Raw genomic sequence first — 54,194 nt, 5'->3', positions numbered from 1 at the left:
ACGGCGCCGGCCGCGCGGGAGGCCTTCCGCACCGCGGGCGAAGTACGCCAGCGCATGCGTGGACTCGTCGAGGCACTCGAGGCGACCGACGTCACCGACATCGTCAGCGTCGGCATCGGGGGTTCGGACCTGGGGCCGCGGCTGGTGGTCGATGCGTTGCGCGGCCCGTTGCCGGGCCGCTTCCGCGTGCACTTCATCTCCAATGTCGATGGCGCCGCCGCGCAGCGCGTGCTGGCGCCACTGGACCCCAGGCGCACCGCCGCGGTCTTCATCTCCAAGACGTTCGGTACGCAGGAAACGCTGCTCAATGGCGCGATCGTCCGCGACTGGCTCGGTGGCAGCGAACGCATCTACGCGGTGAGCGCCAATCCCGAACGCGCCGCGGCCGCGTTCGATATCGCCGCCGAACGCGTGCTGCCGATGTGGGACTGGGTGGGTGGGCGTTACTCGCTGTGGTCGGCGGTCGGTTTCCCGATCGCGTTGGCGATCGGTTTCAAGTGCTTCGAGCAGCTGCTGGAGGGCGCCGCGCAGTTCGACCGTCATGCGCTCGAGGCACCGCTGGAGTCCAACCTGGCCGTGCGCCATGGCCTGGCCGCGGTGTGGAACCGCAATGCATTGGGCCTGGCGTCGCATGCGGTGATGACCTACGACCAGCGCCTGGCGCTGCTGCCGGCGTACCTGCAGCAGCTGGTGATGGAATCGCTGGGCAAGCGCGTGCAGCTGGATGGCGGCCCGGTCGCCGCCGATACCGTGCCGGTGTGGTGGGGCGGGGCGGGCACCGACGTGCAGCACAGCTTCTTCCAGGCCCTGCACCAGGGCACCGGGATCGTGCCTGCCGATTTTATCGGCACGGTGCATAACGACGATCCCTACGCCGCCAACCACGAGGCGTTGCTGTCCAACCTGCTGGCGCAGACCGAAGCGCTGGCCAACGGCCAGGCCAGCGATGATCCGCATCGCGCCTATCCGGGCGGGCGGCCGAGCACCACGATCCTGCTCGATGCGCTGACCCCGCAGTCGCTGGGCGCGTTGCTGGCAATGTACGAGCACAGCGTTTACGTGCAGTCGGTGGTGTGGGGCATCAACGCGTTCGACCAGTTCGGCGTGGAGCTGGGCAAGCAGGTCGCCAGTACGCTGCTGCCGGCGCTGCGTGGGGAATCAAAGGCCTCCGATCCGGTCACCGCGGAACTGATCCAGCGCCTGCGGGGTTGATCTGGCGCCATCGTCGCGGTTTCCCCGCGGCGATGGAGCAGGTCGTGCAGGCGTCACCGGCCAGGGCTCGCCGGGACGGGCGGCTCAGACATCCAGCCGCTGCGGATGGCTGTAGATGACCTGGCGTCCAGGGCGCACGAAGCCCGCAAGTGTCAGCCCGCAGGCGCGGGCCAGGTCCACGGCCAACGCGGTGGGTGCCGATACCGCCGCCAGTACGCCCACGCCCAGCCGCGCGGCCTTGGTGACCATTTCGTAACTGGCCCGGCTGCTGACCAGGACGAAGCCTGCGCGCAGGTCCACGCCTTCGCGCACCAGCGAGCCGAGCAGTTTGTCGAGCGCGTTGTGGCGACCCACGTCCTCGCGCACGCGCAGGATCCGTCCGTCGGTCGAGGCCCATGCCGCCGCGTGCATTGCGCCGGTGCTCGCGTTGAGCGGCTGGAAGTCTTCCAGCGCCATGCAGGCGCGCTGCAGCGCGTCGCTGTCGAGCAGGGGGCCGTCGGACACCCGGGCCGGGACCTGCAGCACTTCTTCGAGCCGGCGGCTTCCGCACAGTCCGCAGCCGCTGCGGCCGGGCAGCAGGCGTGCATCGCCCGGTTCCGGCGGCGAGGCCGACGGCGCGTCGATGTCGACGACGAAGCCCTCCAGCCGCGCCTGCACGTCAACGCCATCGATCCGATCGGCGCCGTCGACGCGGCCCTCGCTCAGCGAGAAGCCCCACGCGAAATCCTCGAGGTCGACCGGCGTGGCCATCATCACGGCGAACGGTTCGCCGTTGTAGCGCACTTCCACCGGCGCTTCCTCTGCGAGCCAGTCTTCTGCGCGCCCGTCCGTGGTGCGCCCGCCGTCGTCCCCGCCGTGGACGGTGACCGTGCGCCGCCCGCGGCCGGCTTGCGGGTCAGGCGGCATCGTCATGCCTGTCCACGGATGCCGACAGGCGCACCGGCACCGACTTGTAGCCGGGCGTCCCGGAGCGCGGATCGTGGTCGTCCAGACCGATGAGCGTGTTGCCCTCGGGGTAGTACATCGCCACCGAGCCGCGTGCGATGTCGAAAGCCACGGCCTTCAGGCGGCGGATGACGCGCCCGGTCGGCAGCCCGTCTTCGCGATGTGCTTCGACGTCGACGTATGCATCCGCGGCCAGGCCCAGCGCGGCAAGGTCGGCGGGGTTCACGAACAGCACGTCGCGCCCGCCCTTGATCCCGCGATAGCGGTCGTCGAGGCCGTAGATGGTGGTGTTGTACTGGTCGTGCGAGCGCACCGTGGCGAGGGTGAGCAGGTCGGGACCGCTCGCGGGGTCCTCGTCCAGGCCCGGCGCGACCAGGAACCGCGCCTTGCCGTCGGGCGTGTTCCAGCGCCGCAGCGCCGCGGCGTTCTCCAGGTGGAAACCACCCGGCTCGCGGATCTTCGTGTTGTAGCCGGCGAAGATCGGAAACACCGACTCGATGCCGTCGCGGATCCGGTCGTAGTCGGCGACCATGCCCTCCCAGTCGACCTTCGACGCCGGCAGCGTGGCCCGCGCCAGCATGGCCACGATGGCCGGCTCCGAGCGCAACTGCGGCGAGGCCGGTTTGAGCCGGCCCTGCGAGGCATGCACCATCGACATCGAATCCTCCACCGTCACCGATTGCGGGCCCGAGGCCTGCACGTCCAGCTCGGTGCGGCCCAGGCAGGGCAGCAGGAACATCTGCCTGGCCGGGATCAGGTGCGAGCGATTGGTCTTGGTCGCGATGTGCACTGCAAGATCGAGCGTGCGCAGCGCGGCGAAGGTGGCCTGCGGATCGGGCATGGCGACGGCCAGGTTGCCGCCAAGGCTGAGCAGTGCCTTGGAGCGGCCTCCAGCGATCGCCTTGATTGCCGCGACCGCATCGTGGCCATGCGCGGCCGGCGGCTCGAATCCGTAGGTGCGGCGGATGCCATCCAGCAGCGCGGCATCGGGTTTCTCGGTAATGCCGACCGTGCGGTCGCCCTGCACGTTGGAATGGCCACGCAGCGGGCAGATGCCGGCGCCGGGTCGGCCGATATTGCCGCGCAACAGCAGCAGGTTCATCAGCTGCTGCACGTTCTGCGTGCCGTGGCGATGCTGGGTGATGCCCATCCCGTAACAGAGGATCACGCGTTCGGCCTTGGCGTAGATCCCTGCGGCGGCAGCGATCTCTTCGCGGGTCAGTCCCGACTTGCGCTCGATGCTCGACCACGAGGTCGCAGACAGGTCGTCTGCAAGGGCCTGGAATCCGCGCGTGTGCTCTTCGATGAAGGCGCGGTCCAGCAGTCCTTCGCCGCCCGCCGCCAGGTCGTCCGCGTCGGCGTCCAGCAGCCACTTCATCATGCCCTTGAGCACGGCCACGTCGCCGCCGATGCGCGGCTTGAAATAGGTCGAGGCGATCCGCACCGAACGCCCGGTCAGCATCTCCGCGGGATCCTGCGGCGAGGTGAAGCGTTCCAGGCCGCGCTCGGGCATGGGGTTGAGGACCACGATCGGCGCGCCGCGCAGCGACACTTCGCGCAGCGTTGAGAGCATGCGCGGATGGTTGGTGCCCGGGTTGTGGCCGATGCAGAACACCGCGTCGGCGTGTTCGAAATCCTCGAGCTGCACGGTCCCCTTGCCGACGCCGATCGCTTCGGGCAAGCCGACGCTGCTGGCCTCGTGGCACATGTTCGAGCAGTCGGGGAAGTTGTTGCAGCCGTACTCGCGCACGAACAGCTGGTACAGGAAGGCAGCCTCGTTGGAGGCGCGGCCGGAGGTGTAGAACTCGGCCATCGCCGGGTCGGGCAGGGCGCGCAGCGCAGTACCAATGCGCGTGGCCGCCTCTTCCCAGGACACCGGCACGTACCGGTCCTGCATGGGGTCGTAGGCCATCGGGTGGGTGATGCGGCCGGCGTCTTCCAGCGCGTGGTCGTTCCACTCCCACATCTCGGCCAGGGTGTGCGCGGCGAAGAACTCCGGCGTCGCCCGTTTCGAGGTCGCCTCCCACGACACCGCCTTGGCGCCGTTCTCGCAGAACTCGAAGGAAGAGGTATGGCGCGGATCGGGCCAGGCACAGCCGGGGCAATCGAACCCGGCCGGCTGGTTCACCCGCGGCAGCGCTTCGGCCGAGCGCGCCACCGCCATCTGCCCGCGGATCGCGCGGGCCACGGCGCGCAGCGAACCCCAGCCCCCGGCAGGCGTGTCGTCCGGTTCGAAGGATGCTTCGCCCGATGCACCGTGCGCGGATTCGTCGGAAGGCTTGCCCATGGTGCCGGCCTCGCGTTATCGAAGGTCAATCATAGGCGCGTCGCGCGATGGCGGGGGCCGGTTCCGCGCGCCGCAGCCTCCGGATCAGCGCTCGCGATCCGGACGGTCCAGGTAGGCCTGCAGCAAGGCCAGTTGCTCCTGCGCTTCGGCATGCCCGGCCGCGGCCGCGGCGCGGACCTGCGCCAGGTCCGGATGGCGGACCACCAGCATGATGTCCTCGCAGCGCGGGCACAGGTACTCGCTGAAGTCCTCGTGCGGCTCCAGGGTCATGTCGCGGCTGTCCCCGCGCCATTCGCAGGCGGCGCACTCGACCGTACGCGTGCGCCAGCCGGGCTGGAAGTAGTCGTTGACCAGTTCGGACATCGTCGGATTCCTTCAGCGCAGGCGCTGGTCGAAAAGCCAGTCCCACATCGCGGGATCGGAGTAGGTCGCGTCCCAGGCGTTGTGGTTGCCCGCGGGGTACTCGGTGTAGCGGAAGTCGGCACCCACCGCGCGCGCGGCCTCGAACAGGCGGCGGTCGTCGGTGGGTGGCACCAGGTCATCCAGCGCGCCATGGAAGATCCAGGCCGGCACCTGCTCCAGGCGCGTGGCCAGCGCGGTGTATGGATCGGCCTCGTTGGCCACGGCGGTCACGAACAGCGTCGGTCGCGCCTCGCGCGGGATCCGCACGCCTCCACAGACCGGCACCAGTGCGGCGAAGCGGTCCGGTGCCAGCAGGGCGACTTCCCAGACGCCGTAGCCACCCATCGACATGCCCGTGGCGTAGGTGCGGAGCGGATCGCCATTGAACTCGCTGCTGGCCGCGTCCAGCGTGGCCAGCGCCATGCGCGCGTTCGCGCCCATCCACTCTTCGTTCCCGGGCACCTGCGGGAATACCACCAGTGCGGGAAACGAACCGGCCTGGCCACGGATCCAGTTGCCCAGCCCGGCGGTGGTCTGGGCGTGGCCGTCGCGGCCGCGTTCGCCCGAACCATGCAGGAAAAGCACCACCGGCAGCGGCCGTGCTTCCGTGGCGGCGGGAACGAAGACGGCATAGCGGTAGCTGCGGCCGTCGTGGACGAGCTCGCGCTGCACGAAGCGCCCGCCCTCGGGCGGTGAATCCGGCCGCGGCTGGCAGGCCAGGGTCAGCATGGAGAGCAGCACGAGAGCCACCAGGCGCAGGGCAGGGCATGGACGCATCGCATCGCCGGTTTCAGTGCAGAGGCGACAGCATAGTCGCCCATGGTTGCGGCCAGTCGAGTATCCAGGCCCAGGTGAGCATCAGGTTCAGCAACACCATCCACCAGAACGCGACGCGATAGGAATGCTTGCGCGTCTTGTGGCGCAGTGCGCGCTGGGCAAGCAGCGCGCCAGGCCAGCCGCCGGCCAGTTCCAGCAGGTGCAGGGTCGCTTCAGGCGTGCGTCGCCTTCCGCGCTGCGCGGCATGCTTGTCGAGCGCGTAGGCGATCCAGGTCACGCAGCACAGCCCGAACAGCAGCATCGCCGCCAGCGCTGGCAGGCGTTGTGCGTGGACGGCCCAGGCCAGGCCCGCCAGGTGTGCAGCCAGGAGCAGCCAGCCGGGCCATGCGCGCGCGGGAGATGGCGCACGTGCGGGAGGCGGGGACTTCGGCGCGACGGCCCGGCGCACGCTGCTTGCCCGCCAGCGTCCATCGGCCTGTCGTTGCGCAATGAATTTCACCAGTTCGCCGGTTTCGGGACGGCGCCCGTCCTGGCGGTAATCGCGCACGTGGAAGAAGGCGCGCGGCTGCCCGGCATCGAGCGGCTGGACGAAACCGTAGCCGCGCTCCTCGTTCCAGTCCACGACTTTGCCCAGGATCTCCATGGGGCTCAGTGCAGCAGGATCAGCGTGGCCAGGCCGAGGAAGCAGAAGAAGCCCATCACGTCGGTGACCGCGGTCACCACCACCGTACCGGCCACGGCCGGATCGATGTTCATCCGCTTGAGCAGCAGCGGCAGCAGCACGCCGGCGGTGGCGGCGGCGCAGAAATTCAGCACCAGCGCCATCGCGATCACCAGCGACAGCAGCGGGCTGCGGAACCAGAAGAAGGCGATCACGCCGACGATGCCGCCGATCAGCACGCCATTGATCAGCGCCACCCGGATCTCCTTCCACCACAGGATCCGGGCATTGCTGGCGCCGACCTGGCCCAGCGCCAGGCCACGCACCATCAGGGTCAGCACCTGCACCGCGGCATTGCCACCGATGCCGGCCACGATCGGCATCAGCACGGCCAGGGCGACGATCTTCTGCAGCGTCACCTCGTACTGGCCGATCACGCTGGCCGCCAGGAACGCGGTGAACAGGTTGATCCCCAGCCAGACCACGCGGCCGCGCACGGCGCGCTTCACCGGCGAGAACAGGTCTTCGTCCTCGTCCAGGCCGGCCGCGCCCATGGCCTGGTGCTCGGCCTGTTCGCGGATGATGTCGACCACGTCATCGATGGTGATACGACCGAGCAGGATGTTGTTGTCGTCCACCACCGGTGCGGAGACCCAGTCGTGGTCGGAGAACTGGCGCGCCACTTCCTGCGAGCTCTCGCCCACGTCGATGGCCGGCTGCTCGTCGTCGATCAGGCGGTTGATCGGGGTGGAATCCTCGTGCGTGACCAGCGACGCCAGCGAGACGCGGCCCAGGTACTGGTGGCGGCGGCTGACCACGTACAGGTGGTCGGTGTGGTCGGGCAGCTCGCCGCGCAGGCGCAGGTAGCGCAGGACAACGTCGACGTTGACGTCGGCGCGCACGGTGACCACGTCCGGGTTCATCAGTCGGCCGGCGCTGTCCTCCGGGTACGACAGCACCTGCTCGAGCCGCTCGCGGTTCTCGCGGTCCATCGACTTGAGGACTTCGTCGATGACCGTGTCCGGCAGGTCCTCGACCAGGTCGGCGAGGTCGTCGATGTCCAGGTCTTCGACCGCGGCGACCAGTTCGTCCGGGTCCATGTCCGCGATCAGGCTTTCGCGCACCTCGTCGCCGACGTGCAGCAGCACCTCGCCGTCGTCTTCGGCATCGACCAGGCCCCACACCACCTCGCGCTTGCCCGGCGGCAAGGACTCGAGCAGGTTGCCGATCTCGGCCGGCGCAAGGGTGTTGACGAGCCGCCGAACCGGCCCGAGCCGACCGCTGTCCAGCGCATCGGACAGCAGGCGCAGCTGGCGCGCGGTCTTGTCGTGGCGGACGGCTTCGGCCATGCGCGGCTCCGGTGGCGGGCAGGTGCCGCGGCAGAGGCGCGCGGCGGGTCAGGCGTTCATCGCGGCATTATCGCCCGCCCGTCTTGCATTGGTATACACCGGCGGACTCATGCGCCTGCCCGGCGAGGCATTCACGGGAGACCGGGGCGGGCCGGAGCGCAGATTCCAGGCCCGGACCGCCGCACGCGCCCCGGCCCGTCCACTGCCGGTCCGCCAACGGACGCCTAGGGTGCCGAGGCCGCCTGCAGCCAGCGTTCGATCGCGCCGCGGTCGCGCGCTTCGAGCAGCTTGCCTGCGCGCGCACGCAGGTCGGCATGCCGGCAGTCGCGGATCGTGCGCCGCAGTTCCAGCAGGTGGGACGGATGCAGGCTGAACTCCTTGAGCCCGAGCGCGAGCAGCAACGGCGCCAGTCGCGAATCGCCCGCCATTTCGCCGCAGACCGCCACCGGCGTCCCGGTCGCTTCGCCGGCGCCGATGACGTGCGCGAGCAGGCGGAGCACGCCAGGATGCAGGGGCGAGTAGAGGTCGCCCAGGGCATCGTTGTTGCGGTCCACGGCCAACAGGTACTGGACCAGGTCATTGGTGCCGACCGACATGAAATCGACGACGTCGGTCAGGCCGTACACGCCGATCGCCGCGGCGGGCACTTCGATCATCGCGCCGAGGGGAAGCATCTCCACCGCCACGCCGCGCCGTTTCACCACGGCGACCGCGCGTCGCAGCCGGCGGCGGACCAGCAGCACTTCCTCGCGGCAGCTGACCATGGGCACGAGCACGCGGACCGGGCCATACGCGGCGGCGCGCACGATGGCGCGCAGCTGGGTGTCGAACACGCGGTCGTACAGCAAAGACAGGCGCACGCCGCGCACGCCCAGCGCGGGGTTGTCCTCGTTCTCCAGGGCCAGCCCGGTGCGGTCGGCCTTGTCGGCGCCCAGGTCCAGGGTCCGGAACGTGACCGGCCGGCCGCTCATGCCCAGCACCGCGTCGCGGTAGACCTGGAACTGCTCGTCCTCGTCGGGCAGCTCGGTGCGCTGCAGGAACAGGAACTCGGTGCGGAACAGGCCGACGCCGGCTGCCCCCAGTGCGTGCGCGCGGGCGACGTCTTCGCGCGACTCGGCATTGGCGTGCAACGCGACGTCGACGCCGTCGATGGTCCGGGTCGGCTTGCGGCGCAGGCGTTCCAGGTCGCGCCGTTCGCGCGCGTCCTGCTGCTCGCGCTGGTGGTAGCGGCGCAGGTCGGCGGCGTCGGGGTCGATCACGACCTCGCCGGTCTCGCCATCCACCATCACCACTTCGCCATCGTTGACCCGCTGCAGGGTCTCGGCGGCGCCGACCACCAGCGGCAGGTGCAGGCTGCGCGCCAGGATCGCGCTGTGCGAGAGCGGGCTGCCGGCCGCGGAAACGATCGCGACCACGCCCTGGGCCTGCAGCTGGGCCAGCTCCGACGGGGCTACGTTGTCGCAGACCAGCACTTCGCCGGCGGTGCCGCGTGGCAACGGCTCGCGGCGGTGCAGGTGCGCGTTGATCCGGCCGATGATGTGGTCCAGGTCGTCGAGCCGGCTGCGCAGGTACGGATCGTCCATCCGCTCGAACACCGCGGCCAGGCGGTCGCGCTGGGCACGCAGCGCGTAGCCGGCGGAATAGCGTTCCTGGCGGATCAGGCCCTCGAGTGCGTTGACCAGTTCAGGGTCGTCGAGCAGCAGTGCATGCAGGTCGATGAACTCGATCGCTTCCTTCGACAGTGCGCCCTGCAGCTTCTCGCGCAGTGCGCGCATCTCCGTGCGCGCGGCTTCGATCGCCGCCTGCAGGCGCGCGACCTCGGCTTCGATCCCGGAGGCGCGGACGTGCTGCTCGCCGATCTCCAGCGCATGCGGCAGGCGGACGCGGGCGCGCCCCAGGGCCAGGCCCCGGGAAGCGCCGTGGCCGGCGAAGGCGTGCCTCACCGGTGGACCACCGGAAGCGCCGCGCATGCGCGCGTGGCGGCAGGACGCAGCCGAGCGTGACGGCCCGGCGAGCGCATGGTCACGCGTCCTCGTCGAAGCGTCGTTCGAACAGCGAGGCGATCGCGTCCATGGCGGCGGTTTCGTCCACGCCGTCGGTGCGCACGGTGATCGGGGTGCCCTGGCCGGCAGCCAGCAGCATCACGCCCATGATGCTCTTGGCGTTGACCTCGCGACCCTTCGCCTGCAGGGTCACGGCGCAGCGGAACGGCGCCAGTTCCTGCACCAGCTTGGCGGTGGCCCGGGCATGCAGGCCCAGGCGGTTAGAGACGGTGAGTTCACGTTCAAGCATCGTCGATGATCGCTCCATTGCGCGTGCCTGCCGCCGCGGTGGCAGGCAGGTGGTCCAGTCCCTGTTCCGGATAGTTCATGACCCGCAGCAGCATCGGCAGGCTCAGCGCCGCCACACGCCGTACCGGCGTGCCCAGCCTGGCCACTTTCGCGGCCAGGTTGCTCGGGCTGGCGCCGTACAGGTCGGTCAGCACCAGCACGCCATCCCCGTCGTCGACCCGGCGCAGCGCCGCCGAGGCGGCCGGGAGCAACTGCTCCAGGTCGGCATCGAACGGAACCTCGAAAGCCTCCGTCCGCAGCGGCAGGTTGCGCAGCAGGGTGGTCGCGACCGCCAGTACCGCGCTGCCGACGCCAGGGTGGGTGATCAGGAGAATGCCACAGGCCATGGCGGAAAGTTAACAGAGCGCTATGTCCGCCGTAAGCGGGGTCGGCCGGGTTTGAGCGTCCCGCCGAGGGGCGGTTGCGGAATGGCCGGGTTCCGGCGGGCCCGGGGCCGGGGTCAGTCCTGCTCGCGGTGGTAGGTCGCCACTTCTTCCCAGCCCTGGCCCCGGGCATGGGCGGCCAGGCGCTCTGCCAGGTAGACCGAGCGGTGCTTGCCGCCGGTGCAGCCGAAGGCGACCGTCACGTACGCGCGGGTTTCGTTGCGCAGGCGCGGCAGCCAGGTGTCCAGGAAGCCGGCGACCTGGGCGACGTAGGCGTCCACGTCCGGCTGGGCGTCCAGGTAGTCCCGGACCCGGGGATCGCGACCGGTCAGTGGCCGCAGCTCCGGGTCCCAGTGCGGATTGGGCAGGACCCTGGCGTCGAACACGAAGTCGGCTTCTTCGGGGACGCCATGCCGGTAGGCGAAGGATTCGAACAGCAGCGAGAGGCCCGGAGTGTGTTCCAGGGCGAAACCGGTGATGACCTGGCGCCGCAGCTGGTGCACGTTGAGCTGGCTGGTGTCGATGACCGCATCGGCCTCCTCGCGCAGCGGCCGGGTCAGTTCGCGCTCGCGCGCCAGCGCTTCCGGCAGCGACAGGCCCAGGCGGGTGAGCGGATGCCGGCGGCGGGTGTCGGCGAAACGCCGGAGCAGGACCTCGTCGCTGGCCTCGAAGTAGACCAGGCGGGCACCCACGCCGAGGGCGTCGGCGGTCACCCGCCATTCGGCCAGCCGGCTCAGGTCGCTGTTGCGGCTGCGCACGTCGATGCCCACGGCCAGGCGCTGCGGCAACCCGGCGTCGTCGCGGACCATGCTGCGCACGAAGGCCGGCAGCAGTTCCACCGGCAGGTTGTCCACGCAGTAGTAGTCCAGGTCCTCGAAGGTCTTCAGCGCCACCGACTTGCCCGAGCCGGACAGGCCGCTGACGATGACCAGGCTCGGCGGCACGGCGCTCATGTCCCGCGCCGCTCCAGCAGGTTGCTGTGCCGGGCGATGAACATCGCCGCCGGGTCGATGCCCTTGGTGCGCAGGATGTGCAGGCGCGTGGCCGCTTCGGTCAGCACGGCCAGGTTGCGGCCGGGCATCACCGGCAGGGTGATCAGCGGCACGTCCAGGTCCAGCACGTGGCGGGTGCCCGAATCGCCGGTCAGGCGCTCGTATCCATGGGGATTGGGCTCGGTCATCGGCCGGGTCAGGTGCACGATCAGGCGCAGGTACTTGTTCTTCTTCACCGCGGTGTCGCCGAACATCTCGCGCACGTTGAGCACGCCCAGGCCGCGCACCTCCAGCAGGTCCTGCAGCAGTTCCGGGCAGGTGCCGTCGAGCACGTCCGGCGCGATCTGGGTGAACTCCGGCGCGTCGTCGGCGACCAGGCGGTGGCCGCGGCTGAGCAGTTCCAGCGCCAGCTCGCTCTTGCCCGACCCCGCCTCGCCGGTGATCAGCACGCCGATCGAATAGATCTCCATGAACACCCCGTGCAGCGTCACCCGCGGCGCGAGCGTGCGGGCGAGGTGGTAGGAGAGGTGGTTGAGGAGTTCGTGGCCGCGCTTGGGCGAGATCCACAGGGGGGTGTCGCTTTCCTCCGCGGCGGTGCGCAGGTCTTCGGGGCACGACTGGTTCTTGCTGATAACCAGCGCCAGCGGGCGGAACTGGATGATCTTCTCGATCGTCTCCCAGCGCAGCCGCGCATCCAGCGAGTCGAGCCAGGCCAGTTCCTCGCTGCCCAGGATCTGGACCTTGTTCGGATAGACGGCATTGAGGTAGCCGGCCAGCGAGGGGCGGCGCGCGTTGGTGTCGCCCGATTCGATGCCGCGCTTCTCGCCCTTCTGCCCGGCCACCCAGCGCAGGACGAGTTTCTCCTGCTGCTGGTCGAACAGCTCGCGCGCGGTGATGCTCGCGTTCCTCATGCAGCCCGGCCTCTTCGATGGGGTCGCACGATTGTCGCCCAAAACGGGCGGCGCGTGCCGGCGGCGCGCGCGCCGCCGGCCGCCGAGGGCGTCAGAGCACGTCGGTGGTCACGCGCGTGGCATGGTGGTCGTGCTGCTTTTCCTTGTGCTTCAGGATCAGCCGGTCCAGCTTGTCGACCAGCACGTCGATGGCGGCGTACATGTTCTCGCCATCGGCCTCGGCATGGACGGTCTTGCCTGGCACGATCAGGTCGGCGGCGGCGTGGTGGGCCGGCTTGCGCAGTCCGAGCTGGACGCGGACCTCGATGGGCTGGTCGAAATGTCGGTCGAGGCGTTGCAGCTTGCTCTCGACATACTCGCGCAGGGCCGGGGTCACCTCGATCTGCTGGCCGTACGTTTCGATGCGCATCATGAACCTCCTTGGTCGTTGCCGCGTTGGCGGCTCCGCCCCAGGCGGGGAATTCCGTCGGTGTTCTGACTCAACCGATTCGGACCCGCTCGTGCGAAGCCGAAATGTTCATGGCCTCACGATACTTCGCCACGGTCCGTCGCGCCACCGGAATCCCCGACTGCTTGAGCAGGTCGGCCAGCTTGGCGTCAGACAGCGGCTTGCGTGGGTTCTCGTCGTCGATGAGACGACGGATCATGGACTGGATGGCGGTACTGGACGCCTCGCCGCCGCCGTCGGTGTCGATGCCGGACGCGAAGAACGCCTTCAGCGGCAACGTCCCGCGCGGCGTGCGCACGTACTTGCGCGCGATCGCGCGCGATACGGTGGATTCGTGCAGCCCGACTTCGCCGGCGATCTCGCGCAGGGTGAGGGGGCGCAGCGCCTGCTCGCCGAATTCGAGGAATCCGGACTGCGTGCGCAGCAGGCAGCGCATCACTTTCAGCAACGTTTCGCCGCGCGCTTCCAGGCTCTTGAGCAGCCAGCGCGCTTCCTGCAGGTGGGTCTTCAGGTAGCCGGCATCGTTCTCGCCGCAACGACGGATCATCTGTTCATAGCCGCGGTGGATGGATACGCGCGGCATCGCCTGCTGCGAGAGCGCGACTTTCCAGATCCCGCGCTGGCGCCAGACCACGCAGTCTGGAATGACGTAGCTGTCCGTGTTCACTTCGCCGACCTGCTTGCCCGGCCGCGGATCGAGCGAGCGCACCAGTTGCACGGCCTGCTCGACCTGGTCGGGTGGACTGCGCAGTTCCTGCGCGATCCCGGCGATGCCGCTGCGCGGCAGTCGTTCCAGCGGGCCGTCGACGATGCGCAGGGCCAGTTCGCGCCCGGGCGTGCATTCGGGCAGGACGTCCAGTTGCAGGTGCAGGCATTCGCCCAGGTTGCGCGCGCCGATCCCGACCGGGTCGAAACGCTGCAGCTGGTGCAGCACGGTGAGGATCTCGTCTTCGCCGGCGGTGACTTCCGGCAGCAGGGTCTCGGCGATGGACGACAGCGGTTCGCGCAGGTAGCCGTCTTCGTCGAGCGCGTCGATCAGCGCCGCGCCGATGCGCCGGTCGCGATCGGACAGTGGCGACAGGTGCAGCTGCCAGAGGAGGTGGTCGGCCAGGTTCTCCGGTTCGGCCATGCGCTCGGCCGCATCCTCGCGGTCATCGTCGCTGCCCCCGCCGCCCCCGCCACCGCTCGACCCGTCCCAGGCGCTTTCCTCGGGGCTCCAGTCGCCGTCGTCCTGGCCGGTTTCCTCGCTGCGGCTGTCCGTCGCTTCGGCCGGGGCGTCATTCGACTTGCCGTCGGCGGCCGGCGGGGAATCGTAGGGTGCGTCCTCGGTCCACTCCAGCAGCGGATTGGTCTCGATCGCTTCGGCCACTTCGGCCTGCAGTTCGAGCGTGGACATCTGCAACAGGCGGATGGCCTGACGCAGTTGCGGCGTCATGACCAGGTGTTGTCCGAGCGATGTCTGCAGCCTTGCCTTCATGTCCCTGCCAGGTATGGAGCAACAGGACTGCCGGCCGGGGCGGCTCCTTGCAGGAGCCTAGAGGCGGAAAGTGTCCCCGAGGTAGACCCGGCGCACGTCCGGATCCGCCAGCAGTGCGTCTGGTGCCCCCTGCGCCAGAACGCTTCCTTCAGCGAGGATATACGCACGGTCGCAGATTCCCAAGGTCTCGCGCACGTTGTGGTCGGTGATGAGCACGCCGATGCCGCGGTTCTTGAGGTGGGTGACGATCCGCTGGATCTCGCCGACCGAGATCGGGTCGACGCCGGCGAAGGGTTCGTCCAGCAGCATCAGCCTGGGCTTGGCGGCCAGCGCGCGGGCGATCTCGCACCGCCGGCGCTCGCCGCCGGAGAGGCTGGCGCCGAGCTGGTCGGCGACATGGCCGATCTGAAGTTCGTCCAGCAGCGAGGACAGCTCGCGCTCGATGCCGTCGCTGTCCAGGTCCTCGCGCAGCTCCAGCACCAGGCGCAGGTTGTCGGCCACGCTGAGCTTGCGGAACACCGACGCTTCCTGCGGCAGGTAACCCACGCCCAGGCGGGCGCGGGTGTACATCGGCTCGGCGGTGATGTCGCGGCCGTCCAGCACGATGCGTCCCGCATCGGCGGCGACCAGGCCCACGATCATGTAGAAGCAGGTGGTCTTGCCGGCACCGTTGGGGCCGAGCAGGCCGACCACTTCGCCGGCGTCCAGGCTCAGCCCGAACTCGCGCACCACTTCGCGCTGCTTGTAGCGCTTGCGCAGGCCCTCGGCGACCAGCATCAGTTGCTCCCCTTGGCCGGGGTCTTGGGCTGGATCACCGTGCGCACGCGGGTGCCGTCGCCGCCGCTCTGCATCTGTCCGGTACCCATGTTGTAGACCATCTTCTGGCCGCTGTTGCTGCCGCGCGGCGACTCGATCTTGAAGTTGCCGGTCAGGGTCAGCAGGTCCTTGTTCGGCTCGAAGACGATGCGGTCGGCACGGGCGTTCATCATCGTGCCGTCGTCCATCTGCTGCTTCATCGTCGCCTGCTTGCCGGTCAGCACGACCTGGTCGATGTCGCTGTTACGGCGGACGATCTCCGCGCGATCCGCACGGATTTCAAGGGTGCCCTGGGTGATCACGACATTACCGCTGAACACGCACTTGCTGTTGGCCTCGGCCTGGTTGCAGTCAGAGGCATCCGAATCCAGCGTCATCGGCTGGTCGCGGTCGGATGTTTTCGCCAGCGCCAGCGACGGCAGCAGTGCGCCGGACAGGATGGCGAAGGCCAGCAGGTTCCGCAGGTTAGCGGCGCGGAGAAGGTTCATAGCGGGTCTTGACCTGGGAAAGGAACTGGTACTGCCGGGTCTGCAGGTTGGCCTGGAAGCCCACGCCGGTCTGCATGATACCCGGCTGGGTGAGGGTGACGCGGTCGTCGGTGCGGGCCAGATGCTGGTCCGGCAGCAGTTCCAGGCGATCGGTGCGGAAGGTGGTCGGCGTCGGATTGCCCGGCGCGCTGTCGCCTTTCACGTTGCCATCAAGCTTGGCCACGCTGCCTTCGGCATCGACCCAGCCCCGGTCGGAGGCCAGCTGCCAGCCGCCATCCTCGCCCGGCATCAGGAACAGCGGCTGGACGATGGCCAGGCTCTCGTCCTCGCGGCTGCGCTGCAGTTCGGGCGCGCGCAGGCGCACGGATTCGACGCCGTCCTTGCCCAGCATCACCAGTTCGAAATCGCGCAGTACGTAGTCCGAGCGCTGCCCGGTGTCGGCCGCCGGCTCGCTGCGCTCGCGCATGTGCCAGGCCGACCAGCCGCTGACGATGGCCGCGACCAGCAGCACGACGCCCAGCCCGGTACGCCAGCTCATGCGTGGCGTCCGTCGCGCGAGCCGGGGGCCGCGCCGGCCAGGATTGCTGGCACATGGCCCTGCGCGGCCAGCAGCACGTCGCAGACTTCCCGGACCGCGCCCTCGCCGGCGCGCGCGCGGGTCTTCCAGTGCACGATTTCGGCGATCCACGGATGCGCGTTCGCTGGCGCCACCGACAGGCCCACCGTGCGCAGGCAGTCCAGGTCGGGCAGGTCGTCGCCGACGAAGGCGGTCCGTTCGCGGTCCAGGCCGTGCCGCGCGGCCAGCTCATCCATGCACGACAGCTTGTCCTGCACGCCGATGAAGGTCTCCAGGCCCAGGTCTTCGCCACGCTTCCTGGCCGAGAGGCTGTGGCGGGCGGTGATCAGCGCGACCTGGAAACCGAACCGGCGCAGCTGGGTCAGCCCTTGGCCGTCCAGTACGCTGTAGGCCTTCATTTCGCGGCCTTCGCTGTCGAAGTAGAGCCGGCCATCAGTCAGGGTGCCGTCCACGTCCAGGCACAGCAGGCCGATGCGCGCGGCGCGTTCGCGGATGTCGGCATCGACGTGGGCGAGGGGATCGTAGGGCACGTAGGAACCTTGGTGGGATGGGCCGTTAAACCACGCGCGCGCGCAACAGGTCATGAATATTGAGCGCGCCGACCGCGCGGTCGTCGCCATCGACCACGATCAGGCCGTTGATCCTGTGCTGCTCCATCAGGTGCGCGGCCTCGCTGGCCATGCGACCGGCGCGGACCGTGCGCGGGTCGCGGGTCATCACCCCGGCGATCGGGGTCTGGCGCACGTCCATGCCCTGGTCGAGCGCGCGGCGCAGGTCGCCGTCGGTGAAGATCCCGAGCAGCTTGCCGTCGCCATCGACCACCGCGGTCATGCCCAGGCGCTTGCGGCTCATCTCCACCAGTGCCTCGGCCACGCTGGCGTCGGCACCGACGCGCGGCAAAGCCTCGCCGGTGTGCATGACGTCGTCGATGTGCAGCAGCAGGCGGCGACCCAGGCTGCCGGCCGGATGCGACCGGGCGAAATCGTCGGCGGTGAAGCCACGCGCTTCCAGCAGGGCCACGGCCAGGGCGTCGCCGAGGGCGAGGGTGGCGGTGGTGCTGGAGGTCGGCGCCAGGTGCAGCGGGCAGGCTTCGGCCGGTACCGACACGTCCAGGTGCACGTCGGCCTCGCGGGCCAGGCTCGACTGCGGGCGCCCGGTCATCGCGATCACGGTGTTGCCCTGCCGGCGCAGCGCCGGCAGCAGCATCAGGATCTCGTCGGATTCGCCGGAGTAGGAGATCGCCAGGACCACGTCGGCGTCGGTGATCATGCCCAGGTCGCCATGGCCGGCTTCGCCGGGATGGACGAAGAAGGCGGGGGTCCCGGTGGAGGCCAGGGTTGCGGCGATCTTGCGCGCGATGTGCCCGGACTTGCCCATCCCGGTGGCGACGACCCGGCCACGCCCCGCCATCACCAGCGCGCATGCGCGGGCGAAATCCTCGCCGATGCGGGCACCGACGGCGGCCAGTGCCTGGCCCTCGATCTCGAGCACGCGGCGGGCGCTGGCGATCAGGCCCGGGGACTGGGCCATCGGGGCGGAGGGCAGGGCGGAAAGCGGGGACTGGCTCATGCAGGCTCGGTCCGGGGCGTCCGGATTCGCTAGAATGCGGGGCTTCATTCTAGGCCAAAGCGCTCCATGGACGCCGATACCATCCGCCGCATGATCGAGGACGGCCTGCCCGGCGCTCGCGCGCAGGTCCAGGGCGACGACGGCGTGCATTTCGAGGCCACGGTCGTTGCCGAGGCTTTCCGCGGCAAGCTGCCGCTGGCCCGCCACCGCATGGTCTACGCCACGCTGGGCGAGCTGATGGGCGGTGCTATCCACGCCCTGGCGCTGAAGACCGTCACTCCCGACGAGACGGCCTGAGCCGGCTCGCCGCCCCTTTCCAGATTCCCGCGCAAGAGTTCCCATGCAGAAGATCGTAGTCAGCGGCGGCGTGCCGCTTCGCGGCGAAGTCACCATTTCCGGCGCCAAGAACGCCGTGCTTCCCATCCTGTGCGCGACCCTGCTGGCCGACGCGCCGGTGGAGATCCTCAACGTCCCGCACCTGCACGACGTCGTCACCACGATCAAGCTGCTGAGCGAGCTCGGCGCCGGGGTCGAATTCGACCAGGGCACCCTGGCGCGCGGCAGCAGCCTCGTGGTGGACCCGCGCAGCGTCAACCAGCATGTGGCGCCGTATGAGCTGGTCAAGACCATGCGCGCCTCGATCCTGGTGCTCGGCCCCCTGCTGGCGCGCCACGGCGCCGCGGAGGTCTCGCTGCCGGGCGGTTGCGCGATCGGTTCGCGGCCTGTGGACCAGCACATCAAGGGCCTGCAGGCGCTGGGCGCCGAGATCACCGTCGAAAACGGCTTCATCAAGGCCCGCGCGGAGCGCCTCAAGGGCGCCCGCTTCGTGTTCGACATGGTGACCGTCACCGGCACCGAGAACGTGATGGCGGCCGCTACCCTGGCCGAAGGCACCACGGTGCTGGAAAACGCGGCGATGGAACCGGAGATCGTCGACCTCGCCGAGTGCCTCAACGCAATGGGCGCGAAGATCGAGGGTGCCGGCACTTCGCGCATCACCATCCAAGGGGTCGAGCGCCTGAGCGGCGGCCGGCATGCGGTGCTGCCGGACCGGATCGAGACCGGTACGTTCCTCGTCGCCGCGGCCATGACCGGCGGCCGGATCACCGCGCGCAACGCGCGCCCGGATACGCTGGACGCGGTCCTGCTCAAGCTGGTCGAAGCCGGGGCGGAGATCACCACCACCGAAGACAGCATTACCCTGGACATGCACGGCAAGCGACCGCAGGCGGTAGGCCTGACCACCGCGCCGTATCCGGCCTTCCCGACCGACATGCAGGCGCAGTTCATGGCGCTCAACTGCGTGGCCGAAGGCGTGGGCGTGATCAGCGAGACGATCTTCGAAAACCGCTTCATGCACGTCAACGAACTGCTGCGCCTCGGCGCGGACATCCAGGTCGACGGCCACACCGCGATCGTGCGCGGCACCGAGCGCCTCAGCGGCGCCCCGGTCATGGCGACCGACCTGCGCGCTTCGGCTTCGCTGATCCTGGCCGGGCTGGTGGCCGAGGGCGAGACCACCATCGACCGCATCTACCACCTGGACCGCGGCTACGAGAACATCGAAGAGAAGCTCGGTGCGCTCGGCGCGAAGATCCGCAGGATCCCCGGCTGATGCTGCTCAAGGGCAGGCTGACGCCGCGGCGCAAGCTGCTGCTGGGCATCCTCGCGGTGCTGCTGCTGGCGGTCGGCTGGGCCGGCTGGGCCGGCATGGCGGTGACCCGGGGCGTCAACACCACCGACATGGACTGGAACGAAGACGGCGAGGTCAGCCGTGGCGAGATCGCGCAGGCGTTCTATGCGGTCACTGCGTCGCGCGAACAAGAAGGCGTGCGCGAGTGCACGACGTTCCGCTGGTATCGCACGGGTGAGGCGATCCGGGTCGACTGCAAGACGGTATTCGAACCGGCGCAGTGACCCTGGTGCCGCCGCCCCGACGGGACGGCGGCGGGGCGTCTTCAGCGCACCGAGCGCACGGTCAGGTCGACGGTATCCATGCCGTTCTCGCGCTGGAGCACGCGCGCGGGGACCGGCATGCCCGGCACCAGCCACACGTACATCTCGCGCCTGTCCGTCCGACGCACGACCTTGGTCGCTTCCTTGCTCGCGCCGCCGATGGTGACCGGTTCCTTGCCGATCACCTCCCACTGCATCTGCTTCACCCGGCCTTCGTCGACCATGCGGTAGCTGAGCGGCTTGCCGGCCGCCAGGTCGCGGGCGACGGCCAGGTTGATCAGCAGCGCGTCCATGTCGCCGGCCTGCAGCTTCACCGGGCCGCGGCGTTCGGGTTTGACGTCGCCTGTCCAGGTCGCCTGGCCGCTCTTCCAGTCGTAGATGGCGTCGACGTTCTTCTTCTTCATCAGCGCCACGGCGCGGTCGCTGCTGCTGAGCGGACGCAGCTGGCCCTGGTGCTCCTCGAATACCGTGCTCTGGCTGAGGTCGCCGAGCTGGTTGCGGATGTTGAGGCTGTACTTCCAGCGATTGTTGCCTTCGGAAGCCAGGGTCATGCTGCCGGTGGCCTGCATGCCCAGGTACTTGGCCTGGTAGTCGGCGGTGAACGGTTCCAGCGCGGCGGCGTGCGCGGAAGTGCCGGCCAGTGCCAGCAGCAGGCCCAGGGCCGGGGCGAATCGGATACGTCCACTCGTCATTTCTAGACTCCTCGGTATTCGACCAGGCGCAGGTCGATTTCGTCTTCGCCGTCCTTGCGTTGCAGGATGCGGATCGGCGTGGGGACGCCGCCGGCGACCCACAGCACGGTCTGGTCGCCGTCGCTGGAAGTGCGGGCCACGCGCAATGCGTCGTAGCTCATGTCGCCGACAGCCATGATCTCGGGTTCGCTCGCCGCTTCGTACACGTATTCGCGCGCGCGCCCCAGGTCGACCATCCGGTATTGCAGGGTGGCGCCAGGCGCGGCGTCGCGCATGATCGCCAGGTTGATCAGCAGCGCGCTCATGTCGCCGGCATGCAGCGGCAGCGGGCGGCGGCGTTCCTTCTTCAGGTCGCCTTCCCAGTGCGCCTGCATCGCCGACCAGTCGTAGATGCCGGTGACTTCCTTGCCGAAGAACATCGCCCTGCGTGCAGTGGCCTGGGTCAGCGGCCGGTAATGGCCGTCATGCGTGTCGAACACCGTGCTCTGCTGCAGGTTGAGCCGGGCCAGGCCGGCGATGCCGCGCTCGCCATGGATGGTCAGGTCGATCCGCCAGCGGCTGTCGCCGTCGCGCACCAGCTGCATCGTCGCGCTACCCGCCGGCTTGCCCTGGTAGTGGGCCTCGTAGGTCGCGAGGAACGGCTCGAGCACTGATACCGGCTGCTCCGGCTCGACCGGCGTCACCGTCGCCGGAGGCAGTTCAGTTTGCGTCTGCGCGCACAGCGGTCCGGCCAGCACCAGGCAGGCGGCAAGCAGCGGGAGGCGCGAAAGCAACGGGCGTCGGGGCATGGGAGGAAGTGACTGGAGGTAAGACCCAGCATGCCCGGAAAACGGTGTCAGCTGCGTGATCCCGGGCGCAGGATTCCGGTGGAATCTAGATGCAGCGGACTAAACAGGGTCTGACCATCGAGCTGGACCTGACCGCCGTGTTCAGCCAGCCGACCGGCGGCCGCCAATGCCAGGGTCGCTGTCACGAGGCGATGTTCCTCGGGAAGCAGGCGCGCGGCGAGGCTTTCGGGGGTGTCGCCGGGCTGGACGGGGATGCGGGCCTGGGCGACCACCGCCCCGGCATCCAGCTCGGGCACTACGAAGTGGACGCTGGCGCCGTGCTCGGTGTCGCCGGACTGGAGCGCGCGGGCATGGGTCCGCAGGCCCTTGTAGCGGGGCAGCAGCGAGGGATGCACGTTGAGCAGGCGGCCGTCGAAGCCCCGCACGAACGCGTCGCCGAGGATGCGCATGTAGCCGGCGCAGAAGACCCAGTCCGGAGCGGTCGCTTCCACCGCCGTGGCGAGGATGGCATCGAAGGCGGCCCGGTCCGGGAACTGGCGTGCTTCCAAACTCCAGCGCAGTGCAGGCGCGACGCGATCGAGCGCGGCGGCGTCGGGCCGGTCGGAGAACACGCCCACGATCTCCGCGTCGAGTTCGCCGCGGGCGATCGCATCGAGGATGGCCTGCAGGTTGCTGCCGCGGCCGGATACCAGCACCGCCAGGCGCGGCTTGCGTCCGGTGGAGGGATTCATCGGGAACGGGTCAGCCGATGTGGACGCGTTCGCCGTCGCCGGCACCGCTCGACAGGCGTGAGACCTGGCCGATCGCGCGATGGGCCAGACCTTGTGCATCCAGGCTGGCCGAAACGGCCGCCACCGCCGCCTGCGGCAGCACCAGCACGAAGCCGACGCCGCAGTTGAAGGTGCGCCACATCTCCGCATCGGCCACCGCGCCTTCGCGCTGCAGCCAGTCGAACACCGGCGGCAGGACGATGGCGCTTGCCTCGATCTGCAGGCCCAGGCCCTCGGGGATGACGCGGATGATGTTCTCGGTGAGGCCGCCGCCGGTGATGTGGGCCATGGCGTGGATCGAGTCGCCGTGTTCGCGCAGCAGCGCCAGCACCGGCTTCACGTACAGCCGGGTCGGCGCCATCAGCGCGTCGGCCAGGGCCACGCCACCGACCTGCACGTCGGGACGACCGGCGCGGTCGTAGATGCGCCGGATCAGCGAATAGCCGTTGGAATGCGGTCCGGAGGAGGCGATGCCCAGCAGCACGTCGCCCTCGCGCACCTTCGCGCCGTCCAGCAGCTGCGACTTCTCCACCGCACCGACGGCGAAACCGGCCAGGTCGTACTCGCCCGGTGGGTACATGTCCGGCATCTCGGCGGTCTCGCCGCCGATCAGGGCGCAACCGGACTCGGTGCAGCCGGCGGCAATGCCACCGACCACGGCCACGGTGGTGTCCACGTCCAGCTTGCCGGTCGCGAAATAGTCGAGGAAGAACAGCGGCTCGGCACCCTGGACCAGGATGTCGTTGACGCACATTCCGACCAGGTCGATGCCGATGGTGTCGTGGCGGCCCAGTTGCTGGGCCAGCTTGAGCTTGGTGCCGACGCCGTCGGTGCCCGAGACCAGCACCGGCTCGCGGTACTTGTTCGAGAGGTCGAACAGCGCGCCGAAGCCGCCCAGGCCACCCATCACTTCCGGACGGAAGCTGCGCTTGACCAGCGGCTTGATCCGTTCGACGACCTCGTTGCCGGCGTCGATGTCCACGCCTGCGTCACGATAGGTCAGGGGGACGGGCGTCGGGGTCTGGCTCACGTGGGGCCTGCGCGGTAGGGTCCGGGGGACGCGTATTCTAGCAGCCGGCCCGCGCGCGGCCCCGGGCGCGGCGCGGGCGAGGTGCATCGATTGGCGCACGGGCGCCATTCGGGCAACAATTCGCCGTGATCCCCCCCAACGCCCGCCGAGGAATCTGCATGCGAGCCAGCCGCGCCGCCATGGGTCGCGCCTTCACCGGCCTGCTCCCGGTCTTCGGACTTCTCCTCGCCCTGGGCCTGGCTTCGCCCGCCGCGCATGCGCAGGACGGCCTGCGCACCGAAGGCGACGTCGCCAGCGCGCAGGGACTGTATGCGGCCGAGGTTCCAGTCAACAGCCAGGCCGGCGATGCACGCGAGGCCGGTTTCACCCGCGCGCTGGCCCAGGTGCTCGAAAAGCTGTCCGGCGACGCCGGCGTGGTCAACCGGCCCGGGGTGGCGCAGGAGCTGCGCAACGCCAAGGCCTACGTCGACAGCTACGACTACCGCCAGGACCAGGGCGTATCCCCGGCCGGGGCGCCGACCTTCCGGACCATGCTGGTGGTGCGCTTCGTGCCCGAGGCGGTGGATTCGATCACCGCCTCGTTGGGCGTGCCGGTATGGCCGCAGCCGCGCCCCAAGCCGGTGCTCTGGCTGGCGATCGATGACGGCAGCGGTCCGCGCCTGCTGAGTGCCGGCCAGGTCAATGCCGCGCGCAGCGTGCTCGATCGCGCCCAGGACCGGGGCTACAAGCTCGGCCTGCCGGCCGGCGGCGCCGCCGAACAGGCTGCGGTCGGCGCGATCTGGCGCAACGATCCGGCGGCGGTGGCCCGCGCCTCGGCGCGCTACAGCCCGCCGATGCAGCTGATCGGCAAGCTCTACCGCAGCGGCAGTGGCTGGACCGCCGACTGGACCTTCGTCGATTCCGGGCGGGTGCTGGCGACGCGTTCGGTCAGTGACAGCGATGCGCGCCGCGCCATGGCCAGCGGCGCCGATGTCGCCGCCGAGGCGCTGTTCCAGCGTTACGCCAAGGCGCTGCCGTCCGAACCGTCCGGAACCTACCGCGTGGCCTTCACCGGCCTGCGCAGCGCCGAGGACTACCTGCGGGTATCGGCGATGCTGCAGAAGATGCCGGTGGTACGCCGGATCGCGCCGGCCCGCGCCGATGGCGAGCGGGTCGAGTTCGATCTGGACCTGCTCACCGGCATGACCGGCTTCCAGCGCATGCTGGGCGCCGATGCGCCGGTCGTGGCCGTGGAAGGCGTGCAGGCGGAGTACCGCATCCGATGAGCGCCAATCGCGAAGAGACGCCGGGGCAGGAGATCGCCCTCTTCCTGCGCCAGCTCAAGTGGCTGGTGGTGGTCGCCGCATCGTTGTGGTTGATCGGGCTGCTGGGCCCGATCCTGACGCCGTTCGTGCTCGGCGCCCTGCTGGGCTGGCTGGGCGACCCGCTGGCCGACCGGCTGCAGAGGCGCGGCCTCTCGCGCAACCTGGCGGTCGGACTGGTGTTCGGCGCCATGGTGCTGGTGGTGGTGCTCGCGCTGCTGATCCTGGTGCCGCTGCTGGAGCGGCAGATCGTGACCCTGATCGAGTCGGCGCCCGAGTATCGCGACTGGATCCTGCAGACCGCGTTGCCCTGGCTTGAACAGAAGACCGGCCTGGACCTGGTCGGCTGGCTCGACACCGAACGGCTGACCGAATGGGTCAAGACGCACTGGACCCAGGCCGGCGGATTCGCGGCGACCGTGTTCGGCTACCTGTCGCGTTCGGGCGTGGCGATGCTGGCCTGGGTGGCCAACATCGTGCTGCTGCCGATCCTCACGTTCTACTTCCTGCGCGACTGGGACATGCTGGTCGACCGCGTAGCCGCGCTGGTCCCGCGCGACCACCTGGGCACGGTGACGCGCCTGGCGCGCGAGTCCAACGACGTGCTCGGTGCGTTCCTGCGCGGCCAGTTCGTGGTGATGATCGCGCTGGGGCTGATCTACGCGATCGGCCTGTCGCTGGTCGGGCTCAAGCTCGGCCTGCTGATCGGCGTGATCGCCGGGTTCATCAGCTTCATTCCCTACCTGGGCGCCACCACCGGCGTGGTCCTGGCGCTCGTCGCGGCGCTGGTCCAGTCGCAGGGCTTCGACCTGCAGCTGCTGGTGCTGGTGGGCGTGGTGTTCACCGTCGGCCAGATGCTGGAGAGCTACGTGCTGACCCCGCGCATCGTCGGCGACAAGATCGGCCTGCATCCGATGGCGGTGATCTTCGCGATCATGGCCGGCGGCCAGCTGTTCGGCTTCGTCGGCATGCTGCTGGCGTTGCCGGTGGCGGCGGTGGCCAACGTGCTGCTGCGCTTCGCCAAGGAGCGCTACCGGGAAAGCGACCTGTACACCGGCGAGCACGCGGTGATCGTGCTCGACTCCTATGTCGATCCGAGCACGGTGGAGCAGGTTGCCAGCCGGGAACCGGAGCAGTCGTGAGCGGTATCTCCGGGGCCACGCCCCAGCTGCCGTTGTCGCTGCGCTATCCGCCCGACCAGCGCCTTGAAGGTTTCGTCGGCGCCCCGGAGGGCGCGATCGCGCAGTTGCGCGCGCTGGCGCGCGAGCCTGGCGCGGACTGGTTGTACGTGGAGGGCGGCCCTGCCACGGGCAAGACCCACCTGGGCCTGGCCGTGTGCGCCGAGGCCGAGCAGGCCGGACGGCGTGCGGCCTACCTGCCGCTGCGCGCGGCGGCAGGACGTCTCGGTGACGCGCTGGACGCACTCGACGCGGTCGATGTGGTCGCGCTCGATGGCCTGGACGCCATCGCCGGCGATCGTGGCGACGAGGTCGCGCTGTTCGATTTCCACAACCGCGCACGCGCCGCGGGACGGGGCGTGCTCTATCTCGCCGGCGCCGCCCCGGCCGCGTTGCCGCTGGTCCTGCCGGACCTGCGCTCGCGGCTCGGACAGTGCGCGCGCATTGCCTTGCATCCACTGGATGACGATGGCCGGCGCGAGGTGCTGCGCGACCGCGCACGACGTCGCGGACTGGTCCTGGAGGAAGCCGCGATCGAGTGGCTGCTGACCCGCACCGGCCGGGATATCGCCCAGCTGGCGGCGCTGCTGGAACGGATCGATCGCGAATCGCTGGCTGCCCAGCGGCGGGTCACCGTGCCGTTCCTGCGCGGACTGCTTCCCGCCGGCTGACCGCGCACGGTGCCTTACGGGCAGGCTTCCGGGCGCTGCTCCCAGACCACCGGTTCCCAGTAGGCGTTGTCGCGGATGCTCTGCGCATCGAGCCGGTCGCGCAGCAGCCGCGCGCCGATCGCATAGCTCACCCCCGGCTGCACCTCGACGGTGAACGGTTTGTAGGCGCGCTGCATTTCCAGGCGTTTCATCTTCGCGATCTGGGCGATCGCCGCACCGGGCAACCGGTGCGGATCGATGTGGTCGGTCACCGTGAGGACGCGCGCGCCCGGCTGGACGGCGTGCCGGTTGCGCGCATCGAGCGGCGTGCTCCTGCCGTCGATCCGGGTGATCTCGACCGGGAAGATGTCCTGGCTCTTCGGGATCGCGCCGCGCTGGTCGGTGACATGGCCGCAGGTGCTTCCCGGTACGCCGACGACCGGCGCGGCGGTTTCACCGCCGGCATGCGCGCCACCGGCCAGCAGCAGGGTGGACAGCAGGAGGGGGCGCAGCATGGTGGTGGTCTCCGTCGCGTGGTCGCGGGCTACTTGCAGGGGGTCGGGCGCATGTCCCACACCACCGGTTCCCAGTAGGCGTTGTCGCGGATGCTGTCGACGTCCAGTTTGTCGCGCAGCAGCTTCGCGCCGATGGCGTAGGTGAGCCCGGGCTGGATGTCCAGTTCCACCTTCTTGTACGCGCGCTGCTGCTCGAGGCGCTTCATCTTCGAAATCTGGTTGTCCGCCGCGGCGGGCACGCGCTTGGGATCGATCCGGTCCGCGAGCGTCAGCACATGCGGTCCGGGCTCGACGCGATACCGGTTGGTCCGGCTGAGCGGGGTGCTCTTGCCATCGATCTGGGTGATCACCGCGTCGAAGATGTCGCGGCTCTCGGGAATCTCGCCCTGGTTGACCGTGAGGTAGGAACACGTGCTAGACGGATCGCCTGCCACGGCATCGGACGGGGGGGCAGGTGCAGCCGGTGCCGGAGGTGCCTGGGTCGGCCCGGCCTGCGGAGCCGCAATGGCGGCGGAAGCGAAAAGAACGGTCGACAGCAGGGTAATGCGCCACATGGTCGGATCCTCTCGGTTGGACAGCGGGTGCCTGGTCGCGGGGTGTGCTGCACGGATGATCTGGCGTCGTCACCTTAAAGGTACGTGAAAGACGCCTGCCCGCATGCGGGTCATCGACAGGCCTCGGGCAGGGTCTGCCAGACGAACGGTTCCCATGCACCGGTCGGGCTCCCCGCCAGCGGTCGTGCGCCGACGTAATAGGTGGTGTCGGGCTCGATGTCGAGCACGAAGGCCTTGGAGGCGTAGCTGGACAGGGCGCGTGCGGGCGGCTGGGGAACGTGCTCGCGCAGGATCACCACGCGCGTTCCGGCCGCGACTGGATGCCGCGGCGCCCCGGTGGCAAGCGCCCGCCGGCCCTCGATCTGGGTGATGTCCACCCTACGCACGTTGCTGTTGGCTGGCAGGCCGTCCAGCTGGCTGGTGAGCTGGCCGCACCCGGCGCTGGTGCCGATGCCGGGCAGTGCCATCGAACCGGACAGCGTCAGGGGCTTGCCGTCGCGACGGCCCTGGATGCGGAGCGCTCCCGCGCCGGCCTGCAGCGCCGCGGCCAGCGCGGTGGCGGGCCTGGTGTCGCCATCGAGCCGGTGGCCATTGACCGACTGGAGCATGTCGCCGGCACGCAGGCCGATGTGGTCCGCCGCACCGCCGGGCGTCACCGCCATGACCCGGAGGCCGAGCGGGCTGGCCCGGCGCACGTCCACCACCGCGCCGAGCTCGTAGGTGTGCGTTGCGGCCCTGCCGGCGATCGCCTCGTCGTTCTGGCCCGCCATGCTGGGGGGCGTGCCCAGCGCGGCCAACGCGGCGAAGACGATTCCCATCGCGCGCCGGAAGCCAACGCGCCGGCTGGCGGCGAAACCGCCGTGATGGACCGCGTGCCTCATTTGCAGGCCCTTGCGACTTCTTCCCAGACCACCGGCTCCCAGTACGCGTTCTCGCGGATGCTCCCGGTGTCGAGGTTGTCGCGGACCAGACGCACGCCGACGCGTTGCAGCGTGTCGGCCCTGACCTCGATCACCAGCGGCTTGAAGTAGCCGGTGAAATCCTTGCGCTGCTGCATCCTGAGGATCTGCTTCTGCTGGGCCGAACCCAGCCGGTACGGGGGAATGCCTTCGGCAAGTACCAGCACGTGCCTGCCGGGCTGCATGCGGTAGGCATCGCGCACCAGGCGTGGCCGTTCGCCGTTGATCTGCATGATCCGCGCTGGAAAGATGTCCATGCTTTCCGGCGTCGGCGCCGTCTGCGCGCCGACCAGTCCGCAGGTCCGCTCCGCACCCGGCGTATCCGGATCGGTCGACGGTGCCAGCGCCGGAACGATCGAAGCGTTGGCCTGGAAAGCGAGAAGCGCGCCCAGCACGAGCAGGATGCGCGGCGTCCGGCGGGGTTGTGGCATGGATCGCATGGCGGCTCCTTGTCAGATGTCGTTGAGGTCGCCGGCATGGCTGCGCGAAGCCTGGCGTTGCGCGATCAGGGCATGGCGCGCCTCCCACATCGGCGCAAGCTCGAGGTCGCTGGCGCCGTTCTCGTAAGCCACCTGCAAGGCGCGGTCGATCGCGTGCACCTGCGGATCCACGCCGTCGTCGATCGCCGGTCCGGTCGCCGCAAGTGGCGCGAACGCCGGGTGTTCCGGCGCCATGTCGGGCCTGGGCAGCACCATGAAGAGCGCCGCGACCAGTCCCGTGGAGGCGAGCGCAGCGGCCATGCGGCGGCGTCGCACCTGGCGGCGTCGCAGCGTCTTCAGTCGTGGCCAGAGCGATTCCGGCGCGGGCGGTTCGTGCAGTTGCAGCAGGGCATCGTGCAGGTCGTCAGGCGTGCTCATCGTCGTCTTCCGCAGGTTCCAGGTGCTCGCGCAATCGCGCCAGCGATCGCGACAGGATCGATTTCGACCAGCTCGGGCTGCGCCCGAAGCGGCGTGCGAGTTCCTCGTGCGACCAGCCTTCCATTTCGTGCAGCCATACGAGGGTACGGGCGAGGGGTGGCAGCCGTCGCAGCAGGCCGCTGGCTTCGGCCACGGTTGCGGGTGCCGCGTTGCCGTCGAGGGCCTGCAGCAGCGCGTCGTCGTCGGAGTAGCGCCGCTCGCGCCGCAACCGGTCGATGGCGAGGTTGGCGGCGACCCGTTTGAGCCACGGTCGCAACGGGGTGTCCTCGCGCAAGCCCGACAGGAACCCGAACATGCGCAGGAACGTGTCCTGGGTGATGTCCTCGGCCGCGGCCGGGCTGCCGGTCAATCGCAGCGCCAGCGCGTGGATGGCGCGGGCATGCTCCCGGTAGATCGACTCGAACGCGGCTTCGTCGCCGCGGCGCGCGCGGCGCAGGCGATCGGCCCCGGAGTCGTCATCCCTGTCGTGTTCGTCCATCAGCAGGTACTACGCGCCAGGGGTCCGTTCCGTCGCGCTCAGGCGTTCGCGTCGCGCAGCTGCCGGTCCAGTGTCGCCAGCCGTCCGGGCGTGCCCACGTCCGTCCACGCCCCGGCATGGTGCTCTCCGGTTGCCGCCGAACGGGCCATGGCCCGGCGCAGCAAGGGGGCGAGCTTGAAGCGGGGCGGGGTTCCCGGCTCGCTGGTGACCGTTTCGCGCCAGCCGTCGAGCAATGCCGGGCGGTACACGCCGATGCCGGAGAAGGTCAGCTTCGTCGTGCCCTCGTCGGCGAGGCGGCCGTCGGCGCCCAGGCTGAAGTCGCCTTGCGGGTGGTGTTCGGGATTGTCGACCAGGACCAGGTGCGCATCGCCACGCGGCGTGGCGGGCAGGCGCGCGAAATCGAAGTCGGTCCAGATGTCGCCATTGACCGCGATGAAAGGTGCCTCGCCCAGCAGGGCCAGCGCATGCAGCATGCCGCCGCCGGTTTCCAGGGGCGTGGCGCCTTCATGGCTGTAGTGCAGCCGCAGGCCCCAGCGCGCGCCGTCGCCCAGCAGTTCGGGGAACCGTGGCGCCAGCCACGAGGTATTGACCACGACCTCGTCCACGCCTATCGCGGCGAGTTTCTCCAGATGCCAGGCGATCAGCGGCTTGCCGCCCGCCTCGAGCAACGGCTTGGGCGTGTGGTCGGTGAGCGGACGCATGCGCTCGCCCAGGCCTGCAGCGAAAACCAGTGCGCGCATCTCAGTCCCCGCGCGGACGGGTGATGTCGGTGTCGCCGATGAATCGCTCCAGCAGCGCGACCATCGGCCGGATGTCTTCGTGGCGGTTGCCCACCTCGCGTACGTAGCGCCAGACCAGCGGCAGGTCGGCGAGGTAGCCCGGCTTGCCGTCGCGGTAGGCGAGGCGGCAGAAGATCCCCAGCACCTTGATGTGGCGCTGCAGGCCGGTCAGGTCGAACCAGCGCGCGAACAGCGCCTCGTCGGCGCTGGTCAGCCCCAGCTCCACCGCGCGCCGTCGATAGCCTTCGCGCCACGCGGCGACGCGTTCCTCCGGCCATGCGATGTAGCAGTCGCGCAACAGCGATGCCACGTCGTACGCCAGCGGGCCACGCATCGCACCCTGGAAGTCGATCACGCCCGGCATGTTGTCGGGCACCACCAGCAGGTTGCGCGAGTGGAAATCGCGGTGCATGAACCGTTGCGGCTGCGCATGGGCGGCGTTGAGGATGGCGCGGAACGCGAATTCGATCGGATCCCAGTCCTCGCATTCCAGCTGCGCACCCAGGTGACGGCGCAGGAACCACTCCGGCATCAGCTCCAGTTCCATCACCATCCACGGCTCGTCGAACGCCGGCAGGCCGTCGGTATCCACCTGCGCCTGCATCGTCAGGATCGCGTCGATCGCCGGCGCATACAGGGCATCGGCGCCGTCGGCGTCGAGCTCGGGCAGGTATAGCCGGTCGCCGAGGTCTTCCATCAGCACGAAGCCTGCCTCGGTGTCGGCGGCGCGCACGTCGGGCGTGTGCAGCCCGGCATCGGCGAGCAGCTTGCCGATGCGCAGCCACGGGGCGATGTCCTCCTGTCCCGGCGGCGCATCCATCACGATCCAGCTGCGTCCGCCACTGCGGGTGCGCCAGTAGCTGCGGAAGCTCGCGTCGGCCGAGGCCACCTGCAACGCCAGGCCAGGGTCTGACAGGGCCTGCCGGGTCCAGGCCAGGCGTTGTTCGGTGCGTTCTGGGGCGGGCATGCAGGCGTCGGTCATGAGCAGGCCTACAGGGTAAACGCGCGGGCTGCGGCCGGCGAGTGTGCCGGGTGGCCGGTCCGGGATCGCCGTATCGCGCACTTGCGCGTTTCCATGCCGGGAACGTGGAAGGACCCCGCATGCGGGGTCCTTCCGTAACGCGGAGCAGGCAGCAGTCCCGGCTCAGGCCCGCTTCTTCCTCGCGAACCCGTACAGCACCAGCAGGACGATCGCGCCCAGCACCGAGGCGATGAAGCCGGCCGGTTCACCTGGCCCGTACCAGCCCAGCGCGCCCCCGATGTACCACGCGAGCAGAGCGCCGGCGATGCCCAGCACGATGGTCCAGAGCAGGCTGAGCTTGTCGTTGCCCGGCTTGAGCGCGCGGGCAAGCAGGCCCGCGATCAGGCCGATGAACACCGTCCACAGGATGCCGCCACCAAAGATCTGTTCCATCTGGATACTCCGGTCGGATTGGGTGGGGGTTCGCGCAGCGTAGCGCAGCCGGTGGTCGAGTGCCGTGGCGGGCCGCCAGGCACAAAAAAAAGCGCCGGGAGGTCCCGGCGCCCTGGATCAACGCGTGTCGTGGGGTCAGCAGCAGCCGTGGTCGCCGTGCACCTGGCCGCCGGCCACCGCACCCACCCCGGTGGTTTCGCCCCGCGTGCCGGCCAGGTAGTGTTCGGCGATCACGTGCGAGACGCACTGGGTGACCCGCTTGCCCATCGGGATATGCAGGAACTCGTTGGGGCCGTGCGCGTTGGAATGCGGGCCGAGCACGCCGGTGATCATGAACTGCGCGCCGGGGAACTTCTCGCCGAGCATGCCCATGAACGGGATCGTGCCGCCTTCGCCCATGTACATCGCCGGCTTGCCGAAGGCCGCCTGCGAAGCGGCCTCGATCGCCGCGGTCAGCCACGGCGACTGCGCCGGCGCGTTCCAGCCGGTGGAAGCCTTCTCCAGCTCCAGCTCGACCTTCGCGCCGTTCGGCGGATCGGCCAGCAGCACGTCCTTGAGCAGGTCGCCGGCACGCTTGCCGTCGAGCGTCGGCGGCAGGCGCAGCGACAGCTTCACCGAGGTGCACGGGCGCAACACGTTGCCCGCGGACGAGAGCGGCGGCATGCCGTCGACGCCGGTCACCGACAGCGCCGGGCGCCAGGTGCGGTTGAGCACCAGTTCGGTGAGGTCGTCCGTCATCGGACTCATGCCGTCCAGGAACGGGAACTTGCTGAAGACCTCGTCGCCCAGCACGCCGGCGACCTTGCCGGCCTGCTCCAGGCGCTCGGCCGGGACCTCGACGTAGAGGCCTTCGACCTTGATCTTGCCGGTGGCCTCGTCTTCCAGTCGCGACAGCAGCTGACGCAGCAGGCGGAAGCTGGAGGGCACGATGCCCGAGGCGTCGCCGGAATGGACGCCTTCGCTGAGCACCTTCACGGTCAGGTTGCCGCCGGCCAGGCCACGCAGCGAGGTGGTGCACCACAGCTGGTCGTAGTTGCCGCAGCCCGAATCCAGGCACACCACCAGCGAAGGCTTGCCGATGCGCGGTGCCAGGTGGTCGACGTAGGCGGGCAGGTCGTAGCTGCCCGACTCCTCGCAGGCCTCGATCAGCAGCACGCAGCGCGCGTGCGGCACGCCCTGCAGCTGCAGCGCCTGGATCGCCGCCAGCGAACCGAAGATCGCGTAGCCATCATCCGCACCGCCGCGGCCATAGAGCTTGTCGCCCTTGAGCACCGGGATCCACGGGCCGAGATCGGCATCCCAGCCGGTCATCTCCGGCTGCTTGTCCAGGTGCCCGTACAGCAGCACGGTGTCTTCGCCTGAATCCGGTCCGCTGGCCGGGATTTCCGCGTAGATCAGCGGCGTGCGGCCCTCCAGGCGCACCACTTCGACGTGCAGTCCGGGGATGGACTGGGCCTTCGCCCACGATTCCATCAGCTGGACGGCGGCCTCCATGTGGCCGTTGGCCTGCCAGTCCTTGTCGAACATCGGCGACTTGTTGGGGATGCGGATGTATTCGACCAGCTGCGGGACGATATCGCCGTCCCACTTCTCATCGATGAATTTCTCGGCGGTGCGGGGGTCGAGCCGGGGAGCGTCCATGTCGGGTCCAGGTGCAATGCGGAAAGCGTCCATTCTACGCCGCGGCCGGTGCCCGGAAATTTCCTACACGTGAACAGGTATCCGTCGGGTCGCGGAAGGGCGTTCGGGCGCTGGGCGTGCGTCCCGTGTTGCAGGAGACTGGGGCTGTCGATGACGGGCAGGATCCCCGTCCCGGCGAACCCGGATCATCCAACAAGGAGAGTTGCCATGAAGCCTTTTCCACTCATGTTCAAGTCGCTGCTGCTGTCGCTCCTGCTGCTGGCCGGCAGCGCATTCGCCGCCGATCGCGTCGACATCAATGTCGCCAGCGCCGCCCAGCTGGAGAAATCGCTGGTCGGAATCGGCCCATCCAAGGCCGAGGCGATCGTCGAGTACCGCAAGGCCAACGGCCCGTTCAAGAGCGCCGACGAGCTCGCCCTGGTAAAGGGCATCGGCCTGAAGACCGTGGAGCGCAACCGGGACCTGATCGCAGTGGGCGGCTCGCGTGCGGCGCCGGCCAAGCCCAAGCCGGCCGCGGCCGTCACCCCGTCCAAGCCCGTCGCACGTCGTTGAGCCTGTCCTCCCGGCGGTGCAGGTTGCGTAAGAACAACAGCGTCCGGCCGGCAGGGAAGCCGCACGGACCCGCACCCTCGCGTGCGTGACTTGGACGCTGAGGCATCGGCATGCGCAGGAGGCGCGGCTGCTGCCGGTGGGCAGGGACGCAAGAAGCAGGCAGGACGCCGACAGGGATGTGCCACGTCGCCCGGATCGCACAGGATGTGCAGCCGGGCGACGCCTTTCCGGGCCAGACACGGTGCGTGGGGCACAATGCCCGGATGAACGATCATGGCGTAGTGACGATTCCGGCCACCGAGTACCGGCGCAGCCGCTGGCGCAACGGACGGGGCTGGACACGGGAAATCCTCGTGCTGCCCGATCCGGACGCCTGGGACCTGCGGCTTTCAATCGCCGAAGTGGATGCGGCTGCCGATTTTTCGCCGTTCCACGGCGTGGAGCGTGAACAGGTCCTGCTCCACGGCAACGGCTTGCAGCTCCATTTCGATGATGGTGAGCGGGTGGACCTGCTGCCCCCGCACCAGCGAGCCCGCTTTGCCGGCGATCGCCCGGTGACCGGCATTCCGGTGGACGGACCCGTACAGGTGTTCAACCTCATGTGGCGCCCGGAACGGATGAGTGCGGTGCTGTTCCATCGGCCGCTGGTCGGCGGCATGTGGTGCTTCGCGGACGCGCGCACGGCGTGGGCCGTGCACGTGCTGGCGGGTGCGGCGCGCATCGGCGCGGGTGGCCATGAGCAGGCAACGCTGGCACAGGGAGATAGCGCATGGCTGGCTCCCGGGACGGGCAAGCAGCGCTATTCGATCGATGGCGGCGGCGAACTGCTGCTGGTCCGGGTGGCGGGCCCTGGCGATGCGGTCGCCCGGCTCGATGACGCGGAACCGGCGTGACGCGCTCAGTAGACGTCGCGCCGGTAGCGCCCGGCGGCGCGCAGTGCATCGCGGGACTCCTCGCCCAGCACGTCGGCCAGCACGTCATCGACAGCTGGTGCCATGCCGGTGGCGTTGCCGCATACCAGGATCGATGCGCCCCGGTCCACCCACTCGCGCAAGGTGTCGGCCGCGGCCTGAAGGCGATGCTGCACGTAGGCGGGAGCATCCGGCGCGCGCGAGAACGCCAGGTCGATTCGGGCCAGCCAGCCGGCGGCCTGCCACTGGTGGATGTCTTCGCCGTAGAAGCGGTCATGGTCCGGGCTGCGTTCGCCGAACAGCAGCCAGTTGTCGCGCGCACCTGCGTGGATACGGGCCTGGATATGCGCACGCAGGCCGGCGATGCCGGTGCCGTTGCCGATCAGGACGAGTGGCAGGTCGGCAGGCGGCGGATGGAAGCCGGCATTGCGTCGAAGGCGCACGTCGATCGACTGCCCGGGCAGGACGGTGTCGCACAACCAGCCGCTGGCCATTCCCGCGCTGCCATCAGGGCGGGTCATCCGACGGACAAGCAGGCGAACTTCGCCCTCGGCGGGTACGGACGCGATCGAGTATTCGCGATGCGGCAGCGGATCGAGCGCATCGGCCAGCTGCTGCGCGGAGAGGCCTGCGACGGTTCCGGCGGGTGGCAACTGCATGCGGGTCAGCCGCTCCGCCAGTGGCTCCTTGCCGTCGCCGCCATCAATCACGGTGGCGTCTTCGAGGCCGAGCTCGTCCAGCAGGGCCCTAACGCGCGCCGACGAATTCCGTGCACCCACTTCGGCGATGTCTCCGGCTTCCCAGTCCGGAAGCGGGCCGGCGGCAGGTACCAGCGCCAGGTCGAACACCGGAGCGCCGGGGCTGCCGTCGTTCACCTGTGCACGCGAAAGCAGGCGCCAGGGTTCGTACGCTGGCGGCGTCCAGTCGGGCAGGGCATCGAATCCACCGATCCGGCCGACCTCGTACTGCCAGTGCCGCAGCGTCGCCTGGTCGGCGTTGTCGACCTCGACGCGGTCGAACAGGGGGCGTGCATCGCGGCCCCGTAGCCATTCGTCCAGCTGCCGGCCGAAGGCGCAGAAATCGTGGTATTCGCGATCGCCCAGCGCAAGCAGCGCGTATTCGAGCCCGGGCAATGCAGGCGCCTGCGGCATGACCCGGCGCAGGAATCCGATCGCGTGATCGGGCGGGTCGCCTTCACCGGTAGTACTTGCGATGAACAGCGCCCGCCCGGTGCGGGCCAGCAATGCGGCATCCACCTCGTCGAGGGGCAGCGTCAGCACCGGCACGCCGCCCTCGCGCAGCATCGTGGCGCTGCGTTCGGCCAGCAGCTGGGCGAAGCCGGTCTGGCTGGCCCAGGCGACCAGCACCGGCGGACCGCCCTGCGATGCCGCCAGCGCCCGGCTGGCGGAGTGGCCGTCGGCGCGACGCAGGAAGGCAAGGCAGAGGCCGGCATAGGCGACCAGCGCAGCCAGCAGCAGCCACCACCGCAGCGGACGCGGCGGGCTTTGCCACCAGGCTTCATCGTGCAGGGGGAGCAGCAGTGCGGCGGCAGCGGCCAGGAGCGCCAGCAGGGCCAAATTGCCCAGCAGCGACCAGGCCACGCCTTGCTCGCGCGCTTGGATCGGGTCTTTCATTGGGCCAGGTGGTTCTTGAATGCGTCGGTCATCGTTTCACGCACCGCATCACCATCGCGGACCACGAAGCGAGCCGCCAGGCCGCGGGCACTGGCCAGCGCCCGCCCTGCGTCGGCTCCGAGCACGGTCAGCGCGGTGGCCCATGCATCGGCGTGCATCGCATCGGCCGCCACGACCGTGACCGACGCGGCGGCATCGACGACCGGACAGCCGGTGCGTGGATCGATCGTGTGCGCGTACCGCTGGCCTTCCTGCTCGAAGCGGTGCCAGCGATCGCCCGAGGTGGCGACGGCCGCGTCATCCAGTACCAGCACGCGCGGTGGCATTTCCTCCGTGCTGGCGTCTTCGTCGAGTGCGGACTCGACCAGGACCCGCCAAGCTTCGCCGTCGGGCTTGCGTCCATAGCCGCGTATCTCGCCCCCGACTTCGACCAGCGCGGCATCGATTCCGCGGGCACGCAGCCGTTCCGCGACCAGGTCGGCGCCGTAGCCCTTGGCGATCGCCGAAAGGTCCAGCTGCAACCCGCCGGGCTGCAGCAGTTCGCGGCCGTCGGCGCGCCGCTGGAGTCGCTGCCAGCCGCTGCGGGTGCGTTCGCGGTCGATATCTCCCGCTTCCGGTACGTGGCGCCCGTTGCCCGAGCTGCCGAAGCCCCAGAGGTCCACCAGCGGGCCGACTGTCGGATCGAACGCGCCGCCGCTGGCCGACGCCACTTCCAGCGCGCAGTCGAGCACACGCTGGAAGTCGGACGGCAGGCGCATCCAAGTGCCGGCCGCCGCCGCGCGGTAGCGGCTGATGTCCGATCCGGGCAGCCAGGTACTCATCTGCGCCACCACCTGGTCTAGCGGCTGCTGGATGTGCGCGTGGAGCGCGTGCAGGTCGGTGCCTGCGCGCGCGGCCAGGCGCACGCTCCAGCGCGTGCCCATCGTCTCGCCGCCGAGGCTGGCAACGCTCCCGGTGGATGCCTGGTCCTTCATGCTTGCTGGCCGCTGCTTACTGCGGAAGAACTTCCAGCGTGGCCACGTAGCTCAGGCGACGCTTCCTGGCCTGCGGCAGGCTGGTCTTTGCGTCTTCCTTGGTCGCTTCCAGCCAGTACATGCCGGCAGTGGGCCAGGTGACGGCGAATTCGCCCTTGGCATCGCTCACCGCCTTGATCTCGTCCTGCGCGTTGCGATAGCGCGTCTCGCCGCGGACGATCTCGAACTCCACGCCTTCGGCCGGCTTGCCGTCCACCAGCACGCGGAACTTCGTTGCTTCGCCTGCGAACAGGTCGTTGGGATGGGTCAGCGGCACCAGCTCGAGGCCTTCGCCGCTGGACTTGAGCGCGGTGTCGTTGGGTGACCCGTTGGTAACGAAGGTCTCGATGCGGCCGACGCTCTGCGAGATCTGCAGGTTCTTCGCATCCTTCGGAACCTCGGTGGCGAAGGTGGCCGGCGTGCCGCGCCAGCGCTTGGGCTTGCCGTTCTCTTCCCAGCTGCCGGACAGGCCGCTGTTGACGACGGCGAGGCGGTAGGTGCCCTGCTGGGCGAGCTGCAGGTCGAACACGCTGCGGTACTTGCCGGTGGCCGGGTTCTGCGGCTCGATCTTGCTGCCGTCGGGCGCGGTGATCGCCAGATTGTCCAGTCGCAGTGGCACGTGGTTGAAGTAGAACAGGTCGTTGGATACCGCCGCATCGACCGTGATCCACGGATCGGTGCCGGCCAGCACGGTCTGCGACGGGCGCAGCCACGCCTTGTGCGCGGTGGCGCTGAACGGGACGGCCAGCGAGGCAATGACGGCAGCGAGGATCAGGGGACGCTTCATCGGGATCTCCGTAGGTGTCGCAGTGAACGGGTGCGGTGCGTGATGGACGCGAGCAGTTTCAAGGCGTGATCGAAAGGGTCACGGCACCGAGTTCGGTGCGGCCTTGCGATTTGCCGGATTGCGGTGCCTTCGCCGGCCAGGCGAAAGGGATCTTCACCAGTTCGCGACCGCCGACTTCGCGCGCGGCTTCCACCACCAGTGTGTACTCGCCTGGTGCCAGGCCCTTGAGTTGTGGCTGGCTGGCGGCGAAGGACACCTCGTGCTTGCCGACCGGGCGGGTCGGCCCGGTCACGCCGTCCACCGGCACCTGCAGCGTGCGCCCGGACTTGCGCCACCACTGGCGCAGGTCCGGCAGCCACTTGGTGCCGTGGCCCTCGGCGGTGTCCTTCATCTGGTACCAGACCGCCAGGTTGGAGGCGACCTTCTGGTCGGCACCTTCGATCCAGATCGCCACGTAGGGGCGGTGGTACTCGGCCACGTTGAGCTTGGGGATTTCGACGTTGATCTCGAGCTCGGCCGCGTAGGCCGGCACGGTCAGCAGTCCGCTGATTGCAATGAAAACCTTGGCGCGCATGGAACGGACCTCGTCGATGGGATGACGGCTTCAGTGGATGAAGAGCAGGATGAGTACAAGCGGAACCAGCAGGCCCAGGCCGACCAGCGGCCAGGTCAGCCGACGCTGGCGCGCATGCAGGTGCAGCAGGAACAATCCGGTGATGCAGAACACCAGGCAGGCGATGGCGAACACATCGATGAACCAGCCCCAGGCCGGCCCGGCGTTGCGACCCTTGTGCAGGTCGTTGAAGTAGGAAATCCAGCCGCGACCGGTGCGCTCGAACTCCACCGCACCGGTCTCCCGGTCGATGCTGAGCCAGGCATCCGCTCCGGGCGAGGGCATCGAGACGTAGGCTTCCTCCGGCGACCACTCCGCGGGGCGGCGGCCCAGTGGTATTTCCAGCGTGTCACCCAGCCAGCCGGCGACCTCGGTGGGCAGCGGCGCGTTGCCTTCCTCCGGCGACTCCATCAACTGCGCGAGCAATGGCGCAGGCAGTTCCGCGGTCCGGTTATCGACGCGGGGCTGGGCCTCGATCCTGGCGGCGTGGTTGAGCGTGATCCCGGTCGCGGTGAACAGCAGCATCCCGACCAGGCAGACCGCCGAGCTGATCCAGTGCCACTGGTGCAGCTGGCGCAGCCAGAAGCCACGGCGCTGCTGTGCGGACACGGGATCGGGGCGCGGGGAGCTTGCGGTCACGAGGTCATGCAAGGGGTTGGGTAGCCAAGTATAGGCGATCGATGAGAACGGTTCTCATTGGATGGCGCGGTGGGGATTAACGCGCAGGTACCCGGATGGTTGACGCATCCGGGCACCCCGTCGATCAGAACGCGACGTTGACGCTGAGCCAGAGATTGCGCGACTTGTCCTTGTTGTTGAAGTCGTCGTTGTACGTCGGCGTCCACGAACCGTCGGGATTGGCGGTGAACACGGTCTGGAAGCTGGTGAAATCCTCATCGAGCAGGTTGTTGATCCGCGCGAACAGCGACACCTTGTCGGTGACGCGGTACTGCGCGGCCAGGTGCAGGACTTCGTAGCCCTGGTAATACAGCGGCTCGCCATTCGCATCACGGCCGCGGTAGCGACGCGAACGAGCCTCGCCGATCAGTTGCGCGCTCACCTGCTCGGTGATCGACCAGTCCAGGGTCAGGTTGGCCATGTGCTTGACCGACTGGGTCAGCGGGAGGCCGGCATCCACGCCGCTCTGGCGCTCGCTGTCGGTATGGGTGTAGTTGGCCCGCAGCGACAGCGGCTCGACGATGCGGTAGCTGCCGGCGAGTTCGATGCCGCGGATGCGCGCCTTGTCGATGTTGACGTACTGCAGGACGTTGCCCACGCCCAGCACCGCCCAGTAGTCGCCGAGGTTCACGCAGGGGCGGACGCCGCCGGTCACCGTGCAGCTCTGGCTGGCCTCGACGCGCTCGATCTTGTCCTCGAAATCGTTCTGGAACACGGTGACGTTGAAATCGCTGCCGCCCTCGGCCGAACTCCAGTACAAGGCGATCTCGCTGTTGACGCTGGTTTCCGGCTCCAGGTCCGGATTGCCCGCCCATGGGCTGGTGCCCTGGGCGCCGAAGCCGGTGATGCCGTCGTACAGGTCGGTGGTCTTGGGCGTCTTGTAGCCCGTGCTGACCCCGCCCTTCAGCACCCACGATTCGGAAATGCTGTAGACGCCATACAGGCGCGGGCTGAAGTGGCCACCGAACAGGTTGTGGTCGTCGAAGCGCACGCCACCGGTGACGGTCAGTGCCTCGAACGGTGTCCAGTTGTCCTCGGCGAACAGGGACCACATGCGGTGCTCCTGCACGGTCCCGTTTCCGTAGCCCCCGCTCTCCATGCCGAACACGCCGTCCTCCAGTTCGCCATCGATGGCCTGGCCACCGACGACGAGATGGTGGCTGCCGACGCGGCTTTCCAGCGGAATATCGAGCTTCGCGTCGAGCGTGTACTGGCTGCTGTCCATGGTCCGCTTCGGTCGCGGCAGGAAGGTATCGACCATCAGCTGCTGGCGCTGCGCGCGGGTCATGCCGGCGTAGGCGCCGGTTGCGCAGGTGGCGGCGTTGTTGCAGTAGAGCGCCCGGTGCGTCACGCGCTCGTCCACGCTGAAGGGCAGGGTGCGGCCATGGTTGCCGGTGTCGATGTGCGACAAGGCGACGAGGCTGTTGCCGAAGTCCCACTGGCCCTGGTGGGTAAGTGCCCACTGGTCGCGGGTGAATTCCTGGTCGGACGCGTAGCCGACCTGCGGCGCCGCGCGCCACAGGCCCGCCAATCCATCCACCGTGCCCAGCGGGTACGTCTCGGTACCTAGGTTGTTGACGTACGGCGTGTTGTCGTAAACCTGCTCGGACGTGTCGTACTCCAGCTTCAGGCTCTGGTCGTCGGTCGGCGTCCAGCTCAGGGTGATACCGGCGCTCTTGTTGGTGTTGTCCACGGTCTTGCCACCGCCTCCGAAGCCCAGTGCGCGCTCGTGCGGATTGCCGGCCGGGTCGTAGATGACTTCGTATTCGGGAATCGATGCGTCGCGCTCGTACCAGGAGCCGCGCAGGCCCAGTCCGAGGGTGTCGGCTACAAGTGGCCCCATCAGCGCGAAATCGAACGTGCTCTCGGAGCCGAAGTCGCTGTTCTCCTGGAAGCTGTGCCCGGCGGAGGCCGAGCCGCGCCAGCGATTGGAAACCTTGCGCGTGATGATGTTGATCACGCCGCCCAGCGCGTCGGCGCCGTAGAGGGTCGATGCCGGGCCCCGGATGACCTCGATCCGCTCGACCATGTCCAGCGGCGGAATGTGGTTGAACTGGTTGCCACCGAACGAGTTGGGATAGATGTCGCCATGGTTGTTCTGCCGGCGTCCATCGATCAGCAGCAGCGTGTACTCCGGGCCCATCCCGCGGATGCTGATCGTCTTCTGCCCGGTCTTGTCCGAGGTCTCGCCGACGTCCACGCCTTCGAGGTCGCGAACCGCGTCGATCAACGTGAGGTACGGGCGCTGCTGCAGCTGTTCGCGCGTGATCACGCTGATGCTGGCGGGCGCGTCGACGATCTTCTGTTCGAAGCCGGCGGCGGTGACGACGACGGTATCCAGCGTGGTCGGGTCGCCGGTGGTGGCCGGGTTGGCCGCTGCCGGCAGCGGAGAAGCGAGGATGGCTCCCAGAGTCAGGGCGAGGGCGGTGGGGCGCAGGACAGGACGAAGGGACGGCATGGGGTTGGGCTCGTGGATTCGCATTCGAAAGGCATCCGCGGCACACGACGACGGAGTCCGGGCAGGCCGGGAACATCGCGGGGCGGAAGAAAGTCGGGGTCGGCGCGTGCGCGCGAAGCGCACGGAGGGCGATCAAGCCGAGGGCGGTGCCTGGCCGGGATGCAGGCGCAGCCGGCCGGCATCTGCGGAAGCCGGTGGAAGCTGTTCGGTATCGGCGATGCAGACAGCCGACACGATGTCGGCCACCGGCGCATCGGAGCCGGAGGTCCATGCGATACCGGCGGAGGAAGACGGCGCAGAGAGGGTGGCATCCAGCGGCGATGCCACCGCCAGTTCGAACTGCCGCGGCTTCTTGCGTTCCGCCGGGTGGTGGAGGCTTTCCGGAGGTGCCCCATCCCCAGGTTGCACGCCGATCGCGATGAGGCCTGCCGCATTCCGGACGGCGATCCGGGCCTGCGCGCCGTCCTCGGCCGGGCCCAGAAGATTCCATGCCAGCAGCATCGCCATGAGCGCCATCACAACCAACGCGCGGCGCCGGCTGGTGCGTGTGGAGGCTGCGGGATACGGCAGGTCGGACAAGGGAGGCCCCGTGGAGTGCCACTGAAGGGCACCGTCAGGCCATCATTCTAATTGAGAATAATTATCGAATGCAAACGAGATTGGCTGACATCGGGTGTCTCCGCTTCGATGGATCCGACCCTCATGACGCGTCAACCAGGTCACGCAACCGATCATGGGGGCTTTCAGCCAAGGCCTTCCTCAGCCGGGCCACGAATGAAGGCGTACCGGTGTCCAGGGCGCTCTGCAGCCATCGGGCAGCTTCTTCGAGCTGGCCCAGGTCGGCGAGCATCGAGGCGAGGTTGGCCTGGCCTCGGAAGTCGCCGGCTCGTGCGGCGCGCCGGTACCAGGCCATTGCCTGCGCCGGATCGCGCTGCACCTCCCAGCCGTTCTCGTGGAAGCGCCCGACGAAGTTCATCGCACGCGCATGTCCGAGCTCGGCGGCACGCAGGTACCAGCGATAGGCCGCGGCCCGGTCCTGGGCGATGCCATTGCCGGAGGCCAGCAGGTGGGCGAGGTTGTACATGCCCCAGTCCAGCCCGGCGTCGGCGGCCTTGCGGTACCACACCGCCGCAAGCGTCATGTCGATGCGTGTGCCTTGGCCCAGCTCGTGGCAACGGCCGAGCATGTTCATCGCCATCGGCTCACCCAGGTTGGCGGCCACGCTGTACCAATGGAAAGCCTCGTCCGGGTCGGGCTGCATGCCGCGACCCTCCATCCATGCCTGCGCCAGCAGCAACTGCGCCTCGCGCTGCCCAGCCAGCGCCGCTTCGCGAAGCTGGCGAAGGTCGGCGGCCACCGCCTCAGACATCGGCCCAGCGCCGCAGCAGGTTGTGGTACACGCCGGTGAGCTGGACCAGCGAGGGATGCTCGGGCACCTCGCGGGTCAGGCGCCGGATCGACACGTCCAGTTCGAACATCAGCCGCCGCTGGCTGTCTTCGCGCAGCATGCTCTGGATCCAGAAGAACGAAGCCAGCCGCGCGCCGCGGGTGACCGGATTGACCCGATGCAGGCTGGTGCCCGGGTAGAGCACCAGGTGGCCGGCGGGAAGCTTGACCTGTTGCATGCCGTAGGTGTCTTCGATGACCAGTTCGCCGCCGTCGTAGTCCTGCGGATCGATCAGGAACAGGGTCGCCGACAGGTCGGTACGCACGGGCTGCGCTGCGCCATCGGCGCCGCGCTCATAGCGCACGGCGTTGTCGACGTGGAAGCCGAACGACTGGCCGTCGCGGTAGCAGTTGAACAGCGGCGGATAGATCCGCCGCGGCAATGCGGCCGAGAAGAACGTGGAGTTCGCCTGCACCGCTTCCTGCACCAGTGCGCCGAGCTCGCGAGCCACCTCGCTGTCCTCAGGCAACTGCAGGTTGTCCTTGGCCTTGGCCGACTGGTGGCCGGCAGTGATTCTGCCGTCGGCCCAGCCGGCGTGTTGCAGGCGCTGCCGGCAGTGGGCGACCTGTTCGGCGGTCAGGACATCGGGAATGGACAAGAGCATGGGAGTTCTCGCGGGAAGCCCCGTCCCGTGGGAACGGGACGGGGTCGTGTCGCCTCAGAAGCGGACGGTCGCAGTCAGCACCACCGAGCGCGCCGCGCCCGGCGTGGCCCAGCCGTTGTTGCGGATGCGAGTGAAGTACTGCTTGTCGAACAGGTTGTCGACGTTGAGCTGCAGGGCGAAGCCGTCGTTGAACTGGTAGCCGACCATGGCCCGGTGCATCGTGTAGCTCCTGGCCTGCGGCGCGTTGTCGGTGCTGGCCAGGTAGAAACTGCCCTGGTAGTTCACGCCGTAACCCACCGTCCAGTCGGCCAGTGCATAGGTGGTCCACACGCTGCCGGAGTGTTCCGGAACGTTGGCCAGCGGGTTGCCGGCCTGCGCATCGATGCCGGTGGACTCCTTTACGAAGTCCGAAACGCTCTGCAGCACTTCGCTGTCCAGGAACGCATAGTTGGCGAACACCGACCACGCACGGGTGATCCGGCCGGCCGCGCCGAGGATCACGCCATCCACGCGGGCCTGGCCATCCAGCTGCTGCATGCCGCTTGGATTGTCCGGATTGCCCGGGTCGGCGACCTTGTAGTTCTGTCGCTCGTTGCGGAACGCCGCGGCGGTCAGCGCGAGCTTCTCGCCCAGCACGTTCCACTTGGTGCCCAGTTCGATGTTCACCGCCGTTTCCGGGTCCACGCCGCAGGTCTGCAACGTGCATGAGCCGTTGACCGAGGCCTTGGACGGCGTCCTGGAGTCCGAGTAGGACAGGTAGACGCTCCCGTTTTCCGCAGGCTTGTAGACCAGTCCGGCGCGGTAGGAGAACAGGTTGTCGGAATTGTCGAAGGTGGCGTCGCTGGTGACGTTGCCGGCGGCATTGAACGCACGCACGCGCGAATCGCCTTCGTTGCGCTCGTATCGCGCGCCCAGGCCAAGCTGCCACTGCGGGTTGAATTCCAGCGTGTCGAACAGGTACACGGCCTGGTTGTCGAGCGTGCCGGAGGTGCGACCGGCACGGATGTAGTTGACCGGGCCGGTATAGGCGTTATCCGGGTCGGCCAGGCTCATCGGCGGATACACCGGCGTGGTGCCGTTGGGGTAACGCTGGATGTTGCCGTTGTCCAGCTCGTAGGTTTCGTGCAGGAACGAAATGCCGGCGACCAGCGAGTGGTCGACGCTGCCGGTAGCGAAGCGCGAAGTCAGGTCGGTCTGGTTGTAGGCCAGTCCGTTGCGGGTATCGCGCGTGGTGCCGCGCGGACCGCTGGGCAGGAAGGTCCCATGGCTGGCGCAGGCCGCACCGGTCGCCGGGTTGACGCCGCTGTCCAGGCACCAGGTGCCCTGGGTCGGGTTGACCACGGTGTACTGGTCCACGCGCTGCACGCGCGCCAGGTTGCGGATCGAGGTCGCGTCATTGAAGTCGTGTTCGAAGATGCCGGTCAGCACGTCGACCTCGACTTCCTGCGTGTCCATGTTGCGGTAACCGAAGTAGCTCTCGCGGCTCACGCCGGGCAACAGGCCGCCATACGCGGCGAAATACGGGATGCCGTACTCGGGGATGTTGTCGTCCTGCTGGTGCAGGTAGCTCACCGAGAGGCGGGTGTCGGTGCCAAGGCCGATCGCCAACGAGGGCGCGAAGCCCCAGCGCTTGTACTCCTCCACGTCCCGGTCGGGCACGTCGTTGCGGTGGGCCATCGCGTTCACGCGCAGGGCCTGGCCGTCGCCCAGGTCGAAGTTGCTGTCCACGGTGGCGCGACCGAAGCTGTCGGTGCCCGCGCCCAGGGTCACCGTGGTCTGGTCGCCCTGGCGCGCCACCTTGTTGACCAGGTTGATCGTGCCGCCCACCGAGCCGGCGCCGGAGTAGGCCGAGTTGGCGCCGTTGATCAGCTCTATGGACTCGAGATTGAAGTTGTCGCTGCGCGTGTACTGTGCGCTGTCGCGCACCCCGTCGACGGTGATGTCGCTGCTGGCGCTGAAGCCGCGCAGGTTGACGCTGTCGCCGTAGCCGCCGCCGCCTTCGCCGGCGCCGAAGGTGATGCCCGGCAAAGTGCTGAGGATGTCGCGCAGGCCGATCAGGCCCTGCTGGTCCATCACCTCGCGGGTGACCACGGTGATCGTCTGTGGCGTGTCCAGCAGCGGCGCGGTGTACTTGGGCGAAGACGCCTTTTCGATGCGGTCGCCCTGGACTTCCAGGCTGTCCAGTTCGGTGACGCTCTTGTCGGTGGGGAGGGCGTCGCTCGCCTGCGCGATCGCAGGGGTGGCCAGGGCCAGGAGCACGGCGGAAGAGAGTGGCGAGAAGGAAGGAGTCATTGGGTGGTGGTCGCTAGGAGGGATGGGATCCGGCTGGCGATGGCTGCGGAGGTGGAAAAGGGGCGTATGCCCGCGCCGGCCACGGCGTCGGTCTGGCCGTGGAGCGGGATCGTTCGCGATGGCTGGGCGGGTGTGCGGCGTGGCCTCGGCGATGCCCTGGCTTGGATCAGCCGGTCGCGGGAGATGCGTGCGCGGGGGGCAGGCGGCCTTCGGCCGCAGTACTGCGGTCACGGGCGACGATGGCGATAGGAGCGACCCGGCCCAGGCCCGACAACGCTGGAAAGCCGGTTCCGTGCGCGCGACGGTACTTGTCGCCGTAGGGCTCTTTTTCAGCCGAGGGCTCGAAGGGTGCCGGCAAGGCTTCGGGCTCGCCTTCGTCGGTGGCCGGTGCCGCGGTCGCACTGTCGCTGGCCGATGCAGTCGGCGATGTGCGTTCGACGGCAGGTGCCAGCATGGCGAAATGGGAGGTGGTGCCGCTGATCCGGCTGGGCTCGGCCTTGCCCGGGAGTGCGATTGCCAGGCAGGCCAGCGCGAGCAACAGCCAGCCGATCCCGAAAAATGCGGCGTGGCGTCCGCCGGCTCCACCCGAACGCATCCGGCGCCGGAACGTCGGTGCGGATGCGGAGGAGGTCGCAATGGCGCGCATCGGGGATGGCGGTGGCCGGCGGGGCGGGTCGCCATCTTAAATGAGAATTATTCTCTTTGGTAGCGGCCGTTGAAAACCCGGCCCCAGGGCCGGCGGCGCCCAATGGTTCGGGAGGGTAGCGTTGCCGGGGATCGAAGCGGTCGATCGAGTTGGCAGGGGTTTGGCTCACGGCGTCCCAGGCGCCGTATGCCAGCACCGGTTGCGCTGTCGCCTGTGCGGGAGCAGCGGGTTCACTGGATGGTGTGCAGGGTAGGGCGCTCGGGATGCGATGGCCCTGCAATCGATTCTGGAATGCGGCGAGTGGAGTCGGGAGCTCGGCGCTCCGAGTTCAGGGCTCGGGTGATGGAGTCGGGAGCTCGGCGCTCCGAGTTCAAAGCTCGGGCGTTGGAGTCCGGAGCTCGGTGCGCCGAGTTCGAAGCTCGGGTGAAGGAGTCCGGAGCTCGGCGCTCCGAGTTCGAAGCTCGGGCGTTGGAGTCCGGAGCTCGGTGCGCCGAGTTCGAAGCTCGGGTGATGGAGTCCGGAGCTCGGCGCTCCGAGTTCGAAGCCCGGCGGTCGGAGCAGCAAACCCCCGCCAGGCAGTCCAGGATGTTGGGGCTCGGGCAGGAAGCCCGATCAATGGCTGGCGTGGGACGGCTACGCGGATTGGAGCCGTGGCCGGCGCCAGCTCAGCCGCGGTCGTCGCGAGTCCAGACGCCGCCGTGTTCGGTCTTCACCGGGAACTTGGGGACCGCCGAGTAGGCAGGTGCGCACAGGGCGCGGCCGTCGCGGATGTCGAAGCGCGCGCCGTGCAGCACGCACTCGACGCTGCCCTCGGCAGGGTCGATGGCGCCGGAGGACAGTTCGAAGTCCTCGTGGCTGCAGCGGTCTTCCAGCGCGTAGAGGTCGCCGTCGAGGTTGAATACGAGGATCGGCGTGCCGGTGACCTCGTCGAAGACCGGCTTCATCTCGCCGGGCAGCAGTTCGCCGGTGGCGCAGACGAAGGTCCAGGTGTCGCTCATGTGCCGTCTCCGCCGCCCAGGTCCTTGTGCAGCACCTCGAAGCGAAGGTCGTCGCGCAGCGGGATGCCGTAACGTTCGTCGCCGTAGGGGAAGGGCTTGTGGATGCCTGTGCGCACGTAACCGCGGCGCTGGTAGAAGGCGATCAGCTCATCGCGGATATCGATCACGGACATGCGCATGGCCGGCAGCTGCCAGTCTTCGCGGGCGATGCGCTCGGCCTCCGCCAGCACCGCCTTGCCGACCCCGCTCCCCTGCAGGTCGGGACGCACGGAGAACATGCCGAAGTAACCGGCGCCGTCCTCGTCGGCCACGTGCGCGCAGGCGAGCAGTTGCCCGGCACGTTCGGCGAGCAGGACCACGCTGCGCGGACGGACGATGTCGGCTGCGAGCACCACCGGGTCGATGCGCTGGCCGTCGAGCATGTCTGCCTCCGTGGTCCAGCCGCTGCGACTGCTGTCGCCGCGATAGGCGGAGGTGACCAGATCGACCAGGGCGGGTATGTCGGCCTGCGTGGCCGCGCGGAAATGAAGGGAGTCCATAACGCCATTGTAGAGCGGGGCAATGCCCGCGGCGCCCTGCCTTCGTCTCAGCGGGGCATACCCTCTACCCAGTGCTTGCCGGCCGATGCCGCAGGAGCTGCCAGGTGGCGGTGGGGCAAGCTCCGCTATACGCGAGCATGCGGAATACGCGCAAGCACCGCTTTACGCGAGCGCTACGGCTGCCGTGCAGCGGTGGGTATGGCCCTGCTTACGCGACCAGCAGCCGGCGGGTCTTTTCCAGCGCGGCGGCGAAGCGCTCGATCTCGTCGTGGGTGTTGTAGAACGCCAGCGAGGCGCGCAACGTCGCCGCCACGCCGAAGTACTGCAGCAGCGGGTGCGCGCAGTGCTGGCCCGAACGCACGGCGACGCCTTCCAGGTCGAGCAGGGTCGCCAGGTCATGGGCATGTGCGCCCTCGACCAGGAACGAGATCACCGCGGCCTTGCCCGGCGCGGTGCCGAAGATGCGCAGGCCGGGAATGGACCGCAGCGCCTCGGTGGCATGGGCGAGCAGTTCGGCCTCACGCGCGGCGATGTGCGCCATGCCGATCCCTTCGAGGTAATCCACGGCCGCGCCCAGGCCGATGAACCCGGCGATGTTCGGCGTGCCGGCCTCGAACCGGTGCGGAGGATCGTTGAACACGGTGCCGTGGAAGCTGACTTCCCGGATCATCTCGCCACCGCCCAGGAACGGCGGCATGGCCTGCAGCAGTTCGCGCCGCGCCCACAGCACCCCGGTTCCGGTCGGGCCGCACATCTTGTGGCCGGTGATGGCGTAGAAGTCGCAGCCGATCGAGGCCACGTCCAGCTTCAGGTGCGGCGCGGCCTGGGAGCCGTCCACCACCGTGATGATGCCGCGGCGGCGTGCCTCGCGACAGATTTCGCGCACCGGATTGACGGTTCCCAGCACGTTGGAGACGTGGGTGACGGCCAGCAACTTCACGTCCGGCGTCATCGCCTTGTACAGCGCGTCGAGGTCGAGGCTGCCATCGGGCAGGATCTCGGCGACCCGGATCGTCGCGCCGGTGCGCTGGGCGACCAGCTGCCAGGGCACGATGTTGGCGTGGTGCTCCATCCGAGAAACCAGGATCGTGTCGCCGGCCTTGAGCTGCGGCAGCGCCCAGGAATAGGCCACCAGGTTGATCGCGAACGTCGTGCCGCTGCACAGCACCAGTTCGTCGGCGCGCACGTTGAGGAAGCGGGCGAGTTTCCCGCGTGCGGCCTCGTAGGCCTCGGTCGCCTCGGTGCCCAGCGCGTGCACCGCACGGCTGACATTGGCGTTCTGGCGACGATAGAACTCGTCCTGCGAGGCGATCACCGGCAGCGGTTTCTGCCCGGTGTTGGCATTGTCGAGATAGACCAGCGGCCTGCCATGGACTTCGCGCATGAGCAACGGGAAATCGGCGCGCACCCGATCCCAGTCCACGATGCGTCCGTGGTTGGCCAGTGCGGCGTCGTGGACGGCTGCGGGTACGATGCTCATGCGGCGGTTCCCGCGGGTGCCGACGGGTCCAGGGACGTGGCCAGCGCCGCGTCCAGCCGTGCCAGCAGGAACTGGCGCAGGTCATCGCTGTCCAGGGCCAGCAGCGGTTCCCGGCAGAAGGCCACGGTCAGCAGGCGCTGCGCCTGGGCCTGCGACAGGCCGCGCGAGCGCAGGTAGAACAGGGCGTTCGCGTCGAGCTGGCCCACGGTGGCGCCGTGCGCCGCCTTGACCTCGTCGGCCTCGATCACCAGCACCGGCTGGGTGTCGATCTCCGCGTCGGCCGACAGCAGCAGGTTCTTGTTGGACAGCGCCGCGTCGGAGCCATCGGCGCCGGCGTGGATGGCGATCCCGCCGTGGAAGACCACGCGGCTGCGGCCATCGGCGATGCCGCGCCAGAGCAGTTCACACGCGGTGTCGCGGGCGATGTGCTCGATCCCCAGGCGGGTGTCGACATGGCGGCGGCCGTCGCCGAGCAGAACCCCGTTGGCGACCAGCCGGGCGCCGTCGCCTTCCAGGCGCACGTTGAGTTCGTGGCGACTGAGTGCAGCGCCCAGTTCGAGGTCGACGCGCTGGTATCGCGCCTCGCGCGCGAGCACGGCGTCGGTGCGTGCGAAGCGCGTGGCGCGTGCCGCGTCGGACTGGATGCGCGCGTGCCGGACCTCGCTGCGCTGGCCCTGGTGCAGGTGCAACACGTCATTGGAAAGGTGCGCATGCTCGCCACTGGATAACTGGTGCTCGACCAGGTCCAGGGCGCCCTCGTTGCGCACGTCGATGAAATGGCGCAGGTGCCAGGCGCGGTCGCCGTCCTGCGGCGCGCCGATGAACACCAGGTGCACCGGTGTGCCGACCCGCACGCCCGCATCCACGCGCAGGACCACGCCCTCGTCGGCCAGCGCGGCATTGGCGCGGGCGAACACTTCGGCACGCTGGTCGTAGCGGCGCAGGATGAAATTGACGTCGCGCGGTTCGCCGCTGGCCATGACTTCCGAAAGCGGCTGCAGCGTCACGCCCGCAGGCAGGCCCGCCACGTCGCTGCTCACTGGATCATGGCGGCCATTGACGAACACCAGGCGCGGCGCCGGAATGCCGGCCAGGAGCGCGGCGTCGAACCCGGGGGCAACGGCGTCGGCGGCGGCGAAGGTGCGTCGTTCAAGCGTACGCAGCGTCGTGTACTTCCACGCTTCCTCGCGCGGGCCGGGCAGGCCGTCGGCGAGCAGTGCATCCAGCGCTTCGCGCCGGCCGGCGCCGAGCTGCTGCGCATCGACATCGCGCAGCGCGCCGAATGCGTCGCGGAACGAGTCGAGCAGTGCGCCCATCAGGACACCTTCTCGGGCGGCACGCGGTCCTTGAGCCAGGCGTACCCGTGCTGTTCCAGCTCCAGTGCCAGTTCGGGTCCGCCGCTTTCCACGATGCGCCCGTCGGCCAGCACGTGGACCACGTCGGGCCGGATGTAGTCGAGCAGGCGCTGGTAGTGGGTGATGACCAGGAACGCCCGGTCGGGCGAACGCAGGGCGTTGACGCCGTCGGCGACGTTCTTGAGCGCGTCGATGTCCAGGCCCGAATCGGTCTCGTCCAGGATCGCCAGCCTGGGCTCAAGCACGGCCAGCTGGAAGATCTCGTTGCGCTTCTTCTCGCCGCCGGAAAAACCCTCGTTGACGCCACGATGCAGCAGCTCGTCCTTCAGGTGCAGCACGGCCAGCTTCTCGCGGACCAGCTTGAGGAACTGCATCGAATCCAGCTCCGCCTCGCCGCGCGCCTTGCGCTGGGCGTTGAGCGCCGCGCGCAGGAAGTAGGTGTTGTTCACGCCCGGGATCTCGACCGGATACTGGAAGGCCAGGAACATGCCTGCGGCGGCGCGCTCCTCCGGTTCCAGTTCCAGCAAAGGCCGGCCGTCGAACTCGATGGAACCGGCGGTGACTTCGTAACCGTCGCGGCCAGCCAGCACGTTGCCCAGCGTGGACTTGCCTGCGCCGTTGGGACCCATGAGGGCGTGTACCTGTCCCGCCTTCACTTCCAGCGAGAGGCCCTTGAGGATTTCCTTGCCGGCGACGCTGGCGTGGAGGTTTTCGATCTTCAGCATGGGGGATCCATTTCTGTTTGAGCTATTCCCCGCCGGGGCGGAGGGATTTCAATCGTCGCGGCTGTCCAGGAGGCGTACCCGGTCCGATCGCGTGGGGCGATCACGGGTGCGCGAGCCGTGCCCCGCAAGCGGCGCCTGATCAGCCGACGCTGCCTTCCAGCGAGACTTCCAGCAGCTTCTTGGCCTCGACCGCGAACTCCATCGGCAGTTCGCGGAAGACCTGCTTGCAGAAGCCGTCGACGATCAGCGAAACCGCGTCCTCCGGGCCGATGCCGCGCGAACGGCAGTAGAACAGCTGGTCGTCGCTGATCTTGGAGGTGGTGGCTTCGTGTTCGACCGTGGCACCGGGGTTCTTCACCTCGATGTAGGGGAACGTGTGCGCGCCGCAGCGCTTGCCGATCAGCAGGCTGTCGCACTGGGTGTAGTTGCGCGCGCCATCCGCATTGCGGTCGACCTTGACCAGGCCGCGGTAGGTGTTCTGTCCACGGCCAGCGCTTATACCCTTGGAGACGATCTTGGACTTGGTGCGCTTGCCGATGTGGATCATCTTGGTGCCGGTATCGGCCTGCTGGCGGTGGTGTGTCAGCGCCACCGAGTGGAACTCGCCGGAGGAGTCGTCGCCCAGCAGCACGCAGGACGGGTACTTCCAGGTGATCGCCGAACCGGTCTCGACCTGGGTCCAGGTGACCTTGCTGCGCGCGCCTCGGCATTCGGCGCGCTTGGTCACGAAGTTGTAGATGCCGCCGCGGCCTTCCTCGTCGCCCGGATACCAGTTCTGCACCGTGGAATACTTGATCTCGCCGTCGTCGAGCACGACCAGCTCCACCACCGCGGCGTGCAGCTGGTTCTCGTCGCGCATCGGCGCGGTGCAGCCTTCCAGGTAGGAGACGTAGCTGCCCTCCTCGGCAATGATCAAGGTGCGCTCGAACTGGCCGGTATGGCCGGCGTTGATGCGGAAGTAGGTGCTCAGCTCCATCGGGCTGCGCACGCCCTTGGGGATGAACACGAAGCTGCCGTCGGAGAACACGGCCGAGTTGAGCGCGGCGAAGTAGTTGTCGCCATGGGGGACCACGCTGCCCAGGTACTGCTTGACCAGTTCGGGATGCTCGCGGATCGCCTCGGACATCGAACAGAAGATGATGCCCTTCTCGGCCAGCTCCTTCCGGAACGTCGTGCCGACGGAGACCGAGTCGAACACCGCGTCCACTGCCACGCCGGCCAGCTTGGCGCGCTCGTGCAGCGGCACGCCGAGCTTGTCGTAGGTGTCGAGCAGTTCCTGCGGCACTTCGTCCAGCGAGGCGTACTTCGGGCCCTTGGGCGCGGAGTAGTAGCTGATGGCCTGGAAGTCGATCGGCGCGATCTTCAGCTTGGCCCAGTGCGGCACCGGCATGGTCAGCCAGCGGCGATAGGCGTCCAGGCGCCACTGCGTCATCCACTCCGGTTCGTCCTTCTTGGCCGACAGGGCGCGGATGGTGTCCTCGTCCAGGCCCGGCGGCAGCGAATCGGATTCGATCTCGGTGACGAAGCCGGCATCGTAGCGACGGCCCAGGCGCTCGAGGATCTCGGCGTTCTGGGGCGGGGATTCGACGGCGGTGTCGGAAATTTCGGTGGCCATGGGGCTGCCTACGGGTTCAGCTGGCGACACGCACGGCGATCTCGCGCCGTCGCGTCGTCTCGGGGGAGGGAGAGGGCGGGCGCAGCATCTGCGCGAGGGTCACCCCGCGCAGGGCGTCGGCGACCACGTCGTTGATCAGGCGCCAGTTGGCGCGCACGCCGCACTGGTGGGCGATGCCGCAGTGGCTCTCATGCTGGCTGCACTCGGTCATCGCCAGTGGGCCTTCCATCGCCTCGACGATCTCGATCAGCGAGATCTGCGAGGCGTCGCGGCTCAGGCGGTAGCCGCCATGCACGCCGCGCTGGCTGGCGACCAGTCCGGCCTGGGCCAGCGGTTTCAGCAGCTTGCTGACGGTGGGCTGTTCCAGCCCCGAATGCTCGGCCAGTTCGGCCGCGCTCAGCACCTGTCCGGGCCGCGCGGCGAGCACGGTCAGGACGACGGTGGCGTAGTCGGTCAGTTTGGTGACACGGAGCATGGCGGGCGGGGCGTTGAAAGCGTACCGAAATTGTACGCTTTTGCCCCGGCCCGGCCAACCCGGCCGGAAGGCCCGGCCGGCGGAGCTTCAGGGGGCGTTGCCACCCGGCGCGGAGCCCTGGGGGGC

The 54,194-nt window shown here is 68.9% G+C and carries 59 protein-coding genes (1 of these 59 running past the window's edge); 9 read left to right on the top strand and 50 right to left on the bottom strand.

The window, feature by feature from the left end:
* Window positions 1-1,212 carry the 3' portion of a glucose-6-phosphate isomerase gene (gene pgi / locus CSC65_RS11145; RefSeq protein WP_162410650.1) on the top strand. The gene continues 303 nt to the left of window position 1, outside the view, so only the last 1,212 of its 1,515 coding nucleotides appear in the window; its start codon lies beyond the left edge, outside the window; its stop codon occupies window positions 1,210-1,212.
* 84 nt (window positions 1,213-1,296) lie between these two features.
* Here pgi and fdhD read toward each other — a convergent pair whose 3' ends face one another.
* The 18 genes from fdhD to CSC65_RS11055 all read right to left on the bottom strand — a co-directional run bounded on the left by fdhD (window position 1,297) and on the right by CSC65_RS11055 (window position 17,624).
* Window positions 1,297-2,124: a formate dehydrogenase accessory sulfurtransferase FdhD gene (gene fdhD, locus CSC65_RS11140; RefSeq protein WP_162410649.1), complete on the bottom strand. Its 828-nt coding sequence runs from the start codon at window positions 2,122-2,124 to the stop codon at window positions 1,297-1,299.
* Window positions 2,108-4,444 (bottom strand): FdhF/YdeP family oxidoreductase, encoded by a 2,337-nt coding sequence (locus tag CSC65_RS11135; protein ID WP_162410648.1) that lies wholly within the window; start codon window positions 4,442-4,444, stop codon window positions 2,108-2,110. Before CSC65_RS11135 ends, fdhD begins: the two co-directional genes overlap by 17 nt.
* An 84-nt stretch (window positions 4,445-4,528) precedes the next feature.
* The gene (locus tag CSC65_RS11130) at window positions 4,529-4,807 is read right to left on the bottom strand and encodes a hypothetical protein (protein WP_162410647.1); all 279 of its coding nucleotides are present in this window, start codon (window positions 4,805-4,807) and stop codon (window positions 4,529-4,531) included.
* Window positions 4,808-4,819: 12 nt separating this feature from the next.
* On the bottom strand, window positions 4,820-5,623 hold the full coding sequence (locus CSC65_RS11125; protein WP_162410646.1) for a carboxylesterase family protein: 804 nt from the start codon (window positions 5,621-5,623) through the stop codon (window positions 4,820-4,822).
* A gap of 13 nt (window positions 5,624-5,636) precedes the next feature.
* Window positions 5,637-6,266, bottom strand: a complete 630-nt coding sequence (locus CSC65_RS11120) for a DUF1294 domain-containing protein (RefSeq protein ID WP_162410645.1) — start codon at window positions 6,264-6,266, stop codon at window positions 5,637-5,639.
* Window positions 6,267-6,271: 5 nt separating this feature from the next.
* A complete protein-coding gene (gene mgtE, locus CSC65_RS11115; RefSeq protein WP_162410644.1) occupies window positions 6,272-7,633 on the bottom strand; it encodes a magnesium transporter in 1,362 nt (453 codons plus the stop codon).
* A gap of 224 nt (window positions 7,634-7,857) precedes the next feature.
* Window positions 7,858-9,603 (bottom strand): phosphoenolpyruvate--protein phosphotransferase, encoded by a 1,746-nt coding sequence (ptsP, locus tag CSC65_RS11110; protein ID WP_162410643.1) that lies wholly within the window; start codon window positions 9,601-9,603, stop codon window positions 7,858-7,860.
* Between the two features lie 52 nt (window positions 9,604-9,655).
* On the bottom strand, window positions 9,656-9,925 hold the full coding sequence (locus CSC65_RS11105; RefSeq protein WP_162410642.1) for an HPr family phosphocarrier protein: 270 nt from the start codon (window positions 9,923-9,925) through the stop codon (window positions 9,656-9,658).
* Window positions 9,918-10,310, bottom strand: coding sequence for a PTS sugar transporter subunit IIA (locus tag CSC65_RS11100; RefSeq protein WP_162377569.1), 393 nt, complete (start codon window positions 10,308-10,310; stop codon window positions 9,918-9,920). Before CSC65_RS11100 ends, CSC65_RS11105 begins: the two co-directional genes overlap by 8 nt.
* A 113-nt stretch (window positions 10,311-10,423) precedes the next feature.
* A complete protein-coding gene (gene rapZ / locus CSC65_RS11095; protein WP_162410641.1) occupies window positions 10,424-11,299 on the bottom strand; it encodes an RNase adapter RapZ in 876 nt (291 codons plus the stop codon).
* Entirely contained in the window at window positions 11,296-12,249 is a 954-nt protein-coding gene (gene hprK, locus CSC65_RS11090) for an HPr(Ser) kinase/phosphatase (RefSeq protein ID WP_162410640.1), read from the bottom strand. Before hprK ends, rapZ begins: the two co-directional genes overlap by 4 nt.
* Before the next feature lie 91 nt (window positions 12,250-12,340).
* Window positions 12,341-12,658, bottom strand: coding sequence for a ribosome hibernation-promoting factor, HPF/YfiA family (gene hpf, locus CSC65_RS11085; RefSeq protein WP_162410639.1), 318 nt, complete (start codon window positions 12,656-12,658; stop codon window positions 12,341-12,343).
* A 70-nt stretch (window positions 12,659-12,728) separates the two neighbouring features.
* Window positions 12,729-14,174 (bottom strand): RNA polymerase factor sigma-54, encoded by a 1,446-nt coding sequence (locus CSC65_RS11080; protein WP_162410638.1) that lies wholly within the window; start codon window positions 14,172-14,174, stop codon window positions 12,729-12,731.
* A gap of 57 nt (window positions 14,175-14,231) precedes the next feature.
* Window positions 14,232-14,951 carry an LPS export ABC transporter ATP-binding protein gene (gene lptB, locus CSC65_RS11075; protein WP_162410637.1) on the bottom strand — a complete coding sequence of 240 codons (720 nt, stop codon included), beginning with the start codon at window positions 14,949-14,951 and terminating at the stop codon, window positions 14,232-14,234.
* Window positions 14,951-15,478 (bottom strand): lipopolysaccharide transport periplasmic protein LptA, encoded by a 528-nt coding sequence (lptA, locus tag CSC65_RS11070; protein ID WP_162410636.1) that lies wholly within the window; start codon window positions 15,476-15,478, stop codon window positions 14,951-14,953. Before lptA ends, lptB begins: the two co-directional genes overlap by 1 nt.
* Window positions 15,456-16,016, bottom strand: a complete 561-nt coding sequence (gene lptC / locus CSC65_RS11065) for an LPS export ABC transporter periplasmic protein LptC (RefSeq protein ID WP_162410635.1) — start codon at window positions 16,014-16,016, stop codon at window positions 15,456-15,458. The genes lptA and lptC overlap by 23 nt, the downstream gene beginning before the upstream one ends.
* Window positions 16,013-16,585 (bottom strand): KdsC family phosphatase, encoded by a 573-nt coding sequence (locus CSC65_RS11060; protein ID WP_202922871.1) that lies wholly within the window; start codon window positions 16,583-16,585, stop codon window positions 16,013-16,015. Before CSC65_RS11060 ends, lptC begins: the two co-directional genes overlap by 4 nt.
* Window positions 16,586-16,610: 25 nt before the next feature.
* Window positions 16,611-17,624: a KpsF/GutQ family sugar-phosphate isomerase gene (locus CSC65_RS11055; RefSeq protein ID WP_162410633.1), complete on the bottom strand. Its 1,014-nt coding sequence runs from the start codon at window positions 17,622-17,624 to the stop codon at window positions 16,611-16,613.
* Window positions 17,625-17,690: 66 nt separating this feature from the next.
* Here CSC65_RS11055 and CSC65_RS11050 point away from each other — a divergent pair, with 66 nt between their 5' ends.
* The 3 genes from CSC65_RS11050 to CSC65_RS11040 are packed head-to-tail and all read left to right on the top strand — an operon-like array spanning window position 17,691 to window position 19,541.
* On the top strand, window positions 17,691-17,921 hold the full coding sequence (locus CSC65_RS11050) for a BolA family protein (protein ID WP_136260146.1): 231 nt from the start codon (window positions 17,691-17,693) through the stop codon (window positions 17,919-17,921).
* 43 nt (window positions 17,922-17,964) lie between these two features.
* Entirely contained in the window at window positions 17,965-19,239 is a 1,275-nt protein-coding gene (gene murA, locus CSC65_RS11045) for a UDP-N-acetylglucosamine 1-carboxyvinyltransferase (protein ID WP_162410632.1), read from the top strand.
* Window positions 19,239-19,541 (top strand): hypothetical protein, encoded by a 303-nt coding sequence (locus tag CSC65_RS11040; RefSeq protein WP_162410631.1) that lies wholly within the window; start codon window positions 19,239-19,241, stop codon window positions 19,539-19,541. The genes murA and CSC65_RS11040 overlap by 1 nt, the downstream gene beginning before the upstream one ends.
* 41 nt (window positions 19,542-19,582) lie before the next feature.
* Here the strand turns inward: CSC65_RS11040 and CSC65_RS11035 are convergent, their stop codons facing one another.
* From CSC65_RS11035 to purM, 4 genes are read right to left on the bottom strand one after another with little or no spacing between them, the layout of a single operon-like run.
* A complete protein-coding gene (locus CSC65_RS11035; RefSeq protein ID WP_162410630.1) occupies window positions 19,583-20,272 on the bottom strand; it encodes a DUF3108 domain-containing protein in 690 nt (229 codons plus the stop codon).
* Between the two features lie 2 nt (window positions 20,273-20,274).
* The gene (locus CSC65_RS11030; RefSeq protein ID WP_162410629.1) at window positions 20,275-21,060 is read right to left on the bottom strand and encodes a DUF3108 domain-containing protein; all 786 of its coding nucleotides are present in this window, start codon (window positions 21,058-21,060) and stop codon (window positions 20,275-20,277) included.
* A 47-nt stretch (window positions 21,061-21,107) separates the two neighbouring features.
* Entirely contained in the window at window positions 21,108-21,791 is a 684-nt protein-coding gene (gene purN / locus CSC65_RS11025; protein WP_162410628.1) for a phosphoribosylglycinamide formyltransferase, read from the bottom strand.
* 10 nt (window positions 21,792-21,801) lie between these two features.
* On the bottom strand, window positions 21,802-22,860 hold the full coding sequence (purM, locus tag CSC65_RS11020; RefSeq protein ID WP_162410627.1) for a phosphoribosylformylglycinamidine cyclo-ligase: 1,059 nt from the start codon (window positions 22,858-22,860) through the stop codon (window positions 21,802-21,804).
* Between the two features lie 158 nt (window positions 22,861-23,018).
* Between purM and CSC65_RS11015 the strand changes: the two genes are divergently transcribed.
* The 3 genes from CSC65_RS11015 to hda are packed head-to-tail and all read left to right on the top strand — an operon-like array spanning window position 23,019 to window position 26,010.
* Window positions 23,019-24,125, top strand: coding sequence for a DUF2066 domain-containing protein (locus CSC65_RS11015; protein WP_425501350.1), 1,107 nt, complete (start codon window positions 23,019-23,021; stop codon window positions 24,123-24,125).
* Window positions 24,122-25,303: an AI-2E family transporter gene (locus CSC65_RS16230; RefSeq protein WP_238390365.1), complete on the top strand. Its 1,182-nt coding sequence runs from the start codon at window positions 24,122-24,124 to the stop codon at window positions 25,301-25,303. The genes CSC65_RS11015 and CSC65_RS16230 overlap by 4 nt, the downstream gene beginning before the upstream one ends.
* Window positions 25,300-26,010 (top strand): DnaA regulatory inactivator Hda, encoded by a 711-nt coding sequence (hda, locus tag CSC65_RS16225; protein ID WP_238390364.1) that lies wholly within the window; start codon window positions 25,300-25,302, stop codon window positions 26,008-26,010. The genes CSC65_RS16230 and hda overlap by 4 nt, the downstream gene beginning before the upstream one ends.
* 14 nt (window positions 26,011-26,024) lie before the next feature.
* Here hda and CSC65_RS11005 read toward each other — a convergent pair whose 3' ends face one another.
* From CSC65_RS11005 to CSC65_RS10960, 10 genes are all read right to left on the bottom strand, one after another.
* The gene (locus CSC65_RS11005; protein WP_162410626.1) at window positions 26,025-26,504 is read right to left on the bottom strand and encodes a hypothetical protein; all 480 of its coding nucleotides are present in this window, start codon (window positions 26,502-26,504) and stop codon (window positions 26,025-26,027) included.
* 29 nt (window positions 26,505-26,533) lie between these two features.
* The gene (locus tag CSC65_RS11000) at window positions 26,534-27,058 is read right to left on the bottom strand and encodes a hypothetical protein (RefSeq protein ID WP_162410625.1); all 525 of its coding nucleotides are present in this window, start codon (window positions 27,056-27,058) and stop codon (window positions 26,534-26,536) included.
* Between the two features lie 110 nt (window positions 27,059-27,168).
* Window positions 27,169-27,876 (bottom strand): PDZ domain-containing protein, encoded by a 708-nt coding sequence (locus CSC65_RS10995; protein ID WP_162410624.1) that lies wholly within the window; start codon window positions 27,874-27,876, stop codon window positions 27,169-27,171.
* A gap of 59 nt (window positions 27,877-27,935) precedes the next feature.
* Window positions 27,936-28,448 carry a hypothetical protein gene (locus tag CSC65_RS10990; protein ID WP_162410623.1) on the bottom strand — a complete coding sequence of 171 codons (513 nt, stop codon included), beginning with the start codon at window positions 28,446-28,448 and terminating at the stop codon, window positions 27,936-27,938.
* Between the two features lie 21 nt (window positions 28,449-28,469).
* The gene (locus CSC65_RS10985; RefSeq protein WP_162410622.1) at window positions 28,470-28,874 is read right to left on the bottom strand and encodes a hypothetical protein; all 405 of its coding nucleotides are present in this window, start codon (window positions 28,872-28,874) and stop codon (window positions 28,470-28,472) included.
* Window positions 28,861-29,412: an RNA polymerase sigma factor gene (locus CSC65_RS10980; RefSeq protein ID WP_162410621.1), complete on the bottom strand. Its 552-nt coding sequence runs from the start codon at window positions 29,410-29,412 to the stop codon at window positions 28,861-28,863. Before CSC65_RS10980 ends, CSC65_RS10985 begins: the two co-directional genes overlap by 14 nt.
* Window positions 29,413-29,450: 38 nt before the next feature.
* Window positions 29,451-30,152, bottom strand: coding sequence for an N-acetylmuramate alpha-1-phosphate uridylyltransferase MurU (murU, locus tag CSC65_RS10975; RefSeq protein WP_162410620.1), 702 nt, complete (start codon window positions 30,150-30,152; stop codon window positions 29,451-29,453).
* A gap of 1 nt (window position 30,153) precedes the next feature.
* Window positions 30,154-31,158, bottom strand: a complete 1,005-nt coding sequence (locus CSC65_RS10970; RefSeq protein WP_162410619.1) for an aminoglycoside phosphotransferase family protein — start codon at window positions 31,156-31,158, stop codon at window positions 30,154-30,156.
* A 177-nt stretch (window positions 31,159-31,335) separates the two neighbouring features.
* Entirely contained in the window at window positions 31,336-31,605 is a 270-nt protein-coding gene (locus CSC65_RS10965) for a GlsB/YeaQ/YmgE family stress response membrane protein (RefSeq protein WP_162410618.1), read from the bottom strand.
* 135 nt (window positions 31,606-31,740) lie between these two features.
* A complete protein-coding gene (locus CSC65_RS10960) occupies window positions 31,741-33,246 on the bottom strand; it encodes a M20 family metallopeptidase (protein ID WP_162410617.1) in 1,506 nt (501 codons plus the stop codon).
* Between the two features lie 207 nt (window positions 33,247-33,453).
* Here CSC65_RS10960 and CSC65_RS10955 point away from each other — a divergent pair, with 207 nt between their 5' ends.
* Window positions 33,454-33,798 carry a ComEA family DNA-binding protein gene (locus CSC65_RS10955; RefSeq protein ID WP_162410616.1) on the top strand — a complete coding sequence of 115 codons (345 nt, stop codon included), beginning with the start codon at window positions 33,454-33,456 and terminating at the stop codon, window positions 33,796-33,798.
* Window positions 33,799-34,061: 263 nt separating this feature from the next.
* Window positions 34,062-34,691, top strand: coding sequence for a HutD family protein (locus CSC65_RS10950; protein WP_162410738.1), 630 nt, complete (start codon window positions 34,062-34,064; stop codon window positions 34,689-34,691).
* Window positions 34,692-34,696: 5 nt separating this feature from the next.
* Here the strand turns inward: CSC65_RS10950 and CSC65_RS10945 are convergent, their stop codons facing one another.
* The 18 genes from CSC65_RS10945 to CSC65_RS10860 all read right to left on the bottom strand — a co-directional run bounded on the left by CSC65_RS10945 (window position 34,697) and on the right by CSC65_RS10860 (window position 54,068).
* Complete coding sequence (locus CSC65_RS10945; RefSeq protein WP_162410615.1) at window positions 34,697-36,343, bottom strand: flavodoxin domain-containing protein; 1,647 nt, start codon at window positions 36,341-36,343, stop codon at window positions 34,697-34,699.
* Window positions 36,340-37,317: an FAD:protein FMN transferase gene (locus CSC65_RS10940; RefSeq protein WP_238390363.1), complete on the bottom strand. Its 978-nt coding sequence runs from the start codon at window positions 37,315-37,317 to the stop codon at window positions 36,340-36,342. Before CSC65_RS10940 ends, CSC65_RS10945 begins: the two co-directional genes overlap by 4 nt.
* A 16-nt stretch (window positions 37,318-37,333) precedes the next feature.
* Window positions 37,334-38,143: a DUF4198 domain-containing protein gene (locus CSC65_RS10935; protein WP_162410614.1), complete on the bottom strand. Its 810-nt coding sequence runs from the start codon at window positions 38,141-38,143 to the stop codon at window positions 37,334-37,336.
* Between the two features lie 58 nt (window positions 38,144-38,201).
* The gene (locus tag CSC65_RS10930; RefSeq protein ID WP_162410613.1) at window positions 38,202-38,717 is read right to left on the bottom strand and encodes a DUF2271 domain-containing protein; all 516 of its coding nucleotides are present in this window, start codon (window positions 38,715-38,717) and stop codon (window positions 38,202-38,204) included.
* Window positions 38,718-38,747: 30 nt separating this feature from the next.
* Window positions 38,748-39,395: a PepSY-associated TM helix domain-containing protein gene (locus CSC65_RS10925; protein ID WP_162410612.1), complete on the bottom strand. Its 648-nt coding sequence runs from the start codon at window positions 39,393-39,395 to the stop codon at window positions 38,748-38,750.
* A gap of 124 nt (window positions 39,396-39,519) precedes the next feature.
* Window positions 39,520-41,892, bottom strand: a complete 2,373-nt coding sequence (locus CSC65_RS10920; protein WP_162410611.1) for a TonB-dependent receptor domain-containing protein — start codon at window positions 41,890-41,892, stop codon at window positions 39,520-39,522.
* A 132-nt stretch (window positions 41,893-42,024) separates the two neighbouring features.
* Window positions 42,025-42,471 (bottom strand): hypothetical protein, encoded by a 447-nt coding sequence (locus CSC65_RS10915; protein ID WP_162410610.1) that lies wholly within the window; start codon window positions 42,469-42,471, stop codon window positions 42,025-42,027.
* A 121-nt stretch (window positions 42,472-42,592) separates the two neighbouring features.
* Window positions 42,593-43,261 carry a tetratricopeptide repeat protein gene (locus tag CSC65_RS10910; RefSeq protein WP_162410609.1) on the bottom strand — a complete coding sequence of 223 codons (669 nt, stop codon included), beginning with the start codon at window positions 43,259-43,261 and terminating at the stop codon, window positions 42,593-42,595.
* A complete protein-coding gene (locus CSC65_RS10905; protein WP_162410608.1) occupies window positions 43,254-43,943 on the bottom strand; it encodes a Fe2+-dependent dioxygenase in 690 nt (229 codons plus the stop codon). Before CSC65_RS10905 ends, CSC65_RS10910 begins: the two co-directional genes overlap by 8 nt.
* Window positions 43,944-43,997: 54 nt before the next feature.
* Complete coding sequence (locus CSC65_RS10900; protein ID WP_162410607.1) at window positions 43,998-46,235, bottom strand: TonB-dependent receptor; 2,238 nt, start codon at window positions 46,233-46,235, stop codon at window positions 43,998-44,000.
* A gap of 166 nt (window positions 46,236-46,401) precedes the next feature.
* Window positions 46,402-46,830, bottom strand: a complete 429-nt coding sequence (locus tag CSC65_RS10895) for a hypothetical protein (RefSeq protein WP_162410606.1) — start codon at window positions 46,828-46,830, stop codon at window positions 46,402-46,404.
* A gap of 716 nt (window positions 46,831-47,546) precedes the next feature.
* Complete coding sequence (locus CSC65_RS10890; protein ID WP_162410605.1) at window positions 47,547-47,879, bottom strand: non-heme iron oxygenase ferredoxin subunit; 333 nt, start codon at window positions 47,877-47,879, stop codon at window positions 47,547-47,549.
* Entirely contained in the window at window positions 47,876-48,418 is a 543-nt protein-coding gene (locus CSC65_RS10885) for a GNAT family N-acetyltransferase (RefSeq protein ID WP_162410604.1), read from the bottom strand. Before CSC65_RS10885 ends, CSC65_RS10890 begins: the two co-directional genes overlap by 4 nt.
* Window positions 48,419-48,626: 208 nt before the next feature.
* Window positions 48,627-49,898, bottom strand: a complete 1,272-nt coding sequence (locus tag CSC65_RS10880; RefSeq protein WP_162410603.1) for a cysteine desulfurase — start codon at window positions 49,896-49,898, stop codon at window positions 48,627-48,629.
* Window positions 49,895-51,214 carry a Fe-S cluster assembly protein SufD gene (sufD, locus tag CSC65_RS10875; protein ID WP_162410602.1) on the bottom strand — a complete coding sequence of 440 codons (1,320 nt, stop codon included), beginning with the start codon at window positions 51,212-51,214 and terminating at the stop codon, window positions 49,895-49,897. The genes CSC65_RS10880 and sufD overlap by 4 nt, the downstream gene beginning before the upstream one ends.
* On the bottom strand, window positions 51,214-51,978 hold the full coding sequence (sufC, locus tag CSC65_RS10870) for a Fe-S cluster assembly ATPase SufC (protein WP_162410601.1): 765 nt from the start codon (window positions 51,976-51,978) through the stop codon (window positions 51,214-51,216). The genes sufD and sufC overlap by 1 nt, the downstream gene beginning before the upstream one ends.
* A 139-nt stretch (window positions 51,979-52,117) precedes the next feature.
* Entirely contained in the window at window positions 52,118-53,593 is a 1,476-nt protein-coding gene (gene sufB / locus CSC65_RS10865) for a Fe-S cluster assembly protein SufB (protein WP_162410600.1), read from the bottom strand.
* Between the two features lie 16 nt (window positions 53,594-53,609).
* Window positions 53,610-54,068, bottom strand: a complete 459-nt coding sequence (locus CSC65_RS10860; protein ID WP_162410599.1) for an SUF system Fe-S cluster assembly regulator — start codon at window positions 54,066-54,068, stop codon at window positions 53,610-53,612.
* Window positions 54,069-54,194: the final 126 nt, after the last annotated feature.

The organism is Pseudoxanthomonas daejeonensis (assembly GCF_010093205.1).
GTDB lineage: Bacteria > Pseudomonadota > Gammaproteobacteria > Xanthomonadales > Xanthomonadaceae > Pseudoxanthomonas > Pseudoxanthomonas daejeonensis.
This window is presented reverse-complemented; position numbering and strand designations above follow the sequence as displayed.

Excerpts from the sequence above, each read along its gene's own strand:
- purN (WP_162410628.1), bottom strand. The coding sequence starts at position 21,791 with ATGAATCCCTCCACCGGACGCAAGCCGCGCCTGGCGGTGCTGGTATCC.
- CSC65_RS11125 (WP_162410646.1), bottom strand. The coding sequence starts at position 5,623 with ATGCGTCCATGCCCTGCCCTGCGCCTGGTGGCTCTCGTGCTGCTCTCC.
- CSC65_RS10900 (WP_162410607.1), bottom strand. The coding sequence starts at position 46,235 with ATGACTCCTTCCTTCTCGCCACTCTCTTCCGCCGTGCTCCTGGCCCTG.
- CSC65_RS11080 (WP_162410638.1), bottom strand. The coding sequence starts at position 14,174 with ATGAAGGCAAGGCTGCAGACATCGCTCGGACAACACCTGGTCATGACG.
- CSC65_RS10990 (WP_162410623.1), bottom strand. The coding sequence starts at position 28,448 with ATGCCACAACCCCGCCGGACGCCGCGCATCCTGCTCGTGCTGGGCGCG.
- murU (WP_162410620.1), bottom strand. The coding sequence starts at position 30,152 with ATGCGCGCACTGGTTTTCGCTGCAGGCCTGGGCGAGCGCATGCGTCCG.
- CSC65_RS10970 (WP_162410619.1), bottom strand. The coding sequence starts at position 31,158 with ATGCCCGCCCCAGAACGCACCGAACAACGCCTGGCCTGGACCCGGCAG.
- CSC65_RS10905 (WP_162410608.1), bottom strand. The coding sequence starts at position 43,943 with ATGCTCTTGTCCATTCCCGATGTCCTGACCGCCGAACAGGTCGCCCAC.
- CSC65_RS10945 (WP_162410615.1), bottom strand. The coding sequence starts at position 36,343 with ATGAAAGACCCGATCCAAGCGCGCGAGCAAGGCGTGGCCTGGTCGCTG.
- lptC (WP_162410635.1), bottom strand. The coding sequence starts at position 16,016 with ATGAGCTGGCGTACCGGGCTGGGCGTCGTGCTGCTGGTCGCGGCCATC.
- CSC65_RS11130 (WP_162410647.1), bottom strand. The coding sequence starts at position 4,807 with ATGTCCGAACTGGTCAACGACTACTTCCAGCCCGGCTGGCGCACGCGT.
- hprK (WP_162410640.1), bottom strand. The coding sequence starts at position 12,249 with ATGAGGAACGCGAGCATCACCGCGCGCGAGCTGTTCGACCAGCAGCAG.
- CSC65_RS10940 (WP_238390363.1), bottom strand. The coding sequence starts at position 37,317 with ATGAAGGACCAGGCATCCACCGGGAGCGTTGCCAGCCTCGGCGGCGAG.
- CSC65_RS11135 (WP_162410648.1), bottom strand. The coding sequence starts at position 4,444 with ATGGGCAAGCCTTCCGACGAATCCGCGCACGGTGCATCGGGCGAAGCA.
- CSC65_RS11035 (WP_162410630.1), bottom strand. The coding sequence starts at position 20,272 with ATGACGAGTGGACGTATCCGATTCGCCCCGGCCCTGGGCCTGCTGCTG.
- CSC65_RS10950 (WP_162410738.1), top strand. The coding sequence starts at position 34,062 with ATGAACGATCATGGCGTAGTGACGATTCCGGCCACCGAGTACCGGCGC.
- CSC65_RS11000 (WP_162410625.1), bottom strand. The coding sequence starts at position 27,058 with ATGTGGCGCATTACCCTGCTGTCGACCGTTCTTTTCGCTTCCGCCGCC.
- fdhD (WP_162410649.1), bottom strand. The coding sequence starts at position 2,124 with ATGACGATGCCGCCTGACCCGCAAGCCGGCCGCGGGCGGCGCACGGTC.
- CSC65_RS11100 (WP_162377569.1), bottom strand. The coding sequence starts at position 10,310 with ATGGCCTGTGGCATTCTCCTGATCACCCACCCTGGCGTCGGCAGCGCG.
- murA (WP_162410632.1), top strand. The coding sequence starts at position 17,965 with ATGCAGAAGATCGTAGTCAGCGGCGGCGTGCCGCTTCGCGGCGAAGTC.
- CSC65_RS10965 (WP_162410618.1), bottom strand. The coding sequence starts at position 31,605 with ATGGAACAGATCTTTGGTGGCGGCATCCTGTGGACGGTGTTCATCGGC.
- CSC65_RS10980 (WP_162410621.1), bottom strand. The coding sequence starts at position 29,412 with ATGGACGAACACGACAGGGATGACGACTCCGGGGCCGATCGCCTGCGC.
- CSC65_RS10885 (WP_162410604.1), bottom strand. The coding sequence starts at position 48,418 with ATGGACTCCCTTCATTTCCGCGCGGCCACGCAGGCCGACATACCCGCC.
- CSC65_RS10920 (WP_162410611.1), bottom strand. The coding sequence starts at position 41,892 with ATGCCGTCCCTTCGTCCTGTCCTGCGCCCCACCGCCCTCGCCCTGACT.
- hpf (WP_162410639.1), bottom strand. The coding sequence starts at position 12,658 with ATGCGCATCGAAACGTACGGCCAGCAGATCGAGGTGACCCCGGCCCTG.
- CSC65_RS10880 (WP_162410603.1), bottom strand. The coding sequence starts at position 49,898 with ATGAGCATCGTACCCGCAGCCGTCCACGACGCCGCACTGGCCAACCAC.
- CSC65_RS11050 (WP_136260146.1), top strand. The coding sequence starts at position 17,691 with ATGGACGCCGATACCATCCGCCGCATGATCGAGGACGGCCTGCCCGGC.
- CSC65_RS16230 (WP_238390365.1), top strand. The coding sequence starts at position 24,122 with ATGAGCGCCAATCGCGAAGAGACGCCGGGGCAGGAGATCGCCCTCTTC.
- CSC65_RS10995 (WP_162410624.1), bottom strand. The coding sequence starts at position 27,876 with ATGGGAATCGTCTTCGCCGCGTTGGCCGCGCTGGGCACGCCCCCCAGC.
- rapZ (WP_162410641.1), bottom strand. The coding sequence starts at position 11,299 with ATGAGCGCCGTGCCGCCGAGCCTGGTCATCGTCAGCGGCCTGTCCGGC.
- CSC65_RS11055 (WP_162410633.1), bottom strand. The coding sequence starts at position 17,624 with ATGAGCCAGTCCCCGCTTTCCGCCCTGCCCTCCGCCCCGATGGCCCAG.
- lptA (WP_162410636.1), bottom strand. The coding sequence starts at position 15,478 with ATGAACCTTCTCCGCGCCGCTAACCTGCGGAACCTGCTGGCCTTCGCC.
- CSC65_RS10985 (WP_162410622.1), bottom strand. The coding sequence starts at position 28,874 with ATGAGCACGCCTGACGACCTGCACGATGCCCTGCTGCAACTGCACGAA.
- sufD (WP_162410602.1), bottom strand. The coding sequence starts at position 51,214 with ATGGGCGCACTGCTCGACTCGTTCCGCGACGCATTCGGCGCGCTGCGC.
- CSC65_RS10960 (WP_162410617.1), bottom strand. The coding sequence starts at position 33,246 with ATGGACGCTCCCCGGCTCGACCCCCGCACCGCCGAGAAATTCATCGAT.
- CSC65_RS10935 (WP_162410614.1), bottom strand. The coding sequence starts at position 38,143 with ATGAAGCGTCCCCTGATCCTCGCTGCCGTCATTGCCTCGCTGGCCGTC.
- sufC (WP_162410601.1), bottom strand. The coding sequence starts at position 51,978 with ATGCTGAAGATCGAAAACCTCCACGCCAGCGTCGCCGGCAAGGAAATC.
- CSC65_RS11015 (WP_425501350.1), top strand. The coding sequence starts at position 23,019 with ATGCGAGCCAGCCGCGCCGCCATGGGTCGCGCCTTCACCGGCCTGCTC.
- ptsP (WP_162410643.1), bottom strand. The coding sequence starts at position 9,603 with ATGCGCGGCGCTTCCGGTGGTCCACCGGTGAGGCACGCCTTCGCCGGC.
- CSC65_RS10910 (WP_162410609.1), bottom strand. The coding sequence starts at position 43,261 with ATGTCTGAGGCGGTGGCCGCCGACCTTCGCCAGCTTCGCGAAGCGGCG.
- lptB (WP_162410637.1), bottom strand. The coding sequence starts at position 14,951 with ATGCTGGTCGCCGAGGGCCTGCGCAAGCGCTACAAGCAGCGCGAAGTG.
- CSC65_RS11005 (WP_162410626.1), bottom strand. The coding sequence starts at position 26,504 with ATGCTGCGCCCCCTCCTGCTGTCCACCCTGCTGCTGGCCGGTGGCGCG.
- mgtE (WP_162410644.1), bottom strand. The coding sequence starts at position 7,633 with ATGGCCGAAGCCGTCCGCCACGACAAGACCGCGCGCCAGCTGCGCCTG.
- CSC65_RS11030 (WP_162410629.1), bottom strand. The coding sequence starts at position 21,060 with ATGCCCCGACGCCCGTTGCTTTCGCGCCTCCCGCTGCTTGCCGCCTGC.
- CSC65_RS10895 (WP_162410606.1), bottom strand. The coding sequence starts at position 46,830 with ATGCGTTCGGGTGGAGCCGGCGGACGCCACGCCGCATTTTTCGGGATC.
- CSC65_RS10955 (WP_162410616.1), top strand. The coding sequence starts at position 33,454 with ATGAAGCCTTTTCCACTCATGTTCAAGTCGCTGCTGCTGTCGCTCCTG.
- CSC65_RS10930 (WP_162410613.1), bottom strand. The coding sequence starts at position 38,717 with ATGCGCGCCAAGGTTTTCATTGCAATCAGCGGACTGCTGACCGTGCCG.
- CSC65_RS10890 (WP_162410605.1), bottom strand. The coding sequence starts at position 47,879 with ATGAGCGACACCTGGACCTTCGTCTGCGCCACCGGCGAACTGCTGCCC.
- CSC65_RS11040 (WP_162410631.1), top strand. The coding sequence starts at position 19,239 with ATGCTGCTCAAGGGCAGGCTGACGCCGCGGCGCAAGCTGCTGCTGGGC.
- CSC65_RS11105 (WP_162410642.1), bottom strand. The coding sequence starts at position 9,925 with ATGCTTGAACGTGAACTCACCGTCTCTAACCGCCTGGGCCTGCATGCC.
- CSC65_RS10860 (WP_162410599.1), bottom strand. The coding sequence starts at position 54,068 with ATGCTCCGTGTCACCAAACTGACCGACTACGCCACCGTCGTCCTGACC.
- sufB (WP_162410600.1), bottom strand. The coding sequence starts at position 53,593 with ATGGCCACCGAAATTTCCGACACCGCCGTCGAATCCCCGCCCCAGAAC.
- CSC65_RS11120 (WP_162410645.1), bottom strand. The coding sequence starts at position 6,266 with ATGGAGATCCTGGGCAAAGTCGTGGACTGGAACGAGGAGCGCGGCTAC.